The following is a 48,487-nucleotide window of genomic DNA, read 5'->3' on the forward strand; positions in this document are numbered from 1 at the left end:
ATGGGCCGCTCTTTCAAAGTCGGCGGCGATATGTTTATCAAGAAACCATTCTCCTGCGAACGTCTTCTGGAAATTGTCAATATTATCCTGATGTCCACCGGCAAGCATTAAGCGAAATCGCTTGCCTCTCCGGTATTTCCTCCTTATTCTTCAGTTTGTAACCATCAATATTCCGGCGATTCTGCATGAATCTGTCGGGGTATTTATGTGTAATAATAACCGGACAGAAGGAGGTAATATGTCAATCCTGCAGAAGACCTATCTTGCCTCAGTTGGAATCTATAACCTTTCGCGCAAAAAGGCGGAAGAGATTATTGATTCACTCATCAAAGCCGGGGAGATAAACAGTTCGGAACGGCAGCAAGCGATTCTGGAACTGCTGGAGAAAACCGAAAAGTCGGCCGGCCGGATGGCGAGCAAACTGAAGAAGGAAACCGGGCAATTACAGAAAGATATTGACCGAAAAGTCAGTAAATTCAAACTCGCCACCAAGAAAGACCTCGAAAAACTGAGCAAGAAAATCGACCAGCTGGCAAAGGCGCTGGACAAGAAGAAGTAATCGCAACTATTCGGTATCGCCGCATCACGGTTTAGCCATGCATAAAGTCAATCTCCTGGGATATACCGTAGCCGACCTTGAGAATCTGATGCAGGAGTTGGGACAGCTTCGATTCAAGGGACGGCAGCTGTTCAAATGGCTTTATGCGCAACGTCAGCCTGACTTTTCCCGGATGACCGACATTTCCAAAAGCGCCCGGGCGGCTCTGGCGGAGAAATTCTGCTTCAAAGGACTTGCCGCTGAAAAAATTTCCCGCTCCACTGACGGCACCGAAAAATACCTCTTTCGACTCGATGACGGCAAACTGATTGAAGCGGTAATGATTCCCGATGAGGCGAAAAGGACTGTCTGCATCTCCAGTCAGGTTGGCTGCTCCCTGGGATGTCTCTTTTGCGCCACCGGCAAAATCGGATTTGGAAGAAACCTCACGGCCGGAGAGATTGTCGGGCAACTTCTCTTTTTGCGCCAGCGGTTTGGCGATTCCGCCTTTCAGAATATTGTATTCATGGGTATGGGTGAGCCGCTGCTTAATTATGAAAATGTCCTGAAAGCAGTGAGCATCATTACTTCCGAAATCGGTCTGGCTGTTGCCGCCCGCAAGATAACTATTTCCACCGCCGGGGTGGTTCCCAAGATACTGGCTCTGGCTGACTCGGATACTAAAGTGCGCCTGGCTATATCATTGCATGCCGCCACCGACGACAAGAGAGGGCGTTTGATGCCAATCGCCAGGGCATACAACCTGGAGAGACTGATGGAAGCGGCGAGATATTATGCCCTGAAAAGAAAAAGGCGGATTACTTTTGAGTACATTCTTTTCGAGGGATTCAATGATTCTATACAGGATGTCAAAGCGCTCTCCAAACTGATTCGCGGCATTCCCTGCAAAATCAATATTCTCGCCTATAATCCGGTCGCGGGTTTCCCCTTTCGGCGCCCCTCTGAGGATAAAGTCAATGAATTCGGAAAACAGTTGTATCCGCGGGCTCCCGCGGTTACTGTCCGCAAAAGCCGGGGGATCGATATTGACGCCGCCTGCGGGCAACTTGCCGGAAAATATCAGTCATGAATTCTGGAGGTAAAATGCAGAGTTACGTCTTCGGTCTGAAAATTTGTGTCATCCTTCTTTTCTCTGTCAGCGGAGCGGTCGCTCAGGAGTTTGTCGTAGCCAATCCCAATTTCGGCTCGCTTCAATGGGGCAGACAGACGATAAATACCACGATTGCAAACCAGGTTGATGACTATCGCTTTGTCATAGCCTTGTCTCAAGTGGAATTCGAAAATATGCCTGGCTCCTCCGACCGGCGAGGCCGTCTGGTAACCATTGTTGACCCGCTCCAAACCATGACGATGGCGATTCCGGTGGAAATCCCCGAAAATTACGGCACGGCCCTGGTTACGGTCACTCTCTATAACGTGGTTGACACTTTGGACAATCTCCTTCCCTCTCAGAAATTCGCTTCGTTTGAGCACCGTCAGTCATTCCAGATTCCGTCAACTCTGCCGGCCGACCTTTCGAATATCACCTCCCCTCCTTATGCCCATCGCTGGGGCGATTTCGACAATGATTTTATCCGTGCCCTGATTGTGATGGCAAAACGGGGTATGACACCGCAGGAAATGGCCGCGCGCACCGGCGCCGAATCCACCGCCATCAAATCGCAGCTTGAAAGGCTCGTCAACCGTGGATATCTCAAAGCGGTTGATTCAATATATGCTCCCTTGAACGCCGTCATCGACACCAACGACCTTGCTCGATTGCTTCCCGAGGTGGACCGAACCGTTGAAACGCTCTATCGTCTGTTTCAAACAAAGCTCCCCGAATACGACCGATACCTTGCCCGCCTCGCCGCTGAAAAAAAAGTCGCCCGTGACGGCACCTCTGTTCTTGACGTCACCTCCGTAATTTATCATAAATATCCTTTCATTTCCGCCATTTTGCTCTGGAGCAAAATAGGGGTGGAGTTTATCAATGACGGCAAGCCATTCAATATTTTTGCCAATGAAGGGATGGAACGAGGAAAATATCTTCGCTCTGACCCCTGCCGGGCAAGAATGGGCAAGTATAATTACCTGGTGGTCGGACCCGAAGATAATGCCGGTAAAACGTTTTATTATTATTTAAGTGACGACGGCGCCGGTGGAGATATGTTTTACTTCGGCGCCAACGAAGTCGCCATAGATTGCCACGCCTTCCTTGACTCCATAAGCGGCGCTCCCCGCTCCTTCGATTGGACCTCTTTTGCCGCCCGCCAGCCGACCTATTTCCAGTACGCCGATTCCACCATAAAACTGGTCATGCCGTTCTTTGGCGAGGAATTGACCCGAGCCGCTCAGACTCTGCGCGCCAGTATCGAGGAGAGTTATAAATCTCCCACCTCCCCACTGGCTATTTATGGCGTGCGCTATTGGGCATGGAATCTGGTAGTTTCTCGGCTTATCGAGCGATTGGAGCAGGCTAAATTATTTGAGAAAGAAGGGGATGGTTTTTATCACTTTCAGAGGGTGGTTCTACAATGATGCAAAGAAATTTTCTATTTCCGGTTGCTATGATTATCGTGTTGGCGCTGCTTCTGGGCGCCTGCGCTAAGAAAAATCCGCCACGAGACGAGATTCCGGTAATCAAAAACCTGCTTGCCCGTCTGGAAACGGCCATTAAAGAGGGGAATGCCGCCGCCATTGATTCCCTGATTATGGCGCAGTCATACGAACACGGCTACAACTCCACGTCAATTCTGGAGAAGATAGATACTTATCTAAACGGTCGGGAATTCTTCGGATTCGGACATCGGGAATTCTTCTATACAAAAACGGAAGGGGTTGTGAAATGTGCCGTCAAAGCCGACAGCGCCGATGCCGGCCAACCGGTCGAGATTATTCTGGAGAAGGTGGACGAGAGCTGGCTGGTCAAAAAGTTTGACCTGAAATAAAAAAGCCCCGTCAAAGGCGGGGCTTAAATTGCTGCGGCTGGCTTATTCCAACTTCTGTCCTCGCGCTTCCCCGCTCTGGAGAATTTTGGAATATTCGGTTTTGTTCTTGAGAAGGTCCAGCGCCTGCACCACGCCCGGGTCGCTCTTGAGAATTATGCTCTCATAAACTCCCCGCTCGCCGTTTATCTTGGCGACTATCTCGCGCTTAATCGCCCGCTTGATATAATCGAGCGATTTGACAAAGTCGGCTTCCTTCTCTTTCTTAATCTTATCTTCAAAAGCCATAACCGCCGGGTTGAAAAGAGTATCCTTGTTCTCTTCCTTCACAATTTCCTTAATCTTATCCAGAGAAACTTCCAGCGAGGTCTTATAACTGAAATTCTTGCTCTCCAGATAGGAACGAAACTGCTTGATGATTTCGTCGGTGATTTCGATTTCATTGGTGGCATCGGGATGGGATGCCAGATATTTCACGGCGAAATCAAAGAACATTGCCTGACGCTCCAGGTTTATCTCCAGCGGCTCCAGATACGGGTCGCGCACAACTTCAACATCAGGCAGTATCCCGCCGCCGCCATATACAGGCCGCCCTTTATTGGTGAAATAGACCTCTTTCTTGGAGACCGCCATGGAGTCGGTCACTACCGAGTCAGCTGTTTCTTCTGCTTCGGAATCGGTATCAAACATGGCATGGGCGGAGCTTTTCTTCTCCTTATCCGGTTTCTGGATACAGCGGCCCGACGGCACATAGTACTTGGCAGTGGTCAGTTTTAATGCCACCTGGTCATCGGTGCCGACCGGGAATATCTGCTGTACCAAACCTTTGCCGTAAGTGGGGTGTCCCATTATTACGCCACGGTCCCAATCCTGAATGGCGCCGGCAACAATCTCAGAGGCAGAAGCGGTGCCTTCATCAACCAGAACCACCAGCGGCTTATCAGGATATAGCGGCAGACGGCGCGAATAGTAACGCCGCTCAGAATCGGCATACTTCCCTTTTGTATAAACCACCAGTTTCCCTTCCGGAACAAACAACTCCGCCGTCTCGACCGCCTGCTGGAGAAGTCCTCCGCCGTTGGAGCGAAGGTCAAAAATCAATCCTTCTATCCCTTTGCTGTTCAGGTCGGTGATGGCATCCACCAGCTCCCGGCTGGTTTCCTCGGCGAAACGCGACAGCCGAATATAGCCTACATTCGAGCCTTCAATCATTCCGTAATAGCTGACTGACTTCAGTTCAATTACCGCCCGTTCCAGTTCAAATTCAAGGAGATTGGCTATTCCCTCACGTCTTATTTTCAAGTTGACTTTGGTTCCGCTCGGACCGCGCATCAATTTAGCGGCATCCGCGGTGGTCATCTTAAACGTCGATTGGCCATTTATCTCATAAATCAGGTCGCCCGATTTAAGCCCACGCCGGTAAGAAGGGGAGCCCTCCATAGGAGTAACAATTATAATATGGTCATCCCGGGCATCAATCTCCATCCCCAACCCTTCATACTTCCCGTGGGTGCTTTCCATCAGCTGGTCATAGGAGCGTTTTTCCATCAGAACCGAATACCGGTCCAACCCTTCCAGCATCCCCCGAATTCCGGCATTAATCAGCTCCTCGGTGTCGATATCTTCCATATACCGATTCTTGATATCATAAACAGTCTGATTAAACTTCTTTATCTCTTTAAAAAGAGTTTCCCGGGTATCCTGAGTGTTGACTTCCGAGCCGGCGGTCGGGACTTCATCCAGATTAATATGAACGGTGTCGGCAAGGATAATGGTCTTTGTTTCCGGCGGAGCCACCGCTTCACCTGTTCCAACCACCCAGATCAGCCCCAACAGGAACGCTGTCAGGGAGAATATCATCATCGTGAATCTTTTCATATCCTTAACCTCCAATGGAGTGACCTTGTTTTCAATCTACCTGTTTACATCCCATTGTCAAGCAAGATAAGAACCGGCGTGTACTCTATCTGCTTGCTAATTTAACAGTTATTCTATCATTTTGGTTTCACTTATTTAGACGGACGGCGGGCCGGAATATCAACTGATTATCTGCTAACAGGTTGAAATAAGGGAAAGGTATATCATCATTCATATATCGTTCCATCGCTCCTTCTCTCGCTCTAACTTATTATACGATAGAGCTTAGCGACTTCTATGAAAAGCCCTGCAATATTTCTGTTCAGTGCTGAAACAGGCTGATGCCACTCAGTATTTCTTTTCCCACGGTTGACTTCAGATTCCGATACCGCTATTTTATCCTATGCCTTCAGCCAGTCTGCAACTTGATTCATAACCAATGAAATTGAATAGCATAAGATTCCTGATTTTCGACCTTGACGGGACCCTTGTCGATACTTCACGCGGTGTCGTGCAATCGGTTAACGCCACTCTTAAGTTTTTTGGCGAGCCGCCTCGAACCGACCGAGAGATAATCAAGTTTATCGGTTTCCCTCTGCAGGAGATGTTTTCCGCTTTTTCCAGTAAGCCATATAACCTTCTCTGGCAGAAATTTCAGGAATTGGGTAAAGATGTTATCACAGAGTCGGCAATTGCCATAGACGGGGTAACTGAGACGCTGGTTGAACTCAGAAAGCGCGGTTATCGACTTGGCATTGGGACGACCAAAATTCATTACCATCTGGAGAAAATAGTCCGGAAATTTTCCTGGCAAGAGACCTTCGAAGCGCTGGTCGGCGCCGATGATGTCTCCCGAGTTAAGCCGCACCCCGATGCCTTTCTCAAGGCGATGGCAATACTAAATGGGTCTGAGACGAACACTTTGATTGTCGGCGATACTATCAACGATATTCTTGCCGCCAAAGCGGCATCGCTTCCGGTCGCGCTGGTAGAATCTCCCTACGGCAATTCCGATTATCCATCAACCGCCGCGCCCGACCTGAAGTTGAAGAGAATTTCAGACTTATTGTCCCTTCTGCCGTAATTACGATATGCTGACGCTTAAAATCGGACGGAGGTTTACAGCTTTGTGATTTACCGTTTTACTTTTGAGACCCCCCTGGGACAAATGGGGTCGGTGGCAACGGAGCGGGGCATTGCCCTCTTAATCTTGCCGCCCTGCAAGTCGGAGTATATCAAGCAGTGGCTATCCCGCCATTATCCGGCATCTCCCGTAGAAATCGGAGGTGATGACAACCGGAGGCTTGCCTCGCAAATAAATGAATATCTGCGGGGTGACCGGAAGAGGTTTGAACTGCCGCTGGACTTACAGGTTACCCCATTCCAGTCAAGAGTTCTGCAGGAGGTGGCGCAGATTCCCTACGGTCAGACCCGCTCGTATGGGGCCATCGCGGCGCGCATAGGGAATCCCGATGCCGCCCGCGCCGTCGGCGCCGCCAATGCTAGAAATCCTTTACCGCTGATTATCCCGTGTCATCGGGTGGTCGCCGGGAATGGTCTCGGCGGTTACGGGGGAGGCGCCGCCATGAAATTGAAATTACTAAAACTGGAGCAAGACAACTTTTAATTAAGGACCAACTATGGACCAGAGATTGCATATGCTCGCCCGGGTGCTGGTCAATTACTCACTGGGCATTAAGCCGGGGCATCTTATGAAAATTCAGGCGGAACCGATTGCCGCTCCGCTCATTGCCGCCGTTTATGAGGAGGCATTGCGTCAAGGAGCCCATATCTTTACCGAGGCTGTCTATATTGACCTGCGAGAGTCACTTCTCCGCTACGGCTCTGATGAACAGCTAATGTATTATTCTCCTATGAAGCAGCTGGAGGTGGAGAAAATCGATGCCATGCTGAGCATCTGGGGAACCACCAATACCAAATTCCTCAGCGGCGTTGACCCGGCCCGTCAGCAACTTCTGAGTAAAGCGGGCCGACCATACGTGGAGCGCTTTTTTGCCCGTCAGGCTGAAGGCACTCTGCACTGGTGCGGAACGCAATTCCCCACCGAGGCGCATGCCCAGGATGCCGAAATGTCTCTGCGGGAATATGAAGATTTCGTCTTCCGCGCCGGACATCTTCACGAAGATGACCCGGTCGCGTATTGGAGAAGTGTGGAGACCGAACAGGATAGATTAGTCAAGATTCTCAACAGCGTCGATTCGCTTCATCTGCGCGCCGAACAGACTGACCTGAAATTAAGAGTCCAGAATCGCAAATGGATAAACTGCTGCGGCAAGGAAAACTTCCCTGATGGCGAGATTTTCACTTCGCCGATCGAAGATTCCGTCAATGGCACCATCCGTTATAGTTTCCCCGCATTTTACGGCGGACGGGAAGTCCCCGGAGTCAGACTGACTTTTAAAGAGGGTGTTATTACAGAAGCCAGGGCGGAGAAATATGATGACTTTCTCCAGTCTATGCTGGGCACCGATGAAGGCGCCCGGCGGCTCGGGGAATTCGCCATCGGAACCAACTACGAGATTAAGAAGTTTACCCGCAATACCCTGTTTGACGAGAAAATCGGCGGCACCTGCCATTTGGCTATCGGTGCCTCTTTCCCCGAAGCCGGCGGCAAAAACAAATCGGCCATTCACTGGGATATGGTTTGCGACCTGAATAACGGGGGAGAGATAGAAGCCGACGGAAAAGTAATTTACCGCAATGGCGTCTTCACCATCTGATACAAGAAAGCCCCGCGACAAGGCGGGGCTTTTTACAGTCGCATCAGGGTCCCGGCGGGGGACCTGACTTATACAGATAACTTATCAGATAGGTGATATCGAGAATACTCAGGTCGCCTGATGAATCGGCATCCGCGGAGCGGACTGTAGGCGGCGCTGCCCCTCCCTTGTATAGATAAGCCAGAATAAACGTGGCATCCAGGATATTGATTCCTCCGGAGCCGTTGGCATCACCCCGCAATCCTCCTTTGCAAATCACATACCCTTGCATCACGCGGGGCGCAAAGGAGAGTATCGGGCTGGTGAGCCTTATGGAGCGGGTGCTGACAGTTACTGAATCTATCACCGCAAATTCACCCGGGGTCGCTCCCCCTTCGGCAGTGAAGTAGAGCTTGGCGATTTCTCCATAACCGGGGCTCAACTGCGGCGCTCCGCCACCATTATTCGCCACCATTTCAAAACTGACCTGCTTGGTGAAATTATTGAGATAATATGGTTGCAGCAGTTCAAAATAACTGGTGCGCGCTCCAAACTTTATCGAGTCCAGCGTCAAATCCAGAGCGCCGGCGAAACTCAGCGGTAATGTAATAACATTCATCGCCTGTGTATTTCGAAGATAAACCGATACCCCCAGCTTACCACCGGCATCAACGGAATCAGTTACAAACATCACAGTATCCGCCACCACCGCGATATAGCTTTCTTTGACCCGCGTCAGTGTTCCTTCGCTTGACTGGACCACCAACGTAACATCATAAAGGCCCAAGGCATCATAGGTATGAACAGGATTCTCTAAACTGGAGGAATCGCCGTCTCCAAAATACCATTTCCAATCATAAGCCGAAGAAATAGAACTGTCGGTGAACTGGACCGTCAAAGAATCAAACCCGATTCTGGAATTAGTCCTGAAATTGGCGCCCCAATTGTACGCTTTGACCAGGTCGATTATTCCCCAGCCGTAATTATTATTGGGAGAGCCAGCCTGACTCGCGGTCTGCATCAGGGCGCTTCGCACCTGCAGTGGTGTCAAGTATGGATTGGCGGATAGAAGCAGCGCCACCCCGCCGCCGACTATCGGGGTCGAAAGAGAGGTCCCGCTGGCGGTAGTGTAAAAGGTGTTCGATGACGTCCCGGCGCAATAAGTATTGACCCCTTGCGCGCTGACTTCCGGTTTGATTCGACCATCGAAAGTCGGTCCCCGCGATGAAAACTGGGCTATATAACCAAGGGCATCGACCGCTCCGCAGGCAATTATATCAAAAGCGTCTGCCGGAGCGCTGAGCGTTCCTACGGAAGGACCGCTGTTTCCCATGGAATTGCAGACCACTATTCCCAGGCCTGCGGCTGTTCCGGCCGCTATCGATGTAATGGCGGTCTGACCGTCAAAACTGGAGTAAGAATACCAGTCGGAATAGCCGAGCGAAGAAGAAATCACATCCGCTCCCAGGCCATCCGCCCACTCCAACGCCGCCACCCAGTTGTCTTCTTCCACCGGTGTCTCGCTACGAACATCTTCGGTCTTGGCAAGCAGGAAAGAGGCGCCGTAAGCTGGTCCATAGAGAGTTCCAGCCGTTTGACCACCCAGGGTGGACCAGGTCAGGGTGCCGTGATTATGTTGACTGGAGGCGTCGCCCACCTCGTTCTGGGTATTGCCGTCGTCAAAGATGAAATCGTACTCGGCAAGCACCCTTGATTCGTTAAAGGCGGCGGCAAAAGCCTGATGACTTTTCAGGTATCCGGTATCGAGCATCGCCACAATCACTCCCGAACCTTTGAATCCGAGGTTATGCATCGCCGGAGCGTTGACCATTTGCAGCTGATTGTATGATGAGCCGTAACTCAGGGCATCAGCCGCCATTGGTTTGTACTGGGGCAGCACCGATTCCGGTTCCGAGGTAATCTCTCTTTCCGGGAAGTAACCGGCAACCGGTCTTATATTGTTCACAAAAGGTAGAGCCGCGATTTCGTTTAAGCGAGAATGGGGAATCTCAAAACTGGCCGCGTTCAACCAGCGGGAGGCGCGACGAAATTTGGCGCCTGCCGCCACAATGGCATCTATATATTTCTGGCTGACCGGCAGGTCGGCAAAGGTCACCCGGTCCAGGCCGACTTTCCTGCGGCGGGCAAGGGCATGCTCATCAATCTTCACCTGACTGGCGGCGGCCGCAAACTGCTCCTTACGGACGATTCCTTTATCATTAAAGAAAACCCAGACGCGCGCGGTCTCCGGATTCTTTGATTTCAGAAACGCCGCCACCGGCGGGGTCAGCACATCGGTCGCCTTTTCTAATATGACCGGCTCCGATTTGAAAACCGGCAATATTTGATTCTCTGAAGCGGCTGTCCCGGACATCAATGTTAACAGGGAACACAAAGAGATTAACTTCCAATTCATCGGTTGTCCTTCCTATGAGGGCGGGTAATCGTGGGGCACTCTAATCGTTATTTAAGAATTTACAGTTTTCGTTCTTAATGTCAATATTTAGTTGCCAGAAGACAATCTGTATAGGGGATTCCCCATACTAAATCGCCTAATTTGCGCCAAAATATCCCGACATCAGCGGGCCGCAAGCAACCTCAAATCTCATAACCTCTTATCGTCCAATTAAGTTTCCCCTTTTACTCACTTCTGTCATTTTTTTTGGTGGGAAGGCACTGATTCTGCGGATTCTTGCCTTAGAAATTCGACCAGGAAAGGATATTGATATATGTTTAAGCGAATTCGGCAGATGAAAGGTGTGACCATGGTTGAGCTGCTCGCCGCTGTGGTCATTATCGGGGTCATAACCTCCATGGCTGCCCCGGAATTCGAAAGGTCCATCCAGAGGATTAAATTCCGCTCCGAAACCAAGAACCTTCTCTCTACGATGCGGACCGCCCGGTCTCACGCCATCGCAGAGAAAAGCCAGTACGGGATACATTTCGACGGCAACGCCCGGGTCATTACCCTGTTCAAGGATATCGCCAATCCCAGCAATCTGGCATATGACGTCGGCGCCGATTCGGTTCTCCGCGTTGACACCCTCCCTGTGGAGTTCAGCTATCTTTATGCCTCTTTCCCCAATTCGGCTTTGATATTCCACGCCAACGGGACTGCTAATTCCACCGGCGATGTCTTCATGATATCAAATCCCACGGGGACGGTTAACCTTACGCAACTCAATGTCTTAGCGTCAACCGGACGCTCCAAAATACAGTATATCCATAATTACTGATAGCTCCCTCTTTCTCATCCTCCGGTAAACCCCCTGTCGCCTCACGGCAGGGGGTTTTTTGTCGCCAAAATTAATTTCCGATTGATGTTAAAAATTTGAACGGATAATCCGATAACATCAAAGAACATACCGTGCCCAGCCGGGAGAATTATGAGAAGCCCTTATTGAGTCAAGCGGATAGATGTTAATTTTAGGGAATTAATGACGATAAGAAATTAAGATGAACAAAAAGAGCCTTATTAAATAGAAGAGACGCCTATGTTTTCTTTGAAAAAGAACAAGAGTACGGTCGGCCTGGATGTCGGGGCCAGTTCCATAAAACTGGTGAAACTCGACCGCCACAAGGACGGTCTGGCTGTAAGCGCCATGGGCATCCGGGAATTGCCCCCGGAAGCGATTGTCGCTGACGAGGTCAAGGATAGAGAAGCGGTCATCTTTAATATTCAGTCCCTCGTCGACCAGATCGACCCGAAAATCAAGGATGTCGTTATCTCGATTTCCGGTTTCGGTGTCATCACCGACAAATTCATGATTGACAAGAAATCGGGCTCCGAAGCCGAACAGGCAATACTGTTTGAAGCGGAACAGCGGTCTCCTTTCGACGTTGAAGACGTCACTCTCGACCATCATGTAATCAAAGTCGACGAAGAGACAAGGAAAGCGGAAATTCTTCTGGTCGCCGCCCGAAACGAATTCCTCAATTCGTATGTGGAACTTATCATGGATGCCGGTCTTCAGCCGGTGGTGGTTGATATTGACGCCTTCGCCACTCTCAATGCCTACGAATACAACTACGAAATCGACCCCAGCCGGATAACGGTGCTGGTAAATCTCGGCTATGATGTGACCAATATTCTTTATCTCAGCGAAGGGCTGTATCATTCCACCCGCGATATTTCGTCGGGCACTCGCGAAATCTACAACGCCATTCAGAAAGAATTCCGCCTTAACGCGGAACTGGCAAATAAGGCTCTCAAAGGTGAAATGAAAGACTCTATCGACCAGGATATGCTCAAGGCGACCATTATCTCGGCCTCGGACGAACTGGTCTCGGGCCTGGAACTGGCTTTCTCTTATTTTAAGACCCAGGCGAAGGTTGAAAAGATTGACTGGATGGTTCTCAGCGGCGGCGGCGCCCTGGTGCCGTACCTCCCGGAATTCTTGCAGTCGAAACTGAATGTCCCGCTCGAGATTCTCAATCCCCTCCGGAATATTGACTTCGACCCCGATATGTTCCACTATCTATCGCCGGAGAAAATCGCGCCGCTTCTGACCGTTCCAATCGGGCTGGCGATGAGGAAGACGAGGTAATGATATGATAAACATAAACCTACTTCCCAAACAGTATCTTAAGCGGACAGGCGGCATCAGCTTAGGCAAGCATGGAATATATGCGGTCGCAGCCGCCTGCGGTGTCGTTCTCATGCTGGGCGCCATCACCCTCTACCAGTTGCACCAGATGAGAGAGCTGAACGGTCAGATGGAAATCGCCCGTTCTCGCACCATGCAGCTGCAGAAGGATATCCAGATGGTTGATGCCCTCATTGATATTAAGGGCAAGATAACCAATCGTATGGAAGCGGTGGAGCGCCTCGACCGTCATCGCAGCTCCTGGGTCCGGATTTTGGAAGACCTCAGCCGCAATCTGCCGGAATTTGTCTGGCTTTCCAGTTTTGTGGAGTTGAAAGATAAGAATCCGGCGCAAGCCGCGCCTCAGAAGAGCAATGTTTTGGCGTCGCCCGGCAAGCAGACCCCGCCGCCTCCTCAGGCACAAACGACTCCGGTGGCGGCGCCGGTTGACCCCAACGGGCCGGTAGTTAAGCCGGCTGAAATTGAAGGGTTTGCTTTCACCCTCAACGCCCTGGCTTCGTTTATGATAAAGATGATGCGCTCCAATTACTTTGAGGATATCGACCTGGTCTTCTCAAAGGAAATCGCCATCGGAAAGCAGAAAGCTTATAATTTCAAACTGACCTGCAATGTCCATTACCTCTCCGACGAAGAACTGGAGAAGATGGTCTTGCAGAGTGTAAATGAAACTCCCGATGACAATATAAATTAGAGAGTAATACCATGGATTTCAGAGACCCTAAAGTTCAGAAGATTGCGCTCGGCGTGGTGGCATTCTTTGTTGTGGCGTACTTTTGGTACTCCCGGCTTTATTCCACTTACGATGCGCAATTGACCAGTATGACGCGGGAATATGAGACGATGATTACCAACTTGAAAAATGTCGAGTTGAAATCGAAGTCCCTGGATGCTCTCAAGATTGAATACGAAGACCTTCTTGCGAGATACCAGGAAATCGAACAGCTGCTTCCGGAAGTGAAACAGATTCCTTCCTTCCTGGTGCAGCTGCATACCGCCTCATCACTGACCGGCACAAGAATTACCCGCATTGAGCCGCAGCCGATTCAGCCGGAAAGTTTTTACAATGTCGCCAGTTTCGAGGTGGAGATGACCGGAACCTATCATGATTTCGGCAAATTCATTGGTTATGTCGCCAATTTCCCGTTCATAGCCAATGTCTCCAACATTAAACTGACCTCGCAGACGGTGGCAAAGACCGGCCAGCCTCAGCCCGACGAGAAGAAAACGGTCGGTTTGCATAAACCGACTCTAACGGCAAGCTTCATCCTCTCGACCTATTTCGTTAAGCCGGAAGAGAGGTTGCAGGAATTGGCTATATAGAGGAGGATGGAGTAAATATGAAAAAGAGATTTAATATAGCGATACTTTTAATCCTGGCTTTCAGCGCCGCCTCGGCGCTGGCGGAGTCCGGGGTCGAAGCCCTGCACCTGCGAAAGATCAATAATGAAACGGTTCTTAAGATTGACCTCTCCGGACCGTTCCAGTTTTCGCATCAGTCGGAAGTGGCAAAGGACGGCAAGCCCAATCGAATTATTGTCGATCTCTTCCCGGCGGTGCATAAGCTCGGTCACAAGGTTTTCGCCCAGCTGCCTCCATCACTGGTGACTTCTATCAGAACCAGCCAGTTTGCGGTGCAGCCGGAAAAAGTGGTCCGCGTAGTGCTGGACCTGCAGGAACAGGCGATTTACCGCATCGAAAAAAGCGGCAATTTTATATTCATTTACATTCCGGACAACAGCCCGGACTTTGCCGAGTGGGCGAGCAACAATCAGCCTGAAACCGCCAAACCGGTGGAAAAGAGTGTTACCGAGCCGGCAGTTGCCGTAGAGCAGCTCAGCCAGCCGACCGAGACGGCGGTAATAGAGAAGCCGGCGGCTCCGGAAGACAATCCTCCGATTCAGACGCCTGCGGTCGAAGCCATGACTTCGGTCGAGGCCAAAGAGCCGACCGAGACAGTGACGCAGGAAGAGTTATCCCCCGAAGAGCCAAATGAAATGGCGACAGTGGAAAACCTGATGCCGCAGCGAAGCTACAGCAGGCCTCAGCAGTCGCGCTTTATCGAGGAGGAAATGGCAAAGTCGTACTCTCCAGTTGTAGCCCAGGCAGCTCCGCCTGAATCACCGGTACTGCAGCCGGAAATCGAACCGACCGCGGCGATTGCCGTATCTCCAGAAACAACGGAGGCTTCGACCGCAGTGGAATCGACTGTTGTTGCAGCCGTCGAACCGGAAGCAGTTCCGCAGGCGGAATCGGTCGTAGTGCCGACTCCTCAGACAGCCCCATTGCCGGCTGCCGAAACCAAAGTCACCGACAGCTCTGTAAAAGGTTCCGAGGTAGCTCTAAAAACCCAGGACCTCTATCATGATACCGGCGTCCTGGTTCAGGAGATATCGCCCGATGACCTTCCCGCGATAGACCCGACCGCCCTGGCGGAAGCCTCGCTGGAAGACTCTACCGGGCAGAAGCCGACTTCACGGTTTCGTCGCGACGGCTACTTCCCGGCAAAATTGAAAGGGACCATCGTGGCGGAATTCCCGCAGCGAATGGTGATAGAATATGCGCCCGGCGTGTTTCGTGACCCCTTTGAGACACTTATTAATGAAACCAAGCAGAATGAAGGACCTCAGGAAAAGAGAATCCCTGATGTCGAGACCTCGCGCCTGGTTGGCATTCTCGAGTCCTCCAGCGGGAAGAACCGTGCGCTCCTGGAAGACCTCGATGGTTACGGCTATATTCTCAAAGCCGGCGACAAAGTGAAAAAAGGATATGTTGAACGAATAGATTCCGACAAAGCATTTTTCCAACTCTTTGAATACGGGTGGAGCCGCACTATCGCTCTCTACCTGGGTCGAAATTAAGGAAAGGCGGGAAGATATATGAATAGAATAAAGATTTGGCATTCCGGCATCTTGCTTCTGACCTTTTTACTGGTCTTGCTGACGGTTGCCCCAGTCTCGGCGCAGAGCGGTTCCAAAGACCCCTCGGTGCCTATTGAAAACCTGTCGTTCCAGGCGGCCGACATCCGCGCCGTCATCCGCTTCCTGGCTGATTACGGGCAGGTCAATGTGGTCGTGGCGCCAACCGTTCAGGGAAGCGTAACCATTACTCTTCGTGACGTAATGTGGGACCAGGCGCTCAAAATCATAGGCCAGACCTATGACCTGGCGGTCGTTTTTGAAGATGATGGATATATCCGGGTTCTTCCTGCCGCCGACTATCGCAAAGAGCGGACGGAGGAAGAAAAACACAAGCTGGAACAGGAAACATTGACCCGCCTTGAGGTCAAAATCGTCCGTCTGGCAAACACCGCCGCGAACGAACTGGTGGCATCGGTTAAATCGCTCATGACCGATCGCGGCAAAGTTGACGCTGACGCCCGCACCAATTCTTTGATTCTCCAGGAAGTTCCTGAGAATATTGAACGGGTAGTCAATTTCATAAAAGAGCTCGACAGCCCTGCCCGCCAGATAAAAATCTCGGCGCAGATTCTGGAAATCTATTCAACTGACGCCGATGAGCTGGGTATCTATTGGTCGGCCGGCGGCAGTTATGTCCCCAATGACGCCCGCTCCATTACTCAGACTTTTACACAGAATGGCGATCGGGTCACCGACCCCTTTGGCCAGTACAACGTCACCGCTGTACAGAGAGGCTGGGATATCAATGCCACCATTTCTGCCATAGTCAGTAATGGTAAAGGTAAGATTATAGCCCATCCGGAAATCACCACTATCGACAACAAAGAAGCCCGTATTCAGATGGGTCAGCGGGTGCCGGTAAAGCAGTATGACCAGGCCGGCAATGTGGTCATTCAGTTTGAAGAAGTCGGCACCATCCTGAGCGTAACGCCTCATATAACCGCCGAAAACCAGATTCTGATGCATCTGAAACCGGAGCGAAGCACTCTGGAGCCGGATCCCTCCGGTATTATTATCAACACCAATAATGCGGAGACAAACGTGGTTGTCAACAACGGCCAGACCGCGGTTATAGGTGGCCTAACCACTCAGGATGAAGTCGAAGCCGAAGCCGGCATACCGATCCTGAAAGATATTCCGCTAATTGGCGCTATTTTCCGTTACAAGCAGACTTCGGTCGAAAATCGCGACCTGGTCATTTTCGTCACCCCGACCATAGTCCAGAACGACCTGGCGGAGACGACGCCTTAAGAATTATGGGGGATTTATCGAACCCGTCCGGTTCCCGCCGGACGGGTTTTTTTGTGGCTAAAAGAGATTGCGATTCTTCCGATAATATTAAGAGAGTAAAAACGTTCAGCCAAGAGTAAACAACTTAACACTAATCATAAAGAAACAGGAGTCAAAATGTTTCGCAAAGGCATTTATGACGCAACGCTTCGTCTGGCGGTCATTCTGGTACTGCTGGGAATCATCCTCGGCGGCTGCAGTTCCTCGACCAGCGATTCCAACGACCAATCAGCGCTTCAGGTAACCCGGGTCACCGCCAGCCCGACCTCTATTACTGTCGGCTCTACCGCCATCGTAGAGGCGGAGATTACCGATGGCACCAACCCGCTGCCCAATCGGGCGGTGACATTTTCCGTTTCGCCGGCAGCGGCTGGATATTTCACCCCGGCTATTGACACTACCGATGCCGATGGCATTGTGGCGACAGTCTTTACCGCCACGCAGTCTGGTTCCGTGATGATAACCGCGGCTCTTACCACCGCCGTCTATCGCTCGGTGGCTTTGAGCGTGACCTCGCAGCAGGGAAGCGGCTCCGGAAATATCGATATGGCCGTCACTCCGACCCTCTTGCTCGCCGATGGTCAGGCGACTTCACAGGTGACCATTACCGTTAGAGATGAAGCCTTCCAGCCGGCTCCCGATTCCACCGTGGTAAAACTGGTGGCGGGAGAAAAATTCGTAGACGTTGACGGCAATGGTTATTTCTCCAACGGCGTTGATTCCGTGGTTTACGACGCTATTCCTAACGGGCGCTGGGACCCTATCGGCATCATTCCTTCATCAGCGGTAGTAACCGGCGGAAGCGGCCAGGCGGTAGTGAATTATACCGCCGGCACCGAAGCGGTGACCGTTTATGTTAAAGCGACCGTGGCTGACAACGGTATCACCGGTGACGCTGAAGCCCAGCTGCAGTTGACTCCCGATGCCTCCATCGCCAGTATTTCCCTTATGGGCGACCCGATTCACCTTGCCGTCAAATCTACCGGCGGCATCGAAGCGGGACGCCTATACGCCACCGGATATGACGCCAACGGCAATCCGGTTCCGGAAGGACTGCAGATTTCATTCGTTATACTTGATGGTCCCGGCGGCGGGGAGCATCTCGGCGCTGTGGGATATGGTCCTTATGTCGCTGTCACTAACAACATGGGTGTGGCGACCTGCCCTATCTCTTCCGGCACCATATCCGGAACTATTAGAATTAGAGCCTATTCTGATACCGTTCTTTCCAATGCCACCCAGATTATGGTTCATGCCGGACCGCCGGCGAACATCGTAGTCGGCTCCGAAGTCTGCAACGCTCCGTATTGGGGATGGTTAAACAAGCGGGTGACAGTTACCGCGCTGGTTTCGGATGTATATAACAATCCTGTCGCCGATTCCACGGTGGTATATTTCACTTGCGATGAAGGCACGATAAAAGCCCACGAAGCCCGCACGATGGATGAAGAAGGCTTGGCCGGAAGCGTCTGGATTTCCGGATATGATGACCCTGCCGCCGACGGTATTGTGGAAGTCATAGCCGAAACTAACGGCGGCACTCTGGCTGACACCGGATATTTCATTAATTCCTGGATTCCGGCATACATCTGGTTTGTCAATCCTTTCCCGACACATATCAATGCCGACGGAAAGAGCACCAGGGTCTTCTTTGTCGAAGTGCGCGACCTTAATATGAACTTCGTCAATGACCAGACCGAGATAGATATCGAAAGCGAATTTATCAATGTCGCATCCGGCGTAGTGCAGGATGGCTGCAATGCCTCTACCGTCAGGACTTTCATGACCTCAGTCATTCTCGATTATGATTACTCGGTTACCGGTGGGAACGACAATGGTGTCGGCGCCATTGACCTGATCAGCGCCAACTATAAGGGCTTTGTCAATTCCACGGTTGTCTGTTCTCTCCTGACTGGACCGGCATATTATTCAGGGTGTATTCTGGATGCGCCGCAGACGGTCAATTACGGGACCTCGGTACCGTTTTCAGTCACCATCAAAGACCGCTGGGGCAATCCCCTCGGTGACCACACCCTGGTGGCAAGCGTGACCGGCGGCGGCACCGTCAGCAGCGGCACTCAGGAAACTAATATGTACGGCGAAGCCTCCGGCTTCCTGTTCAATGCTCCGACCGATACCACTATCACCTCGGTCATCCTGAGAGTGCAGGACCTTGACCCGCGCGGCAATATTACGCTGACGAAGTCAATCTCCCTGACCAACTAAGTTCACTCCTGTTTTGTTTCGAGAGGGTCATCCCCGCCGGGGATGGCCCTTTATTTTTGATTTAATTGCTTGTCAGATTTCCGCCGCCCGTATAAATTTATGCCATGCGTCCCATCCCCAAGACCGCCTTTATCCCCGGGCCGACTCTCCCTGAGACTATTCTGCACTGCTGCCGCTCCCATAAGGAGAAAACCGCTTTTATAAGCCCAAATAGCGCCCCTTCTGAATTTAAGTTCAAAGATGTTGAGAGGATAGTGACCGGCGCCGCCGGAAATCTTAAGAACAGGGGATTCAAGAGAGGCGAGCGGGCCGGAATATTGTCGGAGAATCGACCGGAGTGGGGGTTGTCGTATCTGGCAGTTCTGGCTGCCGGCGGCACCGTGGTTCCGCTCGATTCCTCCTGGAAAGAGCAGGAATTATTGAGGACTATTCGCTCTTCGGGAGTTACGACTGTTTTCACCACGGCTAAATGGTACCCCTTTCTGCGGGAGTTAAACCTGGCAGAAAATAAGTCCCTGGAAATTATCGGTCTCGATGATATTATTACCCCCAATCTCCTGACGATTTCCTCGGGTCCTCCTTACCTGGCATCTGATATAGACGGGAAAGATATAGCAGCCTTGATTTACACTTCGGGCACCACCGGCGAGCCGAAAGGGGTGATGCTGACCCATCGCAATCTGGTGGCGAACCTGGAGGGGATTGTCTCCGCCCTTGATTTTTATCCTGATGTCCTCTTTCTCTCGGTTCTTCCGCTGCATCATACCTTTGAAGCAACCTGCGGCATGCTGACACCGCTTTCGCTTGGCTTGACCATAGCATATGCCCGTTCGCTCAAATCGCGCGATATCCTTGATGATATCGCTCGCCACCGGGTAACCTGCATGGTGGCGGTGCCGCTGCTGTTTGAAAAGATTTACCTCAGCATTACCAGAAAAATCGAGGAGTTGCCGTTCCCCAAGAGACTGGCTCTGAAAACCCTCTATGGCGCCAGTAATATCGGATGGAACCTTGGCGTGAAAGCCGGAAGGCTGCTTTTCAAAGGACTGCGACATCAGGCCGGGCTCAGCTCTATTCGCTTATTCGTTTCTGGAGGAGCGCCGCTTCCGGCCGAAATCGCCCGCTGGTTCAATCTAATTGGTTTCGATTTCCTGGAAGGGTATGGTTTGAGTGAATGCGCTCCGGTTGTCGCCGTAAATCGCCCTCAGAATATTAAATTCGGCTCGGTTGGCCCGCCCCTTCCCAATATCGAAGTGAGAATCATCGAGCCGTCTCGCGACGGGGTAGGGGAGATTGCGGTCAAGGGAGAAAACATTACTGCGGGCTACCTGAACAACCCTAAGGCTACTTATGACCTGATTCGTGAGGGATGGTTGTATACCGGCGACCTGGGTCGAATGAACGATGGATATCTTTGTATTACCGGACGGAAGAAAAACCTGATTGTCAGCGCCGCCGGAAAGAATATTTATCCGGAAGAGATTGAAGCGGAATTGATGCTGTCCCCCTACATTCAGGAGGCGCTGGTTCTGGGACGAAAACGAAACGGCAAAATGGGGGAGGAGGTCTGCGCCATAATCTTGCCTGATATGGAGCAGATTTCCCATCATCCTCTGGCGATGTCAGGTGGGAGTGATGACAATCTCCTTCGCCGGATTATAAAAGAAGAAGTGGAGGCGGTTAATGACCGTCTCGCCGACTATAAACGTCTGTGCCAGTTCGAAATAAGACTGGAGGAATTTGAAAAAACATCAACTCGAAAGATAAAAAGAAATCTGTACAGCTGGAATGAACAAAGAGAATCAGGGGAGATAGACAATGCGCTTCAAGGCGATAGAACCGGTCGGCAGTAAACTGAAAATTCTTGACCAGCGGCGGCTGCCACTGGATGTCAGATATAGCGAATATGATGATTACAGGGATATTATTGAATCGATAAAGACCCTGGAAGTCCGTGGCGCCCCTGCTATCGGCATCGCCGGCGCCTTTGCGCTCGCCATTGCCGCCCAGGCGGAGGTCAAGACTGACTTGAGTCGTCTGAAAAAAATTCTTATCGACATCGCTCGCGAGATTAAATCAGCCCGGCCTACTGCGGTCAATCTGGCTTGGGCGGTGGAGCGCGCCCTCAATAAAGCCAATCAATATGCCGGGGATAATATCGACGAGTATCGCAGAATTCTCTGGGATGAGGCAAGCCTGATTCTTTCGGAAGATGAAGCCATGTGCCGCGCCATTGGCATCCACGGACAGGCGCTCCTGAAAGGCGGCGATACCGTCTTGACCCACTGCAACGCCGGCGCCCTCGCTACCGGAGGAAGCGGCACAGCGCTGGCCGTCATATATGCCGCCCGCGACGCCGGAAAGAGAATTAAGGTCTTCGCCGATGAAACCCGTCCGCTCCTGCAGGGGGCGCGATTGACTTGTTGGGAATTGATGCAGGAAGGAATTGAGGTCACTCTTATTTGCGATAACACCGCCGGTTTCCTGATGCAGCAGGGGAGGATTGATTGCGTCATTCTGGGCGCCGACCGCATCGCCGCCAACGGCGATTTTGCCAATAAAATCGGAACCTATTCCGTTGCCGTTCTGGCAAAGGAGCATGGCCTGCCATTCTATGTTGCCGCCCCGACCTCTACTTTTGACCCGATGATTGGTTCCGGTGAGGATATTCCTATAGAAGAGCGCTCTTCGGATGAAATAACCAATTGGGGAGGGGTGCGGACCGCGCCGCCCGGCGTACAAACTTACTCGCCGGCTTTCGACATCACGCCGGCGGAATTAGTGACCGCCTATATTACCGATAAAGGAATTACCTGGGGGAAACGGAAAGGGGATTAACCCCTTTCCATTATCCGCAACTTATTTCACTGGCTCTCAACCGTTCCATCCCGCCATACGAGCCAGCAACCACCAGAATGCCTTCCCTTTGAGATAGCAGTTGTAGCAGTGTGAATGGGCGCATGAGGGGCATTCCGGGCAGGGATGCTGGGCATAATAGTCGGCGCACCATTCGCAGGCGTCACTGGCATCAGGATAGTAGTTTCCTTCCGGGTCGTAACTTTCAATATCGGCAAAGTCAAACAGAAGTTTGTTGTTGGCGCGACAGAACGCCCGTATCTGATTGTTGCGCTGGTAGAGATTTCCATCAGTGCCGGTTCCATCAAGATGCCCCGTCATATAGATAAATTTTACCTCCGGATAATCGGCTTCAAGGGCGCTCATTGCCTGCAGGTAGATATTAATTCCTTCTTCGGTATTGTCGGAGCAGCCGCCGCACCAGGACCAGACCACGACATTGTATCCGTAACTGCTCTGATTCAGCCGCTCCCGTGTCGGCGCCACCCAGGAGGTATCCCCCAAATGCCCCAAATCATCGCCATATTCGGCAATTTGAAGAGTGCCGGCGCCGTTGTTGAAATCAAGGGAGAGATTCTCTGCGCGCACAATATTCATTCCGGTAATAATCTGGCTGCCGTGCGAGGTATGCCCATAGAATATTTTAAAACTGGCTTTGACGCTGTCAATAATCGCGGTTGGAATATTCTCAAAATCATCAATTACCTGATGATTGGCAATCATATCCGGGTCGCTGGTGCCTCCCGTGGTAGTTTTATTGTCGTCACCGCAGGCGGCATAAAGAAGAAAAAGAAGCAGGATTGATAATATAGCCGCGGAAAAATATCTTGTTGCCATTGTTCCCTCCCTTGCAATAATTTGGACTATAACCAGGCTGTTACTCTTAGTTTCGGCTTCAGAGGAATAATCCTTGAATTATTTGTCCATATTGCGACGCCGTCTAAGATGTTGCCATCCAAGACATTAGGGGGGGGGCGGCAACCTCGGGGGAAATTCCCTGCCGCCATCCTGGACAAGATATATATATCCGCTCAAAAAGACCGGATAACTGCGGTGTCTAATTCTTTCTCAGTAAGGTTATCTCAACCGAAAACGCTTTGCTGTCGGTGGCGTACTGAAGAATAAACTTCTGGAGCTCTTCGGGAGGCGCTGAGAGCAATATGTCGTCGTCAAAAACATCGTGGGCTACCGATGTTTTCCCCTGCTCTATCTGGTTTTTAATATACTCCGCGTCCAGCATATAGATATGCAGGCTGTCGCCGGCAAATTCCAGTTTCGCGAAATTATGTACCGGCAGAAAAGAGCCTTTATAGAGCCCGTTCTTGAAATCTGGCTCTTCGGGGAAGATATCCATAAAGAGATGCTCTCCCAATTTCACGCCGTAAACTTCAAACAGCCCCGGTTCATTATTCTCGGTATAAACCAGCTCCATCGCAAATTCGTCAACCTGAGTGAATTTCCAGAGATTTTCAGTTCCATCTTCCACCCACTCGCCGATAAGCCGCGGTTCGGTCGTCAGGGTTTCTCTGGTATAGAGGGGATGCAGCGAAGGGATACAGCCGGCGAGAAACAGCAGCGAGACCGCCGCCAGAAGCTTACACATTCTCATGAATCCTCCTTGATTAATGACGCAGAAGAACAATTCGGATCTTACATTCAAACTGTGGCGAAATCTACTCAGTATCAAAATCCAAGGGACCTGTCTCAAACCGCTTTCTCAAATTCTCCAAAACATACCCCCAGGCGCGGTCAAAATAGCTGTAAACGCTGTCCCACTTCTCTCCCTGCCCCCAGCCATACTGAAAAAACTCGAGCCGCGTGCTGTCGGGAGGAAGATCAAAAAATCTCAATATCACCTGGGTATGCTGATTCCGCAGCTCCCCGAACTGGGGCGGGGCATTCCAATCAAAGGAAAGGAATTCCATAGGAAGAAAACTCAGGAATCGGCACCCTTCCGAGCCGCGCATGCCGGGCGGCGCTGATGGCACAAAGTAGATTTCAAACGGTCCGCCGACCCGAAGCTCCACTTGAGCCTCCGAGCTCATAAAAGTCTTAACGCCGTCAGTGGTCGTCCAGGCGCGCCAGACTTCGGCTCGCGGCGCCGAAATTACGACCTCTTTTTTCAGCACCTTGTCCGATATCTCTTTGGGGTATCGTGACGGCGACTGGTAGTCGCTCAGTAGCGATATTACCATCGGATAAAGTTCATACTTATGCACCCCTTGAAGCACTGATGGCTCATGCTCCATTATCTGACGCGCTTCCTCTTCCGAGTCGGTCTGCAGTACAATGATTCCGGTCCTGAGTCCGAAACAGGGTCCGGCAAGAATCACCTTCTTCGCCGCGGTCAAATCTTTGAGATATTCAAAATGCTCCGACATTACTTTTTCTTCCTCGGCAGTCATATTGTCAGGCCAGCCGGCGCGAGTCCCTGTCAGATGAACCATAAACTGTGTTTTGGGTGGCATACTGCTTAATTCAGAGGCGGAGTGAATACCCGCCGTAATCGTATTAATCGCAAGAATGATTTCAATAATGAGTCGCAACATCGCAAGAAAGCGGTTTCTTACCTCCCCTCTTCATCCTCCACATCTTCATCATCATAATCCTCTCCGGCAAGCGTATACCCCCCCTTGAGCATATCTTCCATCAAACCGAGCGCTTCCTCTTCATTTTCCGGATTGACCTGCACCTCATAAAAACCAGCCGCGAAGAGGTCCTTGGCAGATTCCCCCTTGACATAAAAATCTATGGCGGCATCATTCAGTATCGATTTGGCGAGGGCGAGAAGCCCGGCGTCCCCGGTAGTAAGCACGGTGACCAGTTCGGTATATTCCGGTTCCTCATCAGGCGGAAGAGTCTCTACCAGACGGCTGCCGCAGTCGGGACAGACGAAGAGACCGATTTCATATTCATATCTGCACTTGGGGCAAAACATCTCCCCTCCGTATCAAAGAAGTTTTTTCGGGCATGAATTTGCTGTCATTAATTGATTCAAGTTATCCAAATAGGCGCGGCAGGTCAAGAAAATTAGCGGTGGAGTTTATTCTGGTATTGCCATTTTTCCGGAAACAATTATATTTTGCAGTTGTTTAGTTTAGGAAAGTGGTGAAAAAGAGATGTTGATTCATATCTGCAAGTCGAAAATCCATCGGGCGACCATAACCGAAGCCAACGTTAACTACGAGGGCTCCATCACAATTGATTCCGATTTGATGCGGGCGGCCGATATAGTTCCTTTTGAGAAAGTCCAGATAGCCAATGTCACCAGCGGCGAACGGCTGGAGACCTATGTCATAGAAGGAAAAGCCGGCTCCGGGGTAATCTGCCTGAATGGCGCCGCCGCCCTCAAGGGAAAGGTGGGGGATATAATCATAATTATCGCCTATGCCCTGCTGGACCGCGAAAAAGCCGCCTACTATCAGCCTAAGTTTGTCAAAGTTGACAAACATAACAAAATCGTCTGACATAAATACCATATGAGCGTTAAAACTGCGGCTGTCATCCTTGCCGCCGGTCTGGGAAAGAGGATGAAATCGGACCTTCCCAAAGTCCTGCATACCATCAATGGCAAACCCCTGGTGCGGTACCTTCTGGAAACCCTCGCCAAACTTCCCTTTGAAAAGATTGTTGTCGTTATCGGTCACAAAGGGGAGATGGTGAAAGAAGAGCTGAAAGATTTCCCGGTGGAGTTTGTCTGGCAGAAAGACCAGCGCGGTACCGGTGATGCCGTCAAATGCGCCCTGCCGGTTCTGAAAGACTTTACCGGCTGTGTCGTCGTCGCTAATGGTGATGTGCCCTTTCTTGACCGGAGGACTCTGGAGTCAATGATTGCGGCGCATCATGAAAACGGCGCTAGCGCCACCTGTATGACGGTGGTGCTGGAAGATGCCAAAAATTACGGACGGATACTGCGGGTGGGAAATAGCGATCGGCTGGAAGCTATCGTTGAGAAAAAGGATGCCACCCCGGAGATTTTGAAAATTCGGGAAATCAATTCCGGAGTCTTCTGCTTCAACTCCGCGGAACTGTTCTGGTCACTTGGCTTCCTCGATGACAATAACGCGCAGCGAGAATATTATATAACCGATACAATCAAAATCCTCCAAGACGCCGGCAAACCATGCCGGGTGTTCCGCATCGATGACCCCTTTGAAGTGGAAGGAGTGAACTCCCCCGAGGAATTAAAGGCGCTGGAAATGGCATATAATTCCCGAAAGAGTTAAACTATTCAGCCCCGCCGACTGTATTAATATATAGACTAACCTGAATGCAGGATTTGGTCGATATTTAATTACGTAAAAATAGATTGACAAAATTTTAAAACTTGATAATTTCAATTATAGCCTGCGGACTTGCGGGGGAGTAAAGAAGAATGAGAACGCTTTTTATTACATTGGTATTCATAATCTTAGCCGGTTCCCTATCGGCTCAGTTTATTGATGAAGCCAGGTTGAAGACCTCCGACAAGGACTATCTGGGTCTCAAGCCTGCCGATAAGCCGTTTTCTCTTATAGACTTATCTCGCATAAAATGGAGCCATTCCTATTCCCTCAGTTATTTTTCCGGCGGGGGCGCCAGCGGCACCGCGGGACTATATACCGGCTCCTTATTCTATGAATTTTCGTCGGCTTTGTCGTTGGACCTGAGTTTGGGAGTCCTTCACAATCCCGGCAGTTTCTTTAACCGGAATATCAGCACCGATGCCGCCTTTCTTCCCGGTCTCAGGCTCGATTACCATCCTTCCGAAGAATTCCATCTGTCGGTGGGAGTCCAATCCTACCCTGGCAGCTACTACTACCCTTATTCACCTTACGATTACCGCTGGAGGTATGGACGCTGACCCGGCGTGGCATACATCCTTTAAAAAATGATAAGCAGCCATTCTTCGAATAGAAAAATCAAGAGACGAAGCGCCCGCCCGAAAAAGCATTCTCGTCTCTTGGAACTGATAATTCTGGCGGTTTTTGCCCTTGTGATCATTTATGGGGCAAGTTTCGCCTTGAAGATATCCAACGGGGTCTCCAAGACGGTTGACATACCGGTGGAAACGATCCGGGTGCAGCTGCTCAACGGTTGCGGTGTTCAGGGCGCCGCTAATGCGGTTGCCAGGGCGATATCCAGCCTGGTACAGCCGCCGCTGGATGTCGATGTGGTCGAGGTGTATGACTTTAAAGCCTATGACGTTAGGAAATGCTTTCTTATATCGCGCTCGCCGGAACTTGGCAAAGCCGTCAGTCTGGCGCGGGCGCTGGGGCTTGACGCCGACAATATCGTTTATGAACCGATTGAAAACAACTATCGCAGCATAGATGTAACCCTGGTATTGGGTACGGACTACGTGACGGTCTTCAAACCTTCAAAATAGGAGAATTTAGACAGGAACTTGAAGTTAACGGCCTTGTCTATCGCACGCACAGCAGGAAAGCTTGCTCTCACCAAAAAAGGTTACGACGTAAAAATCCTCAAACTCAAGAACCTCACTTCGGTTTGTGATTATTTTGTAATTATTACCGGCGATGTGGATGTCCATGTGCAGGCTATCGCCGACGCCGTTGATGAGGGTCTCCTCGAAAAAGGCGTCAGACCGTGGCATCGCGAAGGGACCAAAGGAGGCAAATGGATTCTGCTGGATTATGTTGATGTGGTCGTGCATATCTTTCAGAAATCTGCCCGTGATTTTTACGCTCTGGAGCGACTGTGGGGAGACGCTCCCGTGGAAGAAATTAGCTGAATAGCCCCCGATTGATATTTGTAAAAATCTGAAAATTCAATTTTTTAACTTATAAGGTATGTTATGGAAAGCACAGACCTTAAAAACAAGACTATTGCGGAGCTTCTGGAAATCGCCGAGTCTTTAGAAATCCCCGGCGTCTCCGGACTGCGCAAATCGGAACTGATTTACAAAGTGATGGAAGCCACCTCGGCAAAAGAAGAGGGGATGATTTTTGCCGAAGGGGTGCTCGAAATCCTCTCGGAGGGATACGGCTTCCTGCGCTCCCCGGACTATAACTATCTTCCGGGTCCGGATGATATTTATGTCTCTCCCTCGCAGATTAAGAGATTTGACCTCCGTACCGGCGATACTATTTCCGGACAGGTTCGTCCCCCCAAGGATAATGAGCGGTATTTTGCGCTTCTGAAGATTGAGGCGATAAATTTTGAAGACCCCGATGTCGCCAAACACAAAACCCTGTTTGACAATCTTACCCCCTTATATCCCAATGTTCCGTTCACTCTCGAGGTCAATCCCGATGAGCTGACCACGAGGATAATGGACCTGATGACCCCTATCGGCAAGGGGCAGCGCGCCCTGATTACTTCGCCGCCTAAGGCGGGGAAGACGATGATTCTGCAGAAAATCGCCAATTCCATCACCACCAATCATCCCGAGGTCAAACTAATCGTTCTGCTGATTGATGAGCGTCCCGAAGAAGTTACCGATATGCGTCGCTCGGTCAGAGGCGAAGTGATTTCCTCGACTTTTGATGAGCCGGCGGAGCGGCATGTGCAGGTCGCCGATATGGTGCTGGAAAAAGCCAAGCGGCTGGTTGAGCACCGGCATGATGTGGTGATTCTGCTTGACAGTATCACCCGTCTGGCGCGGGCACATAACGCCGTGGTGCCCCATTCCGGCAAAATCCTCTCCGGAGGCGTGGACAGCAACGCTCTGCATAAACCGAAACGGTTCTTTGGCGCCGCCCGTAATATCGAGGAAGGCGGTTCCCTGACTATCATCGGCACCGCCTTGATAGAAACCGGCTCCCGTATGGACGAGGTAATATTCGAAGAATTCAAAGGCACCGGCAACCTGGAAATGGTGCTTGACCGCAGGCTCTCTGATAGACGAATCTTCCCCGCCATGGACCTGAACCGCAGTTCCACCCGTAAGGAAGAGCTGCTGCTTCAGCCGGATGTTCTTCAAAAGGTCTGGATTCTGCGGAAATTCCTGGCTGAGATGAACCCTATCGAAGCGATGGAGTTCCTTCTCGACCGTATGAGGAAAACCAAGAACAACAAGCAGTTCCTGCAGTCGATGAAGGATTAGAGGGCAGTTATTGAAGTTTGGAATGCAGTCGTCATTTGACGACAGAGGCGGGATGCACTATCTCGCCTTTAAGAGCGCTGGCGGCGCAGGTCGCCGGCGATGCCACCAGCAACTCCCCTGAATCAGCTTCTGCCTTTGGTGATGCCGACAAATATGACGACGCCAGGCATCTCTCACCTCCGGCAATAAACCCAAAATTATCGAGGGGCGGATGAAGCGCCCCAGGATTCATGACAATAGCGCCCGCCTCGATAAAGGCGCGAATTAATCCCTTTTTGAGCGCTTCCAGGTAAACCGAGCGAGACCCCGGCAGCACATAGAACCGAACATCGGGATGAATTTTCTTCCCCTTAATAATGTCCGCCGCCAGTTTCAAATCGTCAAACCGTCCGTTGGCGCAGGAACCGAGAATTATCTTTTGAACCGATGTCCCCAATAACTCTTCCACTGGCATTACTTTTCCCGAACCGAAGACACGGGCAATTTGCGGCGTTAAGGTCGTCGCCGTCAGTTCCAGTTCATCAGCATAAACCGCATCCTTGTCGGCAAGTGCCGGTCGATACGGCATCTTGGTCCGTCCGTGCAAGAATCGTCGAGTCACAGCGTCAAAAGGGAAGATTGCCGAATGCACCCCCAGGGTTGCCGATTGATGCGCCAGATTAAATCGGTCCGACATCGACAGCATCGGGACGGTTGAACCATAAAATTCAATCGCCTGTCCCTGCCAGGCGCCATTCTTGGCGTTGGCGACGAACCAGAGCGCGATATCCTGCGCCGTCACGCCCTCTTGCATCTTGCCGTTCATGACCACTTTCACCGTCCGGGGGGTACTAAGGGAGACTTTTCCCTTAGCCCAGAGGTTAGCCATATGGGCGATACCAATATTGAATGCAAATGAGCCAATAGCGCCATGGGCAACTGCGAACTGCTCGGAGCCGGCCGCAAACTGGCCCGGAAGGACCTGGCCCCGCTCCAGAATAATCTGGTGACACGCCCCCTCCCGGGAATCGAAAAAATGCTTGATATTCTGCCGACGGGCAAATTCGCGTACGGCAAAATAGTCAGCCGCTCTTTCCGCGGTGATGTCGGCGCCGGTCTCATTCAGGACTATAATTACCCGCCCCGGATTCCAGACAAAATTCACCCCGAGCTCCCGAAACTGCTTTACAACGGTAGATGAGTTATCGTCACAGATTGCCAGGTCCGGTTCAATCGAGACTGTTTCGCCCGGCTCCACTTTCGCTTTTTCCGCCTTTTCCGCCAGGATTTTCTGGGAGATAGTCTGTCGACCGTAGTTGGCGCGGCGGATGGCGGCGCGGCCGGAATCATCAAGATTCAGCTCCAGCTGCTCCAGTTTTAGAAAAGCCGGTTTCTCCAGGATATTATATTTGCGTCGCCAGTTGTAGAAAGCCGCCTTGGAAATGCCGATTTCCAGGCCGCAGCGGTAATCATCCCCGAAGCGCTCCCAGAGGTCGCGCACTTCACGCTCCGAAAACTTCGGAAACGTATTCCGCGGGACATTCTTTTTGCGCCGCCAGTAGGCAACCAGATGCGCCGTGACACCGCCGAGTCGCTCGGCGATTTTCTCATCGGTCTTATAGAGTCTTTGTAATTGTATTAGTTCCGCTTTGGTCGGGATTTTTGTTCGGGGCATACCGAATCGAATCCTTTTCTCAGCATGTCATATATCATTCCCAGATCGAATGATACCACCCTGGTTTTGCTTATCACCGGCATGAAGCTGGTGTCTTCGTTCCAGCGGGGAACTATATGCATATGAATATGCCCGGGCACCCCGGCCCCCGAGCCACGCCCCAGGTTCATTCCTAAATTAAACGACTGCGGATTGAGTGTGAGACGGAGCACCCGCGTCGTCAATTTGACCAGTTCCAAAAATTCCGTCGATTCCTCCGCCGTCATGCTTTCCAGCGATTTGATATGCCGCTTGGGGACGACCATAACATGACCGGAGTTGTACGGGAACTTATTCATTATGACAAATATTCTCTTGCCGCGATAGACAATCAAATCCCGGCTGTCCTGCCGGCGACGAATGCGGTTGCAGAAGATGCAACCTTTTTCTTTCTTGCCAAGAATATATTCCGACCGCCAGGGAGCCCAGATGAATTTTTCCTCCATAGGGCGTTAATATACACAAATTCCCGCCGCCGCCAAATGGTTTTTGCGCCGTTGAATATGATGCACCCTTAAAAAAAGAAGCCCCGCATATGGGGGCCTCTATAGCATCGAAAAGAAAATCCGTGGCGGTTATTTCTTGCCGCTCTTTTTGGGTTTCTTCTTTTCTTTCTTGGTCGGGGTTTTCCCTGCCATTGTTTTACCTCCCGTAAAACGGTGTCGGCTTTTTGTGACCCACCCTCAGGCGGATCGGGGTCGAAGAGTCTTTCGCAGAATCTTCGGTTGTCGACTCAAAATCTTTCTTATAAAAGATTTTCGTCAATTTTATCGACTTCTTAAATTATTTGGCAAGTATTTTTTTTGATAACCCGAATATTTGCGGCAGGTCAACCGGTCTTCATTCGCCAAAGTAGATGAAACGGTCAAGGAGTTTCACATATTCCGACCAGCCGGTGTCGCTCTTTTCGCGGATACGCTCAATCGCGCCCATCTTGGAATCGATTTCGTCGGCGTAAAACAGGATGAAGGCTTCCGGAATCTGCGGCACCACCGGTGAGGCATATTCAAGCAACCCCTGATGTGAAAGAATCATATGGCGCAGGCGCATCAGCAGGTTGGGCGGAAAGGACTCTATCTGCTCGGCGCGCCGCGCCACTATATGGTCCGCCCAGCAGATATGTCCTATCAATCGCCCTTCATCGGAATAGTCAATAAATGACGTAATCTTGTACTGCGATATTTTCCCCATATCGTGAAACAACCCGCCGCAGATGAGCAGGTCTTTATCAAGGCGGGGATAGCGCAGGGAGATATCGAGGCAGAGTTCGGCGACATTGACAGAATGCTCGGCAAGACCGCCGATATGGGCATGATGCCAGAGTTTGCCGGCTGCGGCGGTCAGATAGGCTTTAAAAAACGGCTCATCATTCCAAAAACTGTCGAGCAACTTGCGCAGATGCCCCTTCTCCACCCTTTCGCTGAGAGCGAGAACTTTCCCCCGCAGTTCCTCTTCGGAAAATCGGGAGCGGGGGAGTATCTGCGCCAAATCATATTCCTCGCTCTTTGCCAACCGGATTTTGACCACTTTCAGCTGCGGTTTACCCCGATAGTCGCCGACGACCCCTTTGATTTTGACCACTTCCCCCTCTTTCAGCTCTTCCAGCGCCGGAAGTTCCGGTTCCCACCAGACACCCGCGATTCGTCCCGAGGCATCGCCAAACTCAAAGGTCATAAAGTTATTCCCGGAATATTCCTTCAACTCCGCCTTACGGATGCTGAGATAGGCGGTGACGGTATCATTGAGAACAAAATCTTTTATCATAAATAGGCTCGGGGCATATCCCAGACTGTAAAATAAAGAGAATCGTTGGGAAGGGAAAGCGATTTTTCTTTTACCCCGACGGTTGAAAATTTATATTGTGCAGTATGATTAAAATCCTGAATCGGTATATCCTGATCGAGCATATCCCGCCCTTCTTCTTTTCGGTCTTCATTATTACGTTTGTTCTGGTGCTGGAAACCATTCCCAAGATTGTGGAAATGGTCATTGATAAGAATATATCGGCCGGGGTGGTGTTTGAGTTGATTTTTCTCAACCTTGCCTGGATGATTGCCCTTTCGGTGCCAATGGCAGTGCTGGTGGCGACGCTTCTGGCTTTCGGGCGGCTCACTTCCGATTCAGAAATCATCGCTATTAAGACCTCCGGCATAAATTTAATACGGGTTCTCACGCCGCTCATGATTGCGGCGGCGCTTCTGACCGCCGCCATGATTGAATTTAACGACAAAGTCCTGCCTGACTGGAATCACCGGGCACGGGTGCTGACCGGCGACATCCGCTCCATGCGCCCCACCCTGACCTTCAGACCGGGCGTCTTCATCACCGATGTCTCCGGGTACATTATTCTCATTAACAAGATAAACCACACCACTTCCGAAGTCGAAGGGGTGCGCATCACCGACTCCAAAGACCCCCGGCAGCCGCGCCTTATTGTGGCTGAATCGGGATTAATGAAATTCATCGACAACGGGCAGACTGTGCAATTCACGCTTTACAACGGCGAACTGCATATGCTGGATGCCCGCGAACCCTCCAATTACCGCAAGGTCGATTTCAAAGAGCAGGTGATTAATGTCGGCGGGGTAGGCTCAGAACTGCGCCGGTCGGAATCGACCTTCCGCACCGACCGGGAGATGAATATTGCTCAGATGAAGGAAGTGGTAGTGAGGGCTGACAGCGCCATTATGCCCTTTCGTCAGCGAACCGAGAAAAGCATTGAGAATAAGTTGAGTTTCCTGTTCTCCGATTCTTTAAAGTATCCATACGATTCAACTCTTACCGATTCGGCGGCATTAACCCTCCTTAAAGTCGATATGCAAAGTCTTTACCTGAAACTGAAGCGGGAAGGGGAGCAGATTAACGAGCAAAAGAAGACGGTGCACAAATACCAGATTGAGATTTATAAAAAATACTCCATACCGGCGGCGTCATTTGCCTTTATCTTGATAGGCGCGCCCCTGGGAATTCTGTCGCGCAGAGGGGGGATGGGAGTCGCCGTGACCATTTCGCTTCTGCTTTTCACCGTCTATTGGGCATTTTTGATCGGGGGGGAAGACCTCTCTGACCGGGGCTATATTTCACCGTTCTGGGCGATGTGGTCAGCCAATATCCTGGTGGGGGGAATTGGTCTCTATCTTCTGATAAAAGTCATTACCGAGCGTCCCTTATTCGCTTTTTTCCGGAGATGAAATGCTCAAAGTCGTTGACCGCTATCTCCTCCGTCATTTTATTGCCGCCCTGCTGTTAGTTGCTTTTGCTTTCGGCATTCTGATTGTCATTATCAATATGATTGAGGAACTGCGCGATTTTATCGACAACCGGGTGCCGCTGCTGGAAGTTGTCACCTATTACGCCTACTTTGCCGGTTGGATTCTCAAGTCGTTCCTTCCTGTTTTTGTACTGCTGGCGGCGCTGATTTCCATCGGAATTCTGGCTCGCCGCAACGAGATTCTGGCAATGAAGACCAGCGGCTTGTCGCTCTATCGCATTGCGGCGCCGCTTCTCATATTCTCTTTTCTTCTGAGTCTTGGGCATATCTATTATAACGAGTTTATCTTCCCCGAGCCGAATAAGAGACGGGTGGAGATGAAAGAATACACCATCAAAAAACGCCCCCGCGATTCGCGCGAAACCTCCCGCAACATTTATCGTCAAGTCAGCAAGGACCTTTTTTTCATCATTAATACTTATAATGTCGCCGCCCGTGAAGGTGCTGAAATCAAACTGTACCGCTCGGTTGAAAACCGGCTGACGGAATTTATCACCGCCAAAAAAATCCGATATACTGAGAATAACTGGATGCTTTATGACGGCGTCCGAAGAGTCTTTGGCGACAGTTCGGAAGCGTATTTTACCTTCGATTCGCTCTCGGCCGCCTACATTCAGGATAAACCGTCCGATTTCGAGGTGCCGCTGGGAAAACCGGAAGATATGGGGTACCGGGAACTGGAGCGGTATATAGGATTAATGAAACGGACCGGCGGACCGTATCGGCGCGAACTGGTCGACCTTAAAATCAAGCTGGCCTTTCCTTTTTCATCGTTTATAGTCATCTTAATATGTGTCCCGATTGCCTCTAATCCGAAACGGGGGGGAATCGCCGTCTCTTTTGCCCTGGGCGCCGGTATTGCCCTTCTTTACTTTGTTGCCTTCAAGTTGACACAATCTTTCGGCTACAACGAGAAACTCTCCCCCGATGTCGCGGCATGGAGCATCAATGCCGCTTTCTTCCTCGTCGGGCTGGTAATACTGTTTACATCGAAAAAATAGGCACTGTTCATCCCGGCGGTTCAAAAATAAAGGCGGCATTGCGCCGCCTTCTTTGATTAAAGCAATTTTCTGATTTCTAACTTAGCGGTCCGATAGCCGCCTCCACTTCGCGCAAAATCTCACCTGACTTCACCAGCTCTTTCATTCTGGTATGGTCGGGATAGAGGGGACGGTCAATATCCAGGAAGTCGACATGGCGCCGAATCACTTCCTTCGCCTTAGTCGTGCCTTTGCCGAAATTGTAATCCCGAAGGTCCAGCGCCTGGGCCGCCGCCATCATCTCAATCCCCAGAACCCCATAACCATTATCCAGAATCTGAAAGTTTTTTATAGCGGTATTCATTCCCATCGAAACAAAATCTTCCTGGTCGGCGGCCGCTGGAATTGATTGAATTGAAGCCGGCATTGAGAGAATCCTCTGCTCAACTATTAACGAATCGGCCGTATATTGGCTCAGCATCAAGCCGGAAAACATACCGGCTCCCTTTGTCAAAAACGGCGGCAGACCGACACTGAGCGCCGGATTATTTAAGCGATTCATCCGTCTTTCGGAGAGAACGGAAACCATAGTGATAGCCGCTCCCGCCATATCCATCGGCAGAGAAACCGGCGTTCCCTGGAAATTGGCGCCGGAGAGCTGCAGGTTTTCATCGGCGAAGAATATCGGATTATCGCCCACCCCGTTGAGCTCAATTTCCACCTGGGAGCGGGCATACGCCAGGGCATCGTGTGCCGCCCCGATAACCTGGGGAGTGGAGCGCATCGAATAGGCGTCCTGTACTTTGCTCTTAATTTTTCCTTCCGCCAGGTCGCCCCCTTCGATACATTTACGAATCGCCCGAGCGGTGCGCATTGCCCCGGAAAAGCCGCGCACTTCATGAATTTTCGGATGGTATGGCTTCATGTTCGCCTTCAGCGCCTCCAGCGACATAGCGGTGGCAATCTCCGCCTGTTTGAGCCAGTTATTGGCATCGACCAGAAAGATAGCGCTCATCGCCGTCAGCATATTAGAGCCGTTTATAAAGCCCAGCCCGTCGCGCGCTTTAAGCCCCGGAACCGGTATTCCGGCTCTTTACCTCGCTGCTTTGCCGTCCAGAAGCTCCCCTCTATAGTACGCTTTCCCTTCGCCCATCATCAGCAGCGCCATCTGTGCCATCGGAGCCAGGTCGCCACAGGCTCCCACCGAGCCTTTCTGGCAGACATAAGGAGTCACCCCCCGGTTTAGCATCTCCACCATGGTCAGGGTGATTTCGGGACGGATACCGGAATGCCCCTTGGCGTGTACGTTTATTCTCGATGCCAGCGCCCCCCGGACATATTCTATCGGCGCCGGGTCGCCGATTCCGGCAGCATGGTTATATATCAGATATTTCTGAAAATCCTGGACCTGGTCATCAGTCAGAACTACCTCGGAGAACTCCCCGATACCGGTATTTATGCCATACATTATCTCGCGGGCTTCTATTTTCTTCTCGAGCATAGCCCGGCACCGCTTTATCCGCTCCTGCGCTTCCGGAGCCAGCCGGACTTCTTCATTATTTCGGGCAATTGAGGTCAGTTTTTCAACGGTCAGTCCGCTGCCATTTAATACAACAGTCATATTTTCCTCTCACCAAATCTGGTCAATTATGGATTCTTCACTTCAGGATTAGACCGAAATCTCATTCATCCTGAAGCCCAGAGGAATCTTTGGGACGGTATCGGGACAGGACAACCGGCGCCATTCCAATCAAAAGTCGCGCCGGAGACGACCTGACATGATGGAATTTCTTCATACGCAGATGAATATATAATTGCCCTTCTCCAAGTCAATAGGTTTGGTCTCAGACAACAGGGCAAAACAGCCGATAAGATAAAAAACAGTTGCGCAATAGGTTGAAATCTATGAAGTTTGGTTTCATTGCAGGTCACAAAAAGCTAAGCAATATGAAAGGAGTAAAAGTGAAAAAGATTCTCTTAGTCCTCCTGTTGGCAGTACTGGTGGCGGGATGCGGCTCCTCTAAAAAGGTCTATCGCATCGAGCCGGGGACAGTTACCGACCTGAGCGGGAAATGGAATGATACTGATGCCCGTCTGGTTGCCGAGGAGATGATTCGCGATTGTGTGTCGCGCCCCTGGCTGACCGAATTTGCGGCGGCAAAAGGAACCAAGCCGGTGGTGACCGTCGGCACCATTCGCAACAACAGCAGCGAGCATATCGATACGGAAGTCTTCACCACTGATTTTGAGAGAGAGTTAATCAACAGCGGTCAGGTTCGGTTTGTCGCCAGCCGCGACCAGAAACAGGAAATTCGCGAGGAACGTTTTGACCAGCAGGAATTTGCCTCTCCGGAGACAATGAAACAGATTCGCGCCGAGACCGGCGCCGATTTCATTCTTCTCGGCGGTATTAAGAGCATCGTCGATGAAGTCGAGGGCGTTCGGGTTGTCTTCTACCAGACCGACCTGGAGATGGTCAATATCGAGACCATGGAAAAAGTCTGGATTGGCACTAAGAAAATCAAGAAAGAGATTTCACGCAGCAAAACCAAGTGGTAATCCCAGCCTTTAAAAAGCGCGTTGCCGCGGGAGCAGGAGCGGTTTTCCTGCTCCTGGCTGTCTTGTGCTTTTACGGTTGCGGCTCCATGGCAACCCGCAAGGGGTTCTATGACCCGATTGCACTGGAGTTGCAAAACGGCAACTACGCCGCCGCCGTGCAACAGCTGGAAAAGGCTAAGGCGGAGGGGAAATATGACGGCAAAGACCGCTTTCTTTACTATGCCGATGCCGGTTTTGGGTATCATTATTCTTCAGAATACGACTCCAGCATCAGCCGATTGACTGACGCTGAAAATGCCGCGGAAGAGCTTTTCACGAGAAGCATTTCCCGGGCAGCTCTTTCCATGATTCTGAACGATAATGCCCTGGAATACGCCGGCGAAGATTATGAAGTCCTCTATACCAATCTTTTCAAAGCGCTGAACTTCATTGCCAAGAACGATGGCGAGGGAGCCTTCGTTGAAATCCGACGGGCTAATGAGAAGCTGAATCTGCTGGAAATCAAATACAACGAGGCGGCTCGTCAATTCAACGATGGCCTCAATACCGACACGGCTAAAATCAGGCTGGAGTATCAGGCAAAGAAGATTCGCTTCAACAATTCCGCCTTTGCCCGATACCTGAGCATGCATATGTATGCCGCCGCCGGCAAGATGGATGACGCCCGTATCGATTACGATTTCCTCCAGAACGCCTTTCTGGAGCAACCCCATATCTACAACCACGCGCCCCCTCCCGTGCAGTATCACTCAAAGCAAGGATTATTGAGCATCGTCGGGTTGACCGGGCTGTCGCCTGTTAAAGAAGAATTGGCGCTGCGACTTCGAACCGACAAGGACCTCGACCTGATTCAGGTTTTCTACACCGACCCGGAGCGGCAGGAAACCGAGTATGGCCATATCCCGGCGCCGATAGGTGAAGATTACTATTTTAAGTTCTCCATTCCGGAGATTGTCTCGAGACCCTCTTCTATAGAGAGAATCGAGGTCTTGGCTAATGACCGTGTATTAGGCGAACTGCACCTGCTGGAAGATGTAGGGCGGGTGGCGCAAGAGACCTTTGAAGCCAAAAAGTCGCTGATTTATCTTCGCACCATCGCTCGCGCCGTCACCAAAGGATTGGCAACGCACAAAATGAAGAAAAAGGCTGACACCGGCGGTCTGGGGGGATGGCTCAAGAAGGCGGCTATTGATGTCGCCTCTGATATTACTGAGAATGCCGATTTGCGTTGCTGCCGGATGCTTCCGGGAAAAATATATGCGGCCGATTTTGAACTTCCCCCCGGAATCTATGACCTGAATATCCGCTTCTATGGTTTCGGCGGCGTTTTGCTGGAAGAGAGACTTATCCCCCAATATGAAGTCCTGAAAAACGGTCTCAACCTCGTGGAAGCCTTCTGCCTTCGTTGAGAGCGCCGTCGTAATAGCGCTTCGGTAAAGCGTCTCTACTTCTCTAATTCCGCCTTCAGAAAGTCAATCACCTTCACCGGTGTCGGGTCAACATTGTTCAAGACGGCCAGATAGAAAGACATAAAATCCCCCAGCTGAATCAGCGAGAAAAGCCTTCCCAGCGTGAAATCGCCGTGTGAAAATATATCGACTACCTCAACCTCGGTTTTTTCGATTATCAGACGGACAATTTCCATCCGGCGCTTTATCCGGTCATGGTCGTCATTGTCTCGAAGATAGACAACTATCAGTTTTTCCCGGTACGGCTCAATGACATTCCATCCGACCAGTTCATTGTGGTTAAACTCCGCGAACTGGTTATTAAAAGCGAGACATTTGGCGTTTTCGCAGATTTGCCCTTTCCAGCGGGTGCCGACAGCATCGGTCAACTCCGGTCCCGAATAGATGACAGGGATGCGATTATGCAGTTTCAATGCCAGCGCCTTGGCCGGGTTCTTGTCGATATCTACTTCGGCGGCGTAACGGTCGCGATACGCCTTCAGCCCCATCGCCAGTTCCTCGATGTCGCTGTCAACTTTACCCGTAAGGCCCAATTTCGCCAGAAGAAAAAGCAGCGGCACAAATGAGTAGCCCAGCGCCGAGCGGGGCGGGTATCCTTTCGGCAGTTCCACCAGCGGGTACTTTTTCTTGCGGGCTATCTCCGCCACTTTTCCCCCGGAGGTGATACAGGCGATTTTGGCTTTCTTTTTCATCGCTTCACTCATCGCCGATAGAGTCTCTTCGGTATTTCCGGAGTACGACGAAATCACCACCAGCGACTTATTGCTGACGAAAGCAGGGAGACGATAATGCCGGCAGATATAAAAGGGAATCTTGAATGACCCCTGTACGTAAGAGCGGACCAGGTCACCCCCAATAGCGGAGCCGCCCATTCCCGCGACAATCAGATTCCTGATACCTGCGAATTTCTTCTTATCAATCTTTATTGCCTTCCCGATTTGCATCGCCTGCTCAATCTGCTCCGGGAAGCGATAAATTTTATCATACATCCCCTGGGGGTCAAGTTCCTTCATTTTTCGGACATCATTAAGCGCTTCCATGGCACTCCCTGCTCATTATTGTAAGGACATATTATAATCGAGAAGTCGTCCTTCGACTTCCTTCAGATTTTTCAGTTTGAGGACTTCATCCGCCAGCCGGACGGCGTCATCGCAGCGCATCTTGGAAACTATCTGGCAGGCGTTGAATAGGCGGGAAGGATTCATCGACAATTGATTAATCCCCATCCCGATTAAAAGCGGGATATTGAGCGGGTCGCCCGACATTTCGCCGCAGACGGCAATTGGAATATTATGATTCCGGGCGGCGTCGATAGACATCTTAATGAGCCGCAGAACCGCCGGATGGAGGGGATTGAATATCTTGACCAGGCGCTCATTGTCGCGGTCGGCGGCAAGAGTGTACTGGGTCAGGTCATTGGAGCCGATTGAAAAGAAAGATACTCTCTCGGCAAGAGCTTCGGCCGCCACCGCCGCCGATGGCACCTCAATCATCACTCCCACCTGGATTTCCTGGTCAAACGGTATTTTCTCCTTGCGCAGCTCCACCATGGAGCGCCGCAGAAGACTCATCGCTTTGCGCAGTTCGGCGATGTCGGCTATCATCGGCAGAAGAATCCTGATATTGCCCCGTTTCGATGCCCTCAATATAGCCCGCAACTGGTCGCGGAAAATCTTTGGCATATCCAGCGCCGCTCTAATCCCGCGCCAGCCCAGAGCCGGATTGCTCTCTTTTAACTGACGGTCATCAGAAAAATACTTATCGGAGCCAAGATCGAACGTCCGAATCACTACCGCCTTAGGATGATACCGCGCCGCGACCCGGTCATAAACTTCAAACTGCTGGTCTTCGGAGGGAAATTTGCCGTTCTGAAGGTAGAGAAATTCGGTGCGATATAAGCCGACTCCGATTTTTTTCGACGCCAGAATGTCATCAATTGGACCGGGAAGGTCGATATTGGCAGCAAGCTCTATCTCTTTATTGTCGGCGGTGCGAGGCGGAAACTGGGGAAGTTTCTGCAGCCGCTCGATATGCCGTCCGGTCAGCTTCGCTTTCCGGCGGCGCAACTCGCTCCATTCCTCCGCCGGCAGATTGACCCGGACTATCCCCTCATCCCCGTCAACCACCACCCGGTCTCCTGATTTTATCTTTAGATGCGCCTGCTCAACGCCCACCACTGTCGGTATCAGAAGCGAGCGGGCAATCAAAGCCATATGCGTTACGGCGCTGCCGCCTGTGGTTACTATCGCCGCCGCTTTCCTTTCATAGAGCGAGAGCACCTCGCCCGGCGTGAATTCTTTGGCGACAAATACGCAGTCGGGCGGAAAGACCGCCTCCTGATGTTCCCCCAGTCCGGCAAGATGATTGATTATCCGCTGCGACACCGCTTCGATATCATAAACCATCTGACGCATATACGGGTCAGGCGAAACCCGAAGAGGAGAGACAGTTTCTTCAATCAGGCGGCTGTAAACATACTCGGCGTTTTTCCGGTCGGACTTGATTTCTTCTTTCACTCGCTTCAGGAATTCCCGGTCGGAGGCAATCATCATCTGCGAATCAAAAATTTTGGCGACCGGCCCGCCTATTTTCTGCCCGGCTGACTTACGCCATTTCTCCAATTCCACCAGGGTCTCATCGACAGCGTTATCCAGTTTCTCGATTTCATCATCTACTTGCGATTCCGGTATCAGATGTTCCTCGATTGACTGCACCCATTTAAATATAATGCGGGCTTCTCCGAAAGCGAAGCCCCCGGAGGCCGGAATTCCTTTTAGCAATAAGCTCTTTTTCTGAATCGTCATTGGATTAATTCTCAGTGTTCTCTTCAAAAATAGCGGTACCTGAAATCAAAAGCAACTCAATTATAAATCCTTGAGGTCGCCAAATCCGGAGTTGACCAGATTGACCAGGTCTTCCAGCGCGCTCTGCTCATCTTCCCCCTCGGTATAGATAATCAATTCGCTGCCCTGCTCGGCGGCCAACATCATCACCCCCATAATCGATTTGCCGTTCACCTTCAACCCCTGTTTTTCGACAAAAACATCCGATTTATATTTGGAGGCATGGCTGACAAACATAGCCGAGGGGCGCGCATGCATCCCCAGGCGATTGACAATTCTTACCGACTGCTGCACCATAATTTCAGTTCAATATATATCTTTTCCCCGCCAATTCCCTAATTAAACCTTTCAGCTCCAGCGCCAGAAGAATCGGCATCAGTTCCGTAACGGGAGTGTTCATCTGGCGCGAGAGCGCGTCCAGATGCACCGGTCCCGAGGCAAATAACTGAATCACCTTTTCTTCCGTTGCCGTCAATTCCGCGGCAAGTTTTGCCTGTTGCGCTTTAACCTCCCCTTTAAGTCGCGGCAGTTCGGCGAAAATATCTTCCACCGAGGTCAGGAGTTTGGCGCCTTCTTTAATCAATCGGTTAGTCCCTTTGCTTGTTTCCAGTCGCGGTGAACCGGGAACGGCGAAAACTTCGCGGTTCTGCGACAGGGCATGCCCGGCAGTCGAAAGCGCCCCGGAGCGCTCCGCCGCTTCTATTATGACCACCCCTTGAGATAGCCCCGATATTATCCGGTTCCGCTTGGGGAAATTAGGTCCAAAAGGAACCGTGCCGGGCAGATATTCCGAGAAAATAGCTCCCTTCTCGATTATCTTCTTAGCCAGTTCTCTCCCTTCAGGCGGATAGATAGTCTCCAGCGAACAGCCGAAGACCGCAATGGTCCGTCCGCCGGCATTCAGCGCCCCCCGGTGCGCCGAAATATCGGTGCCGCGAGCCATCCCCGAAATTACCGTCACGCCGTTCTCGGCGAGAGTGCCGGCGAGATTTTCGGCGAATAGACGTCCCTCCTCCGACGTAGAGCGCGAGCCTACAATCGCTATGGCGAGATTGTCCGTTTCGCGATATTCGCCCAGATAAAACAGGTACGGCGGACGGTCCGGTATTTCTTTGAGGGGAGAGGGATAATCGGAATCATCATACAGATAATACCGCCATCCCAGTTTCTCTATCTCGTCGACGATTTTCTGGGCGTTTTGCCGGTTCTGGCCATCTCTTATGCGCCGCGAAATTTCCGCGCCGAAACCGGGTAAAGTCGCCAGAGTCGATTCTGATGCCTTCAGTACTTCGGAAATCGAGCTGAAAGCGCTCACCAGTTGATAGAACCGGGAGGGCCCAATGCCCGGAATCAAGGATAAGTTAATCAGCTCCGCTAATTTCTCTTTTCTATCGCTGTCGGTCAAGCTCATGTTCTATTCTATTCAGAAGCTTCTTTATGCCGGCGCCGGACTGCGCCGAGCAGAAAATATAATCGGGTGAGACTTTCTTTGAAATCGCCTTTAATCTTTTCGGGTCCATCAGGTCAATCTTGTTCAATACAACCAAATGAGGTCTCTTGAGAAGCTCCCGGTCAAATTGGTACAATTCATTTTTCAAAATCTCCAGCGTCTTGTCGATGTCATCAGCTGTGAATATATCAATCAGGTAAATAATGACCCGCGTCCTCTGTATATGCTTCAGAAATTGAATGCCAAGCCCTTTCCCTTCGGCGGCGCCTTCGATAATACCGGGAATATCGGCAAGGACAAAGGACTTAAATTCGCGCAGACGAACAATGCCCAGATTTGGCACCAGTGTCGTAAAAGGATAATCGGCGATTTTGGGGCGGGCGTCCGATAAGCGCGACAGCAGGGTCGATTTGCCGGCATTGGGCAGCCCCACCAATCCCACATCGGCTAAGAGCTTTAGTTCCAGGGCTATTTTAACCGTTTCACCGGGGCGCCCTTTATCGGCATGTCGCGGCGCCTGGTTGACAGATGATTTAAACTGGGCGTTGCCACGGCCGCCAATTCCTCCCCGGGCGACCAGAACCTCTTTCCCTTCCTGACTCAGGTCCGCTACCGGTTGACCGGTCTCAAGGTTGCTAATCATGGTGCCGACCGGCACGCGAATTACGATATCTTCGCCGTCACGACCGGTCTTTAAACCCCCCTGTCCCGGCTGCCCGTTTTCCGCCCTATAAACTTTTTTGTATCTGAAATCAAGAAGGGTCGCCAGATTGCTGTCGGCTCTGAAAATGACATTTCCGCCGCGGCCGCCATTGCCGCCATCAGGCCCCCCCTTGGGGACATATTTCTCATGACGAAAAGATATCGCCCCCGGTCCGCCATGCCCGGCGCTTACCTCAATTTCGGCGTAATCAATAAACATAGTTCTCTCAATAAGAGCAATTCGGCGGCAATATAAGAAAAAGATAGCCGGTAACCAAGATAAGCCCCGCTCTCAAATTGAAAAATTATCGCTTTATATATTGAGCCAGTTTCTGTTTGAACTCGGCGCGGTCAATATCCTGCTCCATCTGCCCGTCAAAAGTAATAGATATCGCGCCGGTTTCCTCCGAAACCACCACCGCCACGGCATCGGAAACTTCCGTTACACCGATAGCCGCTTTGTGCCGCATCCCGTACAATTTGCGATACTGTGGGTTCTGTGACAGGGGGAGAGTGCAGGCCGCCGCGGCAATTACGTCACCGGTCAAAATAATGGCGCCATCATGAAGGGGGGTATAAGGGGTAAACAGGGTGGATATCACTTCTGCCGATATCTGGGCATTCAATTCCTTGCCGGTTTCGATGTAATTCCGGAGTCCCACTCCGCGCTCAAACACTATTAATCCGCCGTAGCGCAGCTCCGAGAGGCGAATCACCGCGCGGGTAACCTCTTCCACCGATTTCTGTTCCTCCACCCGAAAAAGATAGCGGATGAAACGGGAGTGTCCCATATGCGCTAAAGCCGAGCGCAGTTCCGGCTGGAAGACAACCACCAGAATGATAAAACCGATGGTAGCCAGGTTGGAGAAAAGCCACGACAGCCCCTCCAGTTGAAACCAGAAAGCGATAAAGGCGACTACAAAAATAAGGACCAGGCCGGTGACCATCTGAGCCGCCCGTGTCCCTTTCATAAGCGCCAGCAATTGATAAATAATCAGAGAGACAATTATAATATCGAGCAGGTCTATCAACCGAAAGGTCAGAAATCCAAAATGAAATAGTTCCATCTCAATTCGCCCCGTTTATCGCTTTGAATACTTTTACCGCCTCTATAGTCGCCGCCACATCGTGCACGCGCAGAATATCGGCGCCTTTCATCATACCCAGTAGCGCTGAGGCAATGGAGCCGCCGATTCGTTTTTCCGGCTGGTCTTTGATACCGGTAATAAGTCCTATGAACGACTTTCTCGATGTTCCCAGCATCAGGGGGAAACCCAGACGTCTGAACCGGTCGAGATGAATCAAAATATCGATATTGTCTTCAAGCCTCTTGCCGAATCCGATGCCGGGGTCAAGAACAATACGGCCACGGCTGATTCCCTGGCGAAGGCAATACTCCACCCGCTCTTCAAAGAACTTGCTGATTTCCGCAATACAGTCGTCATAATAAGGGGCTTGCTGCATCGTCTTTGGCTCCCCCAGCATATGCATCAGCACCACCACCGCCTCAAAATCCCTGACTACCGCCGCCATTTCCCGGTCAAAGCGAAGCGCCGAAATATCATTTATGATTTCTGCCCCCGCTTCCAGGGAGCGACGAGCCACTTCCGCTTTGGCTGTATCGACCGAAATTGCCGCCTGCGAAAACTGCCTGACCGCCTTCACCATCGGAACCACCCGCTGCAGCTCATCCTCAACACTGACCGGTTCCGACCCGGGGCGGGAAGACTCCCCTCCAATATCGATTATATCCGCCCCCTCCTGAAGAATCTCTTTCGCTCGATTCAGGGCGGCGCTCCAACTGAAATACCGGCCGCCGTCTGAAAATGAATCGGGGGTGACATTCAGAACTCCCATAATGGCCGGAGACTCGAATATAAATCTTCGTGGTCCATGTAGAACTATCTTTTTCGACATTGCGGTAGTTATATTCGGCATGGTTTCAATTCTAATATCCGTTTCTCAATATAGAAACGCGAAAAAGTGTTGGCAATATATTTGTAGAGCGCCGGCAGATGATACGGCGGCGGAAAACGTCTGAAATTGCTACTGCTTTATCAACGCCATCGCTTCGGCGCGGGTGGCATCTTTGCGCAATACCCCTCGGATAGCCGAGGTCACCGTTTTTGAGCCGGGCTTCTTGACCCCAATCATAGTCAGGCAGAGATGTTCCGCTTCGATTATCACCAGAATCCCTTTGGGCGCAATTATCTCTCCAATGGTGTCGGCGATTGCCGATGTTAGATTCTCCTGCACCGTCGGACGGTGCGAGAGAACTTCCACAATATTCACTAAATTGGAGAAGCCGGTGATTTTGTTTCTTTGGGGTATATAAGCGATATGCACTTTGCCGAAAAAGGGGAGTAGATGGTGCTCGCAGAGAGAATAAAAAGAGATGTCGCGGACAATAATCAGTTCATCTTTATTACTGGAGGAATATAGTTTTAGTGTTCTTTCCGGGCGGGCTTTCAGCCCTGACAGCACCTGCTGGTAGAACTCGAATATCCGTTCCGGCGTCCTCTTGAGTCCTTCCCGTTCGGGGTCTTCGCCGATACCTTCCAGAATCAGCCGTACCCCTTTTGTAATCTTATTCTTGTCCATCAGGGTTGCGGCGCCGGCGCTGGCGCCACCACGCTCTCCGGTCCGGCTGCCCCGATAATTTCATCCAGCTGATGACCGTCCAGAACCTCTTTCTCCAGAAGCGCTTCAGCTACTTTGTCAAGAAGCTCACGATTCTTGGTCAATATCTCCATCGCCCGATTTTCCGCCTTCAAGACTATTGCGCGCACTTCTTCATCAATTAAACGGGCTGTCTCCTCGGAATAATCCCTATGCTGGGCGATTTCGCGCCCCAGGAAAATCTGCTCTTCCCTCTTGCCGAAGGTCAGAGGTCCCAGCTTTTCCGACATTCCCCAACGACAAACCATATTCTGGGCAATCTCGGTGATTCGCCGCAGGTCATCGGAGGCGCCGGTAGAAAGCTGGTCAAAAACCACTTTCTCGGCGACTCGTCCTCCCATAGCGTAAACCAGCCGCGTCTCCAGGTAGTCTTTCGAGTGGGTGCGGCGCTCATCGAGAGGAAGATAATGCGTTACTCCCAGCGCCAGACCACGGGGAATGATTGTTACTTTATGAACCGGGTCGGCATGAGGCAGGAATTTGGATACGAGAGCATGCCCCGCTTCATGATAGGCTATAATTTTCTTCTCCACTTCAGGAATGACCAGCGACCGCCGTTCCGCGCCCATCATCACCTTATCTTTTGCTTCCTCGAAATCCTGCATCGTCACGGCATCACGATTCTTCCGCGCCGCCAGAAGAGCCGCCTCATTGACCATATTGGCTAAATCGGCGCCGGACATTCCCGGCGTGCCGCGGGCGAGGATCTCCATATTTATATCTTCGCTCAGTTTTATCTTCTTGGCGTGAACCTTCAGAATCCCCTCGCGGCCCCGCACGTCCGGCGAATCGACCACTATCTGACGGTCAAACCGTCCAGGGCGGGTCAAGGCCGGGTCGAGAATGTCGGGACGGTTAGTAGCGGCAATCAGTATAACCCCATCGTTCGATTCAAAGCCGTCCATTTCGACCAGAAGTTGATTGAGAGTCTGCTCACGTTCATCATGACCGCCGCCCAAACCGGCGCCACGGTGACGCCCAACAGCGTCAATTTCATCTATAAATATAATACAGGGAGCGTTCTTTTTCCCCTGCTCGAACAGGTCGCGGACACGGCTGGCGCCGACGCCGACAAACATCTCCACAAAATCAGAGCCAGACATCGAGAAAAAGGGGACACCGGCTTCACCGGCGACTGCCCGCGCCAAAAGAGTTTTCCCCGAACCGGGCGGTCCCAAAAGCAAGGCGCCTTTGGGTATCTTTCCCCCCAGCTTCTGAAATTTGCCCGGGTCTTTTAAGAATTCTATTATCTCTCGCAACTCCTCTTTGGCTTCATCGACACCGGCGACATCATTGAAGGTGACCTTGGGACGCTCATCGGTGAGCAGCTTGGCGCGGCTCTTGCCAAAAGAGAAAAGTCCCCGCGGTCCCCCGCCGCCCTGCATCTGGCGAAGGAAAAAGAGCCAGATGAATATCAAGAGAAACCAGGGGGCGATAGATATCAGAACCGAAAAGTAATTGGGTCCCTCGGTCTTGGCAGAAATAGTTACCCCGGCTTTTTCCAGCCGATCCACTAATGTGAAGCTGTTATCTTCGAATGGAATGCGGGCTTTGAACTTGGTGAATCGTCCCGGAGTATTCCCCGAAATAAGGGCTGTTTCCGTCTTCAACTTTCCCTCAATCTCCCGCTCAATAAAGGTAACGGAGGCAATATTGTCGTTCTCCAGTTGCTTCAGGAATTCACTGTAGCTGATTTCCGCCACATCTTTGCTGGAGGAACTGTAAACGCTGTAAATCAGAATGAATGCCAGTATAATTACCAGCCAGAATGCCAGCGACTTGGCGGGACCTTTCCAGGAAAAAGAATCTCTTCCATCCGGGTCCTCTTTGGAG

The 48,487-nt window shown here is 51.2% G+C and carries 44 protein-coding genes and 1 pseudogene; 26 read left to right on the forward strand and 19 right to left on the reverse strand.

Features of this window, described 5'->3' with window-relative positions; genetic code table 11:
* The first annotated feature begins 238 nt into the window (after positions 1–238).
* From AB1690_00130 to AB1690_00145, 4 genes are read left to right on the forward strand one after another with little or no spacing between them, the layout of a single operon-like run.
* Positions 239–559 (forward strand): phasin family protein, encoded by a 321-nt coding sequence (locus AB1690_00130; GenBank protein MEW6013711.1) that lies wholly within the window; start codon positions 239–241, stop codon positions 557–559.
* A gap of 37 nt (positions 560–596) precedes the next feature.
* Positions 597–1,628, forward strand: a complete 1,032-nt coding sequence (rlmN, locus tag AB1690_00135) for a 23S rRNA (adenine(2503)-C(2))-methyltransferase RlmN (protein ID MEW6013712.1) — start codon at positions 597–599, stop codon at positions 1,626–1,628.
* Between the two features lie 14 nt (positions 1,629–1,642).
* The gene (locus AB1690_00140) at positions 1,643–3,079 is read left to right on the forward strand and encodes a hypothetical protein (GenBank protein MEW6013713.1); all 1,437 of its coding nucleotides are present in this window, start codon (positions 1,643–1,645) and stop codon (positions 3,077–3,079) included.
* Positions 3,076–3,489, forward strand: coding sequence for a hypothetical protein (locus tag AB1690_00145; protein ID MEW6013714.1), 414 nt, complete (start codon positions 3,076–3,078; stop codon positions 3,487–3,489). The genes AB1690_00140 and AB1690_00145 overlap by 4 nt, the downstream gene beginning before the upstream one ends.
* Before the next feature lie 42 nt (positions 3,490–3,531).
* Here the strand turns inward: AB1690_00145 and AB1690_00150 are convergent, their stop codons facing one another.
* Entirely contained in the window at positions 3,532–5,364 is a 1,833-nt protein-coding gene (locus AB1690_00150; protein ID MEW6013715.1) for a S41 family peptidase, read from the reverse strand.
* A 418-nt stretch (positions 5,365–5,782) separates the two neighbouring features.
* Between AB1690_00150 and AB1690_00155 the strand changes: the two genes are divergently transcribed.
* From AB1690_00155 to AB1690_00165, 3 genes are read left to right on the forward strand one after another with little or no spacing between them, the layout of a single operon-like run.
* Positions 5,783–6,427: an HAD-IA family hydrolase gene (locus AB1690_00155; GenBank protein MEW6013716.1), complete on the forward strand. Its 645-nt coding sequence runs from the start codon at positions 5,783–5,785 to the stop codon at positions 6,425–6,427.
* A gap of 45 nt (positions 6,428–6,472) precedes the next feature.
* Entirely contained in the window at positions 6,473–6,970 is a 498-nt protein-coding gene (locus AB1690_00160; GenBank protein ID MEW6013717.1) for a methylated-DNA--[protein]-cysteine S-methyltransferase, read from the forward strand.
* A gap of 13 nt (positions 6,971–6,983) precedes the next feature.
* A complete protein-coding gene (locus AB1690_00165; protein MEW6013718.1) occupies positions 6,984–8,084 on the forward strand; it encodes an aminopeptidase in 1,101 nt (366 codons plus the stop codon).
* Between the two features lie 43 nt (positions 8,085–8,127).
* On the opposite strand, the gene AB1690_00170 is transcribed toward AB1690_00165, so the two are convergent.
* Positions 8,128–10,404: a S8 family serine peptidase gene (locus AB1690_00170; protein ID MEW6013719.1), complete on the reverse strand. Its 2,277-nt coding sequence runs from the start codon at positions 10,402–10,404 to the stop codon at positions 8,128–8,130.
* 388 nt (positions 10,405–10,792) lie between these two features.
* On the opposite strand from AB1690_00170, the gene AB1690_00175 reads away from it, so the two are divergent.
* The 9 genes from AB1690_00175 (at position 10,793) to mtnA (ending at position 21,942) form a co-directional block, all read left to right on the forward strand.
* Complete coding sequence (locus AB1690_00175) at positions 10,793–11,299, forward strand: GspH/FimT family pseudopilin (GenBank protein MEW6013720.1); 507 nt, start codon at positions 10,793–10,795, stop codon at positions 11,297–11,299.
* Between the two features lie 258 nt (positions 11,300–11,557).
* On the forward strand, positions 11,558–12,610 hold the full coding sequence (gene pilM / locus AB1690_00180) for a type IV pilus assembly protein PilM (protein ID MEW6013721.1): 1,053 nt from the start codon (positions 11,558–11,560) through the stop codon (positions 12,608–12,610).
* A 4-nt stretch (positions 12,611–12,614) separates the two neighbouring features.
* Positions 12,615–13,361: a PilN domain-containing protein gene (locus AB1690_00185; protein ID MEW6013722.1), complete on the forward strand. Its 747-nt coding sequence runs from the start codon at positions 12,615–12,617 to the stop codon at positions 13,359–13,361.
* An 11-nt stretch (positions 13,362–13,372) separates the two neighbouring features.
* On the forward strand, positions 13,373–13,990 hold the full coding sequence (gene pilO / locus AB1690_00190; protein ID MEW6013723.1) for a type 4a pilus biogenesis protein PilO: 618 nt from the start codon (positions 13,373–13,375) through the stop codon (positions 13,988–13,990).
* Between the two features lie 17 nt (positions 13,991–14,007).
* Positions 14,008–15,528, forward strand: coding sequence for an AMIN domain-containing protein (locus tag AB1690_00195; GenBank protein ID MEW6013724.1), 1,521 nt, complete (start codon positions 14,008–14,010; stop codon positions 15,526–15,528).
* An 18-nt stretch (positions 15,529–15,546) separates the two neighbouring features.
* Positions 15,547–16,839: a secretin N-terminal domain-containing protein gene (locus AB1690_00200; protein ID MEW6013725.1), complete on the forward strand. Its 1,293-nt coding sequence runs from the start codon at positions 15,547–15,549 to the stop codon at positions 16,837–16,839.
* Positions 16,840–16,995: 156 nt separating this feature from the next.
* Positions 16,996–19,104 carry a hypothetical protein gene (locus AB1690_00205; protein MEW6013726.1) on the forward strand — a complete coding sequence of 703 codons (2,109 nt, stop codon included), beginning with the start codon at positions 16,996–16,998 and terminating at the stop codon, positions 19,102–19,104.
* 104 nt (positions 19,105–19,208) lie between these two features.
* Positions 19,209–20,957 carry an AMP-binding protein gene (locus tag AB1690_00210; protein MEW6013727.1) on the forward strand — a complete coding sequence of 583 codons (1,749 nt, stop codon included), beginning with the start codon at positions 19,209–19,211 and terminating at the stop codon, positions 20,955–20,957.
* On the forward strand, positions 20,923–21,942 hold the full coding sequence (mtnA, locus tag AB1690_00215; protein MEW6013728.1) for an S-methyl-5-thioribose-1-phosphate isomerase: 1,020 nt from the start codon (positions 20,923–20,925) through the stop codon (positions 21,940–21,942). The genes AB1690_00210 and mtnA overlap by 35 nt, the downstream gene beginning before the upstream one ends.
* 36 nt (positions 21,943–21,978) lie before the next feature.
* Here the strand turns inward: mtnA and AB1690_00220 are convergent, their stop codons facing one another.
* From AB1690_00220 to AB1690_00235, 4 genes are all read right to left on the reverse strand, one after another.
* The gene (locus tag AB1690_00220; protein MEW6013729.1) at positions 21,979–22,797 is read right to left on the reverse strand and encodes a hypothetical protein; all 819 of its coding nucleotides are present in this window, start codon (positions 22,795–22,797) and stop codon (positions 21,979–21,981) included.
* Between the two features lie 220 nt (positions 22,798–23,017).
* Positions 23,018–23,569, reverse strand: a complete 552-nt coding sequence (locus AB1690_00225; GenBank protein MEW6013730.1) for a hypothetical protein — start codon at positions 23,567–23,569, stop codon at positions 23,018–23,020.
* Between the two features lie 64 nt (positions 23,570–23,633).
* Positions 23,634–24,428, reverse strand: coding sequence for an SRPBCC domain-containing protein (locus AB1690_00230; GenBank protein ID MEW6013731.1), 795 nt, complete (start codon positions 24,426–24,428; stop codon positions 23,634–23,636).
* Between the two features lie 98 nt (positions 24,429–24,526).
* Positions 24,527–24,898 carry a hypothetical protein gene (locus AB1690_00235; protein MEW6013732.1) on the reverse strand — a complete coding sequence of 124 codons (372 nt, stop codon included), beginning with the start codon at positions 24,896–24,898 and terminating at the stop codon, positions 24,527–24,529.
* Between the two features lie 181 nt (positions 24,899–25,079).
* Between AB1690_00235 and panD the strand changes: the two genes are divergently transcribed.
* The 6 genes from panD (at position 25,080) to rho (ending at position 29,008) form a co-directional block, all read left to right on the forward strand.
* Complete coding sequence (panD, locus tag AB1690_00240; GenBank protein MEW6013733.1) at positions 25,080–25,427, forward strand: aspartate 1-decarboxylase; 348 nt, start codon at positions 25,080–25,082, stop codon at positions 25,425–25,427.
* Positions 25,428–25,439: 12 nt separating this feature from the next.
* On the forward strand, positions 25,440–26,186 hold the full coding sequence (locus AB1690_00245) for an NTP transferase domain-containing protein (GenBank protein MEW6013734.1): 747 nt from the start codon (positions 25,440–25,442) through the stop codon (positions 26,184–26,186).
* Between the two features lie 149 nt (positions 26,187–26,335).
* Positions 26,336–26,803, forward strand: a complete 468-nt coding sequence (locus AB1690_00250) for a hypothetical protein (GenBank protein MEW6013735.1) — start codon at positions 26,336–26,338, stop codon at positions 26,801–26,803.
* A 27-nt stretch (positions 26,804–26,830) separates the two neighbouring features.
* A complete protein-coding gene (locus AB1690_00255; GenBank protein MEW6013736.1) occupies positions 26,831–27,328 on the forward strand; it encodes a LytR C-terminal domain-containing protein in 498 nt (165 codons plus the stop codon).
* Between the two features lie 33 nt (positions 27,329–27,361).
* On the forward strand, positions 27,362–27,694 hold the full coding sequence (rsfS, locus tag AB1690_00260; protein ID MEW6013737.1) for a ribosome silencing factor: 333 nt from the start codon (positions 27,362–27,364) through the stop codon (positions 27,692–27,694).
* A gap of 63 nt (positions 27,695–27,757) precedes the next feature.
* Complete coding sequence (gene rho / locus AB1690_00265; GenBank protein ID MEW6013738.1) at positions 27,758–29,008, forward strand: transcription termination factor Rho; 1,251 nt, start codon at positions 27,758–27,760, stop codon at positions 29,006–29,008.
* A 31-nt stretch (positions 29,009–29,039) separates the two neighbouring features.
* Here the strand turns inward: rho and AB1690_00270 are convergent, their stop codons facing one another.
* The 3 genes from AB1690_00270 to AB1690_00280 all read right to left on the reverse strand — a co-directional run bounded on the left by AB1690_00270 (position 29,040) and on the right by AB1690_00280 (position 32,465).
* On the reverse strand, positions 29,040–30,662 hold the full coding sequence (locus AB1690_00270) for an aconitase family protein (GenBank protein MEW6013739.1): 1,623 nt from the start codon (positions 30,660–30,662) through the stop codon (positions 29,040–29,042).
* The gene (locus AB1690_00275) at positions 30,626–31,147 is read right to left on the reverse strand and encodes an HIT domain-containing protein (GenBank protein ID MEW6013740.1); all 522 of its coding nucleotides are present in this window, start codon (positions 31,145–31,147) and stop codon (positions 30,626–30,628) included. Before AB1690_00275 ends, AB1690_00270 begins: the two co-directional genes overlap by 37 nt.
* A gap of 394 nt (positions 31,148–31,541) precedes the next feature.
* Positions 31,542–32,465 (reverse strand): HD domain-containing protein, encoded by a 924-nt coding sequence (locus AB1690_00280; protein ID MEW6013741.1) that lies wholly within the window; start codon positions 32,463–32,465, stop codon positions 31,542–31,544.
* Positions 32,466–32,569: 104 nt separating this feature from the next.
* On the opposite strand from AB1690_00280, the gene AB1690_00285 reads away from it, so the two are divergent.
* Both AB1690_00285 and AB1690_00290 read left to right on the forward strand, forming a co-directional pair.
* A complete protein-coding gene (locus AB1690_00285; GenBank protein MEW6013742.1) occupies positions 32,570–33,892 on the forward strand; it encodes an LptF/LptG family permease in 1,323 nt (440 codons plus the stop codon).
* A 1-nt stretch (position 33,893) separates the two neighbouring features.
* Complete coding sequence (locus AB1690_00290) at positions 33,894–34,973, forward strand: LptF/LptG family permease (protein MEW6013743.1); 1,080 nt, start codon at positions 33,894–33,896, stop codon at positions 34,971–34,973.
* 76 nt (positions 34,974–35,049) lie between these two features.
* Here AB1690_00290 and AB1690_00295 read toward each other — a convergent pair.
* Positions 35,050–36,573 (reverse strand): annotated as a pseudogene (locus tag AB1690_00295) (aromatic amino acid ammonia-lyase).
* Positions 36,574–36,914: 341 nt separating this feature from the next.
* Here AB1690_00295 and AB1690_00300 point away from each other — a divergent pair.
* Together AB1690_00300 and AB1690_00305 are read left to right on the forward strand one after the other, a co-directional pair.
* Positions 36,915–37,511 (forward strand): penicillin-binding protein activator LpoB, encoded by a 597-nt coding sequence (locus tag AB1690_00300; protein MEW6013744.1) that lies wholly within the window; start codon positions 36,915–36,917, stop codon positions 37,509–37,511.
* 86 nt (positions 37,512–37,597) lie between these two features.
* Positions 37,598–38,920 (forward strand): hypothetical protein, encoded by a 1,323-nt coding sequence (locus tag AB1690_00305; protein ID MEW6013745.1) that lies wholly within the window; start codon positions 37,598–37,600, stop codon positions 38,918–38,920.
* 35 nt (positions 38,921–38,955) lie between these two features.
* On the opposite strand, the gene AB1690_00310 is transcribed toward AB1690_00305, so the two are convergent.
* From AB1690_00310 to ftsH, 9 genes are all read right to left on the reverse strand, one after another.
* On the reverse strand, positions 38,956–40,020 hold the full coding sequence (locus AB1690_00310; protein ID MEW6013746.1) for a bifunctional phosphoglucose/phosphomannose isomerase: 1,065 nt from the start codon (positions 40,018–40,020) through the stop codon (positions 38,956–38,958).
* A 15-nt stretch (positions 40,021–40,035) separates the two neighbouring features.
* Positions 40,036–41,784, reverse strand: coding sequence for a phosphoenolpyruvate--protein phosphotransferase (ptsP, locus tag AB1690_00315; GenBank protein ID MEW6013747.1), 1,749 nt, complete (start codon positions 41,782–41,784; stop codon positions 40,036–40,038).
* A 60-nt stretch (positions 41,785–41,844) separates the two neighbouring features.
* Positions 41,845–42,120 carry an HPr family phosphocarrier protein gene (locus AB1690_00320; protein ID MEW6013748.1) on the reverse strand — a complete coding sequence of 92 codons (276 nt, stop codon included), beginning with the start codon at positions 42,118–42,120 and terminating at the stop codon, positions 41,845–41,847.
* Positions 42,121–42,124: 4 nt separating this feature from the next.
* Positions 42,125–43,234 (reverse strand): DNA-processing protein DprA, encoded by a 1,110-nt coding sequence (gene dprA, locus AB1690_00325; GenBank protein ID MEW6013749.1) that lies wholly within the window; start codon positions 43,232–43,234, stop codon positions 42,125–42,127.
* Positions 43,212–44,195, reverse strand: coding sequence for a GTPase ObgE (gene obgE / locus AB1690_00330; protein MEW6013750.1), 984 nt, complete (start codon positions 44,193–44,195; stop codon positions 43,212–43,214). Before obgE ends, dprA begins: the two co-directional genes overlap by 23 nt.
* Positions 44,196–44,280: 85 nt before the next feature.
* On the reverse strand, positions 44,281–45,042 hold the full coding sequence (gene cdaA, locus AB1690_00335; GenBank protein MEW6013751.1) for a diadenylate cyclase CdaA: 762 nt from the start codon (positions 45,040–45,042) through the stop codon (positions 44,281–44,283).
* A 1-nt stretch (position 45,043) separates the two neighbouring features.
* Entirely contained in the window at positions 45,044–45,832 is a 789-nt protein-coding gene (folP, locus tag AB1690_00340) for a dihydropteroate synthase (protein ID MEW6013752.1), read from the reverse strand.
* A gap of 189 nt (positions 45,833–46,021) precedes the next feature.
* Positions 46,022–46,576 carry a GTP cyclohydrolase I FolE gene (gene folE, locus AB1690_00345; GenBank protein ID MEW6013753.1) on the reverse strand — a complete coding sequence of 185 codons (555 nt, stop codon included), beginning with the start codon at positions 46,574–46,576 and terminating at the stop codon, positions 46,022–46,024.
* Positions 46,576–48,429, reverse strand: a complete 1,854-nt coding sequence (gene ftsH, locus AB1690_00350) for an ATP-dependent zinc metalloprotease FtsH (GenBank protein ID MEW6013754.1) — start codon at positions 48,427–48,429, stop codon at positions 46,576–46,578. Before ftsH ends, folE begins: the two co-directional genes overlap by 1 nt.
* Positions 48,430–48,487: the final 58 nt, after the last annotated feature.

Source organism: Candidatus Zixiibacteriota bacterium, from assembly GCA_040753495.1.
GTDB lineage: Bacteria > Zixibacteria > MSB-5A5 > GN15 > PGXB01 > DYGG01.

Bases quoted from the DNA above. Each gene is read 5' to 3' on its own strand.
- AB1690_00145 (MEW6013714.1), top strand. From the start codon at position 3,076: ATGATGCAAAGAAATTTTCTATTTCCGGTTGCTATGATTATCGTGTTG.
- AB1690_00270 (MEW6013739.1), bottom strand. From the start codon at position 30,662: ATGCCCCGAACAAAAATCCCGACCAAAGCGGAACTAATACAATTACAA.
- AB1690_00290 (MEW6013743.1), top strand. From the start codon at position 33,894: ATGCTCAAAGTCGTTGACCGCTATCTCCTCCGTCATTTTATTGCCGCC.
- AB1690_00245 (MEW6013734.1), top strand. From the start codon at position 25,440: ATGAGCGTTAAAACTGCGGCTGTCATCCTTGCCGCCGGTCTGGGAAAG.
- AB1690_00275 (MEW6013740.1), bottom strand. From the start codon at position 31,147: ATGGAGGAAAAATTCATCTGGGCTCCCTGGCGGTCGGAATATATTCTT.
- pilO (MEW6013723.1), top strand. From the start codon at position 13,373: ATGGATTTCAGAGACCCTAAAGTTCAGAAGATTGCGCTCGGCGTGGTG.
- AB1690_00230 (MEW6013731.1), bottom strand. From the start codon at position 24,428: ATGCCACCCAAAACACAGTTTATGGTTCATCTGACAGGGACTCGCGCC.
- AB1690_00310 (MEW6013746.1), bottom strand. From the start codon at position 40,020: ATGGAAGCGCTTAATGATGTCCGAAAAATGAAGGAACTTGACCCCCAG.
- AB1690_00220 (MEW6013729.1), bottom strand. From the start codon at position 22,797: ATGGCAACAAGATATTTTTCCGCGGCTATATTATCAATCCTGCTTCTT.
- AB1690_00305 (MEW6013745.1), top strand. From the start codon at position 37,598: ATGGCAACCCGCAAGGGGTTCTATGACCCGATTGCACTGGAGTTGCAA.
- AB1690_00140 (MEW6013713.1), top strand. From the start codon at position 1,643: ATGCAGAGTTACGTCTTCGGTCTGAAAATTTGTGTCATCCTTCTTTTC.
- ptsP (MEW6013747.1), bottom strand. From the start codon at position 41,784: ATGACGATTCAGAAAAAGAGCTTATTGCTAAAAGGAATTCCGGCCTCC.
- dprA (MEW6013749.1), bottom strand. From the start codon at position 43,234: ATGAGCTTGACCGACAGCGATAGAAAAGAGAAATTAGCGGAGCTGATT.
- AB1690_00130 (MEW6013711.1), top strand. From the start codon at position 239: ATGTCAATCCTGCAGAAGACCTATCTTGCCTCAGTTGGAATCTATAAC.
- AB1690_00235 (MEW6013732.1), bottom strand. From the start codon at position 24,898: ATGTTTTGCCCCAAGTGCAGATATGAATATGAAATCGGTCTCTTCGTC.
- AB1690_00150 (MEW6013715.1), bottom strand. From the start codon at position 5,364: ATGAAAAGATTCACGATGATGATATTCTCCCTGACAGCGTTCCTGTTG.
- folP (MEW6013752.1), bottom strand. From the start codon at position 45,832: ATGGGAGTTCTGAATGTCACCCCCGATTCATTTTCAGACGGCGGCCGG.
- AB1690_00210 (MEW6013727.1), top strand. From the start codon at position 19,209: ATGCGTCCCATCCCCAAGACCGCCTTTATCCCCGGGCCGACTCTCCCT.
- pilM (MEW6013721.1), top strand. From the start codon at position 11,558: ATGTTTTCTTTGAAAAAGAACAAGAGTACGGTCGGCCTGGATGTCGGG.
- panD (MEW6013733.1), top strand. From the start codon at position 25,080: ATGTTGATTCATATCTGCAAGTCGAAAATCCATCGGGCGACCATAACC.
- mtnA (MEW6013728.1), top strand. From the start codon at position 20,923: ATGCGCTTCAAGGCGATAGAACCGGTCGGCAGTAAACTGAAAATTCTT.
- AB1690_00200 (MEW6013725.1), top strand. From the start codon at position 15,547: ATGAATAGAATAAAGATTTGGCATTCCGGCATCTTGCTTCTGACCTTT.
- AB1690_00320 (MEW6013748.1), bottom strand. From the start codon at position 42,120: ATGGTGCAGCAGTCGGTAAGAATTGTCAATCGCCTGGGGATGCATGCG.
- AB1690_00285 (MEW6013742.1), top strand. From the start codon at position 32,570: ATGATTAAAATCCTGAATCGGTATATCCTGATCGAGCATATCCCGCCC.
- AB1690_00280 (MEW6013741.1), bottom strand. From the start codon at position 32,465: ATGATAAAAGATTTTGTTCTCAATGATACCGTCACCGCCTATCTCAGC.
- AB1690_00155 (MEW6013716.1), top strand. From the start codon at position 5,783: ATGAAATTGAATAGCATAAGATTCCTGATTTTCGACCTTGACGGGACC.
- AB1690_00195 (MEW6013724.1), top strand. From the start codon at position 14,008: ATGAAAAAGAGATTTAATATAGCGATACTTTTAATCCTGGCTTTCAGC.
- AB1690_00165 (MEW6013718.1), top strand. From the start codon at position 6,984: ATGGACCAGAGATTGCATATGCTCGCCCGGGTGCTGGTCAATTACTCA.
- cdaA (MEW6013751.1), bottom strand. From the start codon at position 45,042: ATGGAACTATTTCATTTTGGATTTCTGACCTTTCGGTTGATAGACCTG.
- AB1690_00175 (MEW6013720.1), top strand. From the start codon at position 10,793: ATGTTTAAGCGAATTCGGCAGATGAAAGGTGTGACCATGGTTGAGCTG.
- folE (MEW6013753.1), bottom strand. From the start codon at position 46,576: ATGGACAAGAATAAGATTACAAAAGGGGTACGGCTGATTCTGGAAGGT.
- AB1690_00255 (MEW6013736.1), top strand. From the start codon at position 26,831: ATGATAAGCAGCCATTCTTCGAATAGAAAAATCAAGAGACGAAGCGCC.
- AB1690_00250 (MEW6013735.1), top strand. From the start codon at position 26,336: ATGAGAACGCTTTTTATTACATTGGTATTCATAATCTTAGCCGGTTCC.
- rlmN (MEW6013712.1), top strand. From the start codon at position 597: ATGCATAAAGTCAATCTCCTGGGATATACCGTAGCCGACCTTGAGAAT.
- AB1690_00205 (MEW6013726.1), top strand. From the start codon at position 16,996: ATGTTTCGCAAAGGCATTTATGACGCAACGCTTCGTCTGGCGGTCATT.
- rho (MEW6013738.1), top strand. From the start codon at position 27,758: ATGGAAAGCACAGACCTTAAAAACAAGACTATTGCGGAGCTTCTGGAA.
- obgE (MEW6013750.1), bottom strand. From the start codon at position 44,195: ATGTTTATTGATTACGCCGAAATTGAGGTAAGCGCCGGGCATGGCGGA.
- AB1690_00225 (MEW6013730.1), bottom strand. From the start codon at position 23,569: ATGAGAATGTGTAAGCTTCTGGCGGCGGTCTCGCTGCTGTTTCTCGCC.
- AB1690_00185 (MEW6013722.1), top strand. From the start codon at position 12,615: ATGATAAACATAAACCTACTTCCCAAACAGTATCTTAAGCGGACAGGC.